Source organism: Kitasatospora sp. NPDC127035 (genome assembly GCF_042726075.1).
In the GTDB taxonomy this organism is placed as follows: domain Bacteria; phylum Actinomycetota; class Actinomycetes; order Streptomycetales; family Streptomycetaceae; genus Kitasatospora.
In genome coordinates this window covers 1-54377 of record NZ_JBHXDN010000065.1, presented here as the reverse complement: position 1 = coordinate 54377, position 54377 = coordinate 1, and the positions used below count along the sequence as shown (strand labels likewise).

At 73.1% G+C, this 54377-nt stretch carries 44 protein-coding genes and 1 pseudogene; 22 read left to right on the top strand and 23 right to left on the bottom strand.

Features of this window, described 5'->3' with window-relative positions:
* Window positions 1-160: 160 nt before the first annotated feature.
* From ACFWIC_RS32545 to ACFWIC_RS32535, 3 genes are all read right to left on the bottom strand, one after another.
* Window positions 161-1375, bottom strand: coding sequence for a hypothetical protein (locus tag ACFWIC_RS32545; RefSeq protein ID WP_380520678.1), 1215 nt, complete (start codon window positions 1373-1375; stop codon window positions 161-163).
* A 454-nt stretch (window positions 1376-1829) separates the two neighbouring features.
* Entirely contained in the window at window positions 1830-2756 is a 927-nt protein-coding gene (locus ACFWIC_RS32540; RefSeq protein WP_380520677.1) for an ABC transporter substrate-binding protein, read from the bottom strand.
* 321 nt (window positions 2757-3077) lie between these two features.
* Window positions 3078-3866: a DivIVA domain-containing protein gene (locus ACFWIC_RS32535; RefSeq protein WP_380520676.1), complete on the bottom strand. Its 789-nt coding sequence runs from the start codon at window positions 3864-3866 to the stop codon at window positions 3078-3080.
* A gap of 580 nt (window positions 3867-4446) precedes the next feature.
* Between ACFWIC_RS32535 and ACFWIC_RS32530 the strand changes: the two genes are divergently transcribed.
* From ACFWIC_RS32530 to ACFWIC_RS32520, 3 genes are all read left to right on the top strand, one after another.
* Window positions 4447-5265: a DeoR/GlpR family DNA-binding transcription regulator gene (locus ACFWIC_RS32530; protein WP_380520680.1), complete on the top strand. Its 819-nt coding sequence runs from the start codon at window positions 4447-4449 to the stop codon at window positions 5263-5265.
* Between the two features lie 61 nt (window positions 5266-5326).
* A complete protein-coding gene (locus tag ACFWIC_RS32525; RefSeq protein WP_380520675.1) occupies window positions 5327-8257 on the top strand; it encodes an ATP-binding protein in 2931 nt (976 codons plus the stop codon).
* A 473-nt stretch (window positions 8258-8730) separates the two neighbouring features.
* Window positions 8731-9939 carry a polysaccharide lyase gene (locus tag ACFWIC_RS32520; RefSeq protein ID WP_380520674.1) on the top strand — a complete coding sequence of 403 codons (1209 nt, stop codon included), beginning with the start codon at window positions 8731-8733 and terminating at the stop codon, window positions 9937-9939.
* A gap of 149 nt (window positions 9940-10088) precedes the next feature.
* Here ACFWIC_RS32520 and ACFWIC_RS32515 read toward each other — a convergent pair whose 3' ends face one another.
* Window positions 10089-12905, bottom strand: coding sequence for an AAA family ATPase (locus ACFWIC_RS32515; RefSeq protein ID WP_380520673.1), 2817 nt, complete (start codon window positions 12903-12905; stop codon window positions 10089-10091).
* Window positions 12906-13270: 365 nt separating this feature from the next.
* Between ACFWIC_RS32515 and ACFWIC_RS32510 the strand changes: the two genes are divergently transcribed.
* Both ACFWIC_RS32510 and ACFWIC_RS32505 read left to right on the top strand, forming a co-directional pair.
* Window positions 13271-14233, top strand: a complete 963-nt coding sequence (locus ACFWIC_RS32510) for a quinone oxidoreductase (protein WP_329877239.1) — start codon at window positions 13271-13273, stop codon at window positions 14231-14233.
* 97 nt (window positions 14234-14330) lie between these two features.
* The gene (locus ACFWIC_RS32505) at window positions 14331-14933 is read left to right on the top strand and encodes a TetR/AcrR family transcriptional regulator (protein ID WP_380520672.1); all 603 of its coding nucleotides are present in this window, start codon (window positions 14331-14333) and stop codon (window positions 14931-14933) included.
* A gap of 147 nt (window positions 14934-15080) precedes the next feature.
* On the opposite strand, the gene ACFWIC_RS32500 is transcribed toward ACFWIC_RS32505, so the two are convergent.
* Together ACFWIC_RS32500 and ACFWIC_RS32495 are read right to left on the bottom strand one after the other, a co-directional pair.
* The gene (locus ACFWIC_RS32500) at window positions 15081-16367 is read right to left on the bottom strand and encodes a phytase (protein ID WP_380520671.1); all 1287 of its coding nucleotides are present in this window, start codon (window positions 16365-16367) and stop codon (window positions 15081-15083) included.
* Between the two features lie 173 nt (window positions 16368-16540).
* Window positions 16541-16987, bottom strand: a complete 447-nt coding sequence (locus ACFWIC_RS32495; protein WP_355404819.1) for a nitroreductase family deazaflavin-dependent oxidoreductase — start codon at window positions 16985-16987, stop codon at window positions 16541-16543.
* Between the two features lie 331 nt (window positions 16988-17318).
* On the opposite strand from ACFWIC_RS32495, the gene ACFWIC_RS32490 reads away from it, so the two are divergent.
* Complete coding sequence (locus ACFWIC_RS32490) at window positions 17319-17660, top strand: hypothetical protein (protein ID WP_355404821.1); 342 nt, start codon at window positions 17319-17321, stop codon at window positions 17658-17660.
* Between the two features lie 146 nt (window positions 17661-17806).
* Here ACFWIC_RS32490 and ACFWIC_RS32485 read toward each other — a convergent pair whose 3' ends face one another.
* The 7 genes from ACFWIC_RS32485 to ACFWIC_RS32455 form a co-directional block, all read right to left on the bottom strand.
* Window positions 17807-18457: a hypothetical protein gene (locus ACFWIC_RS32485; RefSeq protein ID WP_380520670.1), complete on the bottom strand. Its 651-nt coding sequence runs from the start codon at window positions 18455-18457 to the stop codon at window positions 17807-17809.
* Between the two features lie 62 nt (window positions 18458-18519).
* Window positions 18520-19137: a hypothetical protein gene (locus ACFWIC_RS32480; RefSeq protein ID WP_380520669.1), complete on the bottom strand. Its 618-nt coding sequence runs from the start codon at window positions 19135-19137 to the stop codon at window positions 18520-18522.
* 340 nt (window positions 19138-19477) lie between these two features.
* A complete protein-coding gene (locus ACFWIC_RS32475; RefSeq protein ID WP_380520668.1) occupies window positions 19478-20386 on the bottom strand; it encodes a Crystal protein ET79 in 909 nt (302 codons plus the stop codon).
* A 452-nt stretch (window positions 20387-20838) separates the two neighbouring features.
* Window positions 20839-23628, bottom strand: coding sequence for a hypothetical protein (locus ACFWIC_RS32470; RefSeq protein ID WP_380520667.1), 2790 nt, complete (start codon window positions 23626-23628; stop codon window positions 20839-20841).
* Between the two features lie 481 nt (window positions 23629-24109).
* Window positions 24110-26467: a protein translocase subunit SecD gene (gene secD / locus ACFWIC_RS32465; protein WP_380520666.1), complete on the bottom strand. Its 2358-nt coding sequence runs from the start codon at window positions 26465-26467 to the stop codon at window positions 24110-24112.
* 962 nt (window positions 26468-27429) lie between these two features.
* The gene (locus ACFWIC_RS32460) at window positions 27430-28377 is read right to left on the bottom strand and encodes an NAD-dependent epimerase/dehydratase family protein (protein WP_380520665.1); all 948 of its coding nucleotides are present in this window, start codon (window positions 28375-28377) and stop codon (window positions 27430-27432) included.
* Between the two features lie 144 nt (window positions 28378-28521).
* A complete protein-coding gene (locus ACFWIC_RS32455) occupies window positions 28522-29253 on the bottom strand; it encodes a DUF4386 family protein (RefSeq protein ID WP_380520664.1) in 732 nt (243 codons plus the stop codon).
* A 106-nt stretch (window positions 29254-29359) separates the two neighbouring features.
* Here ACFWIC_RS32455 and ACFWIC_RS32450 point away from each other — a divergent pair, with 106 nt between their 5' ends.
* Window positions 29360-30064 (top strand): TetR/AcrR family transcriptional regulator, encoded by a 705-nt coding sequence (locus ACFWIC_RS32450; protein ID WP_380520663.1) that lies wholly within the window; start codon window positions 29360-29362, stop codon window positions 30062-30064.
* 126 nt (window positions 30065-30190) lie between these two features.
* Here the strand turns inward: ACFWIC_RS32450 and ACFWIC_RS32445 are convergent, their stop codons facing one another.
* Window positions 30191-31201, bottom strand: coding sequence for an alpha/beta hydrolase (locus ACFWIC_RS32445; protein WP_380520662.1), 1011 nt, complete (start codon window positions 31199-31201; stop codon window positions 30191-30193).
* Window positions 31202-31444: 243 nt separating this feature from the next.
* On the opposite strand from ACFWIC_RS32445, the gene ACFWIC_RS32440 reads away from it, so the two are divergent.
* From ACFWIC_RS32440 to ACFWIC_RS32430, 3 genes are all read left to right on the top strand, one after another.
* Entirely contained in the window at window positions 31445-32314 is an 870-nt protein-coding gene (locus tag ACFWIC_RS32440) for an LLM class flavin-dependent oxidoreductase (RefSeq protein WP_380520661.1), read from the top strand.
* 372 nt (window positions 32315-32686) lie between these two features.
* On the top strand, window positions 32687-32941 hold the full coding sequence (locus ACFWIC_RS32435) for a hypothetical protein (protein ID WP_380520660.1): 255 nt from the start codon (window positions 32687-32689) through the stop codon (window positions 32939-32941).
* Between the two features lie 215 nt (window positions 32942-33156).
* Complete coding sequence (locus ACFWIC_RS32430; protein ID WP_380520659.1) at window positions 33157-35013, top strand: acyl-CoA dehydrogenase; 1857 nt, start codon at window positions 33157-33159, stop codon at window positions 35011-35013.
* Between the two features lie 208 nt (window positions 35014-35221).
* On the opposite strand, the gene ACFWIC_RS32425 is transcribed toward ACFWIC_RS32430, so the two are convergent.
* Window positions 35222-36049, bottom strand: coding sequence for an oxidoreductase (locus tag ACFWIC_RS32425; RefSeq protein WP_380354829.1), 828 nt, complete (start codon window positions 36047-36049; stop codon window positions 35222-35224).
* 93 nt (window positions 36050-36142) lie between these two features.
* Here ACFWIC_RS32425 and ACFWIC_RS32420 point away from each other — a divergent pair, with 93 nt between their 5' ends.
* The 3 genes from ACFWIC_RS32420 to ACFWIC_RS32410 all read left to right on the top strand — a co-directional run bounded on the left by ACFWIC_RS32420 (window position 36143) and on the right by ACFWIC_RS32410 (window position 38036).
* Complete coding sequence (locus ACFWIC_RS32420; protein WP_380354831.1) at window positions 36143-36598, top strand: MerR family transcriptional regulator; 456 nt, start codon at window positions 36143-36145, stop codon at window positions 36596-36598.
* A gap of 180 nt (window positions 36599-36778) precedes the next feature.
* Window positions 36779-37153 (top strand): hypothetical protein, encoded by a 375-nt coding sequence (locus ACFWIC_RS32415; protein WP_380520657.1) that lies wholly within the window; start codon window positions 36779-36781, stop codon window positions 37151-37153.
* Between the two features lie 136 nt (window positions 37154-37289).
* Window positions 37290-38036 carry a phosphotransferase family protein gene (locus tag ACFWIC_RS32410; RefSeq protein ID WP_380354836.1) on the top strand — a complete coding sequence of 249 codons (747 nt, stop codon included), beginning with the start codon at window positions 37290-37292 and terminating at the stop codon, window positions 38034-38036.
* A gap of 206 nt (window positions 38037-38242) precedes the next feature.
* Here ACFWIC_RS32410 and ACFWIC_RS32405 read toward each other — a convergent pair whose 3' ends face one another.
* Window positions 38243-39019, bottom strand: a complete 777-nt coding sequence (locus tag ACFWIC_RS32405; RefSeq protein WP_380520656.1) for a MerR family transcriptional regulator — start codon at window positions 39017-39019, stop codon at window positions 38243-38245.
* A gap of 4 nt (window positions 39020-39023) precedes the next feature.
* On the bottom strand, window positions 39024-39170 hold the full coding sequence (locus tag ACFWIC_RS32400; RefSeq protein WP_380520655.1) for a hypothetical protein: 147 nt from the start codon (window positions 39168-39170) through the stop codon (window positions 39024-39026).
* Between the two features lie 172 nt (window positions 39171-39342).
* On the opposite strand from ACFWIC_RS32400, the gene ACFWIC_RS32395 reads away from it, so the two are divergent.
* Window positions 39343-40575 (top strand): serine hydrolase domain-containing protein, encoded by a 1233-nt coding sequence (locus ACFWIC_RS32395; protein WP_380354891.1) that lies wholly within the window; start codon window positions 39343-39345, stop codon window positions 40573-40575.
* A gap of 418 nt (window positions 40576-40993) precedes the next feature.
* Entirely contained in the window at window positions 40994-44599 is a 3606-nt protein-coding gene (locus tag ACFWIC_RS32390) for a tetratricopeptide repeat protein (RefSeq protein ID WP_380520654.1), read from the top strand.
* 239 nt (window positions 44600-44838) lie between these two features.
* Here the strand turns inward: ACFWIC_RS32390 and ACFWIC_RS32385 are convergent, their stop codons facing one another.
* Together ACFWIC_RS32385 and ACFWIC_RS32380 are read right to left on the bottom strand one after the other, a co-directional pair.
* Complete coding sequence (locus ACFWIC_RS32385; RefSeq protein ID WP_380520653.1) at window positions 44839-45456, bottom strand: RICIN domain-containing protein; 618 nt, start codon at window positions 45454-45456, stop codon at window positions 44839-44841.
* Between the two features lie 32 nt (window positions 45457-45488).
* Window positions 45489-46127, bottom strand: a complete 639-nt coding sequence (locus tag ACFWIC_RS32380) for a hypothetical protein (protein ID WP_380354846.1) — start codon at window positions 46125-46127, stop codon at window positions 45489-45491.
* Window positions 46128-46610: 483 nt separating this feature from the next.
* Here ACFWIC_RS32380 and ACFWIC_RS32375 point away from each other — a divergent pair, with 483 nt between their 5' ends.
* The 4 genes from ACFWIC_RS32375 (at window position 46611) to ACFWIC_RS32360 (ending at window position 49306) form a co-directional block, all read left to right on the top strand.
* The gene (locus ACFWIC_RS32375; RefSeq protein ID WP_380520652.1) at window positions 46611-47813 is read left to right on the top strand and encodes a sensor histidine kinase; all 1203 of its coding nucleotides are present in this window, start codon (window positions 46611-46613) and stop codon (window positions 47811-47813) included.
* Complete coding sequence (locus tag ACFWIC_RS32370; RefSeq protein WP_329875976.1) at window positions 47810-48412, top strand: response regulator transcription factor; 603 nt, start codon at window positions 47810-47812, stop codon at window positions 48410-48412. Before ACFWIC_RS32375 ends, ACFWIC_RS32370 begins: the two co-directional genes overlap by 4 nt.
* A 155-nt stretch (window positions 48413-48567) precedes the next feature.
* Window positions 48568-48858 carry a hypothetical protein gene (locus ACFWIC_RS32365; RefSeq protein ID WP_380520651.1) on the top strand — a complete coding sequence of 97 codons (291 nt, stop codon included), beginning with the start codon at window positions 48568-48570 and terminating at the stop codon, window positions 48856-48858.
* Window positions 48859-48973: 115 nt separating this feature from the next.
* Window positions 48974-49306 (top strand): hypothetical protein, encoded by a 333-nt coding sequence (locus ACFWIC_RS32360; RefSeq protein WP_355404867.1) that lies wholly within the window; start codon window positions 48974-48976, stop codon window positions 49304-49306.
* Window positions 49307-49502: 196 nt separating this feature from the next.
* On the opposite strand, the gene ACFWIC_RS32355 is transcribed toward ACFWIC_RS32360, so the two are convergent.
* A complete protein-coding gene (locus tag ACFWIC_RS32355; protein WP_329875971.1) occupies window positions 49503-49910 on the bottom strand; it encodes a RidA family protein in 408 nt (135 codons plus the stop codon).
* 141 nt (window positions 49911-50051) lie between these two features.
* Between ACFWIC_RS32355 and ACFWIC_RS32350 the strand changes: the two genes are divergently transcribed.
* The 3 genes and pseudogenes from ACFWIC_RS32350 to ACFWIC_RS32340 all read left to right on the top strand — a co-directional run bounded on the left by ACFWIC_RS32350 (window position 50052) and on the right by ACFWIC_RS32340 (window position 52796).
* On the top strand, window positions 50052-50432 hold the full coding sequence (locus ACFWIC_RS32350; RefSeq protein ID WP_380520650.1) for a winged helix-turn-helix transcriptional regulator: 381 nt from the start codon (window positions 50052-50054) through the stop codon (window positions 50430-50432).
* Window positions 50433-50604: 172 nt separating this feature from the next.
* Complete coding sequence (locus tag ACFWIC_RS32345; protein WP_380520649.1) at window positions 50605-51798, top strand: serine hydrolase domain-containing protein; 1194 nt, start codon at window positions 50605-50607, stop codon at window positions 51796-51798.
* Window positions 51799-51852: 54 nt separating this feature from the next.
* A pseudogene (locus tag ACFWIC_RS32340) lies at window positions 51853-52796 on the top strand (IS5 family transposase).
* 508 nt (window positions 52797-53304) lie between these two features.
* On the opposite strand, the gene ACFWIC_RS32335 reads toward ACFWIC_RS32340, so the two are convergent.
* The 3 genes from ACFWIC_RS32335 to ACFWIC_RS32325 all read right to left on the bottom strand — a co-directional run.
* A complete protein-coding gene (locus ACFWIC_RS32335) occupies window positions 53305-53835 on the bottom strand; it encodes a transposase (RefSeq protein WP_380520648.1) in 531 nt (176 codons plus the stop codon).
* Window positions 53836-53843: 8 nt separating this feature from the next.
* On the bottom strand, window positions 53844-54134 hold the full coding sequence (locus tag ACFWIC_RS32330; RefSeq protein WP_380520679.1) for a transposase: 291 nt from the start codon (window positions 54132-54134) through the stop codon (window positions 53844-53846).
* A gap of 44 nt (window positions 54135-54178) precedes the next feature.
* Window positions 54179-54377, bottom strand: a 199-nt coding sequence (locus ACFWIC_RS32325; protein ID WP_380520681.1) for a hypothetical protein, incomplete at its 5' end; no start/stop codon positions are given.

Genomic DNA, 54377 nt, shown 5'->3' with positions numbered 1-54377 from the left:
CCGGCCCGCCCCCCCACCGGGGCCAGGCGGGGGGCCCCCGGGGCCCCGGCACCCCCCGGCGCTCGGGGGCCGGCGCCGGGGATTCCCGGGGGGGGCATTCCTGCCTGCCCCCCTTACCGGAGCAGCCCTACCGGGGCTCCCGCCGAGGGAAGGGCCGGTGTCAGCGCTTCCAGACGGTCGCCCGCCAGGTCGTCGGGTTGCCGGCGCCGTCGGTGCCGACGGCGACCCCGGCGATCACTCCCGCGTCGTTGATCGCGGAGGCCGAGCCGTAGGGGCCGAGGGGAGACGGCGGCAGCGGGACGACCGTACCGTCGGGCTTCCACAGCAGGGCCTTGTCCAGCGCCGCGTTGCCGACCGGCGGCCACGCGTAACCGACGGCCGTCCCACGGTTGTTGATCGCCAGCGCCTCGCCGGCCGCTTCCGCCGGATTGGCGAGAACCGTCCGCGTGCCGTTCGCGTTCCACCGGGCCGGGTCGCCGTTCGGGGAGTCCTGCAGCGAAGCCCCCACGGCGGTGGCCGCCCGGTTGACGTCGTATCCCCGCCCGCGCCCGGCGTCGCGGACGGTGCCGTCGGCCGCCCACACCAACACCCGGTCGTACTCCGTGCTCCCGGCAAGCCGCCCGTGACCGAGGACGACGCCGTTGTCGGTGATCTGGCTCGTCCGGGCCCCGACGAACCCGGCCGGGAGGGGCAGTGCGCTCACGACACCCGCCGCGTTCCAGCGCACGGGGTGCGCGGGGCCACCGGCGCCGTCGCGCTGCTCGGTCCACCCGACCACCGTGCCCGCGTTGTTGATCGACGTCGCGGTGCCGCTGCTGTCGCCGGGCAGCACGGGCAGGTCGGTCCTGCTGCCGTCGGACCGCCAGCGCAGGGGGTGGGAGCGGTAGTCCTCCTCGTAGGCGTCGCCGACCGCGACCCCGGCGTTGTTGACGGCCGACGCGTTGCCGCCGCGCGACCCGCCGGGAAGCGCCAACCGCGTCGGGGTGCCGCCCGGTGTCCAGCGGACGGGGTGGAAGGCGGGCAGGGCGTCGTAGGACAGGCCGATCACCCATCCCGTGTCGCTGAGCGCGGTCGCGCGGCTGTACTTCTCACCGGACAGCGGCGCGAGGCGGGTGTAGCCGGGGCGGCCGGCGTTCCAGCGGATCGCGAGCGGCCCGTCGGAGCCCTCCACGTAGTACTCGCCGATGACCGTGCCGCTGCTGTTCAGCCCCTTGGCGAGGCTGTGGAGCGCTCCCGGCGGGACCGGGAGCAGCCGTGAGGCCGGCAGCAGTTCGGAGGGCTCGGCCACCGCGACGGGCGCCGAACCCAGGAGGAACAGGGCAGTTGCCGCCGCGGCGGCGAAGGTTGCAGGTCGGGGAACACGCAAGCGGGCCATCCGGACACTCCTGTCTCGTCAATGACATTGACGCGCAAGGGCATGGGTGTGGGGTCTGTTCCAGGCCGGCAGGGAACCCGCGCTGCAGTTCAATTTTTCCGATTCTGTTCACCGGTTGGCAGCTTGATCTCCGAAACGACTGGATTCGTACACCCGTTCACCTTGCTCCGTGCCACCCGCCGTCCGACGTGCCCGCCCCGTCCCGCAGGCGGTCCCGGTCTCCGGGTGACGGCGCCCCAGCAGCAATTCCTGCCCCACGGCGGCGGTCACGTCGGGGCGTTCGGCGAGCACCCTCGCCCGCCCGTACACAGCGGGAGACCGCAGCGGCTTCCGGCCACCCGCGCGACGCCGCTCCCCCGTTCCCGGCCCGGCCCCACCGGGCGTCACAGGTCCACCCCGGCGCCGGGCGGGCCGCTCCCGGACACTCACGTTCGTCCCGACGACGCCCCCGGGGTCACAGACCTCCGTTGATCGCGGCAGCCTGGGCGGCGCCGGCGCTGACGTCCCACTTCGCGAGGATCGTGTCGTACTCGCCGCTGCGCATCAGCTGGTCCAGTCCCTTCACCACCGCGTCGCGCAGAGCCGTGTCGCTCTTGTTCAGCGCGATCCCGTACGGGCTGGACTGTGTCTGCATGCCCGTCACCTCGAAGCGGTTGCCGTCGTCGGTGGTCCTGGCCGCGTACGCCGCCACCGGCAGGTCGTTGAAGTCGGCCACCGCCCTGCCGGCCGCCACCTCGGCGAGGGCCTGGCTGTCGTCGTCGAAGCGGCGGACCTGCAGCGGCTTGCCCTGCCGGTCGCAGGCGGCGACCTGGCGGCCGACGATCTCGTCCTGGGTGGTGCCACGCTGCACCGCGACCGTGTGCCCGCAGATGTCGTTCAGCGTCCGGATCCCCTTCGGGTTGCCCTTCCTCACGATGATCGAGGTGCCGGCGATGAAGTAGTCCACGAAGTCGACGCCCGGCCCGCCGGTCGGTATGCCGTCCTCACCGAGCGCGTTACGGCGCTTGGAGGTGTCGCTGATCCCCGACATCGCCACGTCGAACTCCCTGGCGTTGACGCCCGGTATCAGCTTCTCGAACGGCGTGTCGACGATCTCGACCCGCAGACCGAGGACCTTCCCCAGGGCGTAGGCCAGGTCGGGGTCGAGGCCGTCCGGCCTCCCGCCCACACCGCGGAACGCCACCGGCGGGTAGTTCAGGTCGGAGCCGATGCGCAGCACCCCGGCGGCCCGCTGCGCGGCGGGGACGGCCGCCTGGACCTTGTCGACGGCGCTCTTCGGGGCGTCCGTGCCGGCACACGCGGTGAGCAGCAGGGCCGAGGTGGTGGTGAGGGCGGCCGGCAGGGTCCGGCGGTGGGGGAACAGGCAGGAGAGATGTCGCACGACGGGTGCTCCTCTGCTGGGCGGGGCGGCGCGACCGGCATCCGCGAGGAGTCGGAAGTGGCCGGGAACGGGATCCTCCCATCCGGTTCGGAGGTGACCGGCGGCAGGCGTGTCACGATCTGCTATCGGTTGACCGTGCTCTGGGGCTCCCCCGGGTGCCCGCCTGGGTCGGGGCAGGATCGTGTCGGTACCGGCAGGGTGCCCGAGGCGATGCTGCAGGTGCAGGTCTTTCGCGGTCGGCACGAGGGGCGTACGCGCGTCACACGCACCCGGGTCTTCCCGACATGTCCGGGGCATCGACCGGGGCGGCCGACCTGCGGCTCAGCGGGCCGGGTGGCGGTGCACGGCGGCGCGGTGGACCGTGGCGGCGACCCTTTTGAGAAGCAGGCCCGGGATGGGGGTGTTCACGGAGTGCGGCAGGGCGGTGACCGGCGGGTCGGCCGCGCCCGGTGGTGGGTCGGCCGGCGGGCGGGGGCGGACGGGGTGGAGGTCCGCCGCCGCAGGCCCGCGCTCGACCGCGGCGGACCCGTCACCGGTAGGCGGCCGGAGTCGGCGCAGTTGCTGCTCCAGGTAGCTCCTCCGCCGGTGGTGCTGTTCGGATTCGAAGGACCTCAGGCCCTGGATCCCGGCCTCAAGAGCGCTCCGGGTCGCCTCCAGGCCGCCGATCACCTCCTGGATCCAGGCGCGGGTGTCCTGTTCCAGGGCGTCGGCGCCGTCCTGTGCGGTGCCTTCGACGGCCTCGGCGCGGGCCAGGGCCGAGGCGATGACCCTCCGTGCCTCGGCGCGGGCACCTTCGACGGCCCGGTCGGCGATCCGCTGGGCGAGTTCCAGGGTCCGGGCGGCCTCCTCGGCGCCGCTCGGGGCGCGGCGCTCGGTCTGGCGCGGAGAGGGGAGCAGCACGCCGGGCGTGCCGGTGCTCGCCGCCGCAGGTGCGGGGCGCAGGAGCGCTGCGGCGATGGCGGCCCGCAAGTGCTCGTTCTCGTTCGACAGGCGGACGAGCTCGGCTTCGGCGCGGTCGAGGAACTCGTCGACCTCGCCCTCGTCGTAACCCTGGCGGAGGCGGACGGTGCTGAAGGTGCGGGCGCGGAGCTCGGCAAGGGTCAGGGGCATGGGGCGACCTCAACTGTCGGCGTACCGGGTGGCCCGCTCGTGCCCGGCGCCTTCGACGAGGCTGCGGACGGCGGGCTGCGGGCGGGCTGCGGGAGCGGGGCATCGGCGCGGGCATCGGTGACCGGGCGCCGGATGCAGGCGAGGCGCGGCAAGCGGCCTCGCAAACGGCGGCCGTGGGTGTACGGATTGCCGTTGCGCGCTTTCTATCCGCTCTGCACGCGTCCCGTCCAGGGGTATCGGCAGGTTTTGTGCTTTTGCCCGAATCGCGGACCGGCGTCGCGCCGGGCCCCTGCTCCGAGGCCGCCGGCGAACCCGGGAGGGCGGGCACCGGACAGCTGGAACGTCGCACCGTGTGCGGCGGTGATCCGGCCCGAACGCCCGGGACGCCGGCAGGGTCGACCGTGCACGCCCGGGGCGCGGCCCTTCCCCCTCGCACAGGGTTGTCCGTTGTTTCATGTTCAACTATGGTGGCGACCGGACGGGCGCGATCCACCACGTTCGCCCCCAGTCCCGTGAGTCGTGGCGCTTTCATGCGCCGACCGTGGTGGCCGCCGGCAGCGGCGTGGAAAGTCGGAGTGAGATCGTGGAGGACACGGGGCTGCTGGCGCCGCAGCGAAGGGCGCTCATCCTCGACCGCGTACGCCGTGACGGCGCGGTACGCGTGGCGGAACTCGCCGACCGGTTCGGCGTCTCCGACATGACCGTACGACGGGACCTCGAAGCCCTCGCCCGCACCGGCGCGATCGAGAAGACCTACGGCGGAGCCGTCGTCAGCACCCTCGTCGAGGAACCCGACTTCGAAGCCAAGTCCCGGCTGGAACCCTCCGCCAAGGAAGCCCTCGCGAGCGCCGCCGCCGCACTCGTCGAACCCGGAAGCGTCGTCGCCGTCGGAGCGGGGACGACCTCCTACGCCGTCGCCCGCCAACTCCTCGACATCCCCGGCCTCACCCTGGTGACCAACTCCCTCCCCGTCGCCGACCTCGTCCGCACCGCCGCGGAGAACGGCAACGGCAACGCGCCCGTCCTGCTGCTCACCGGAGGCACCCCCACCCCGTCGGCCGCACTCGTCGGCCCGCTCGCCGACCAGGCCATCAGATCCCTGCACACGGACACCCTGATCCTCGGCGCCCACGGCGTCTCCGAACGCGCCGGCCTCACCACCCCCAACCTCGCGGAGGCCCAGACCAACCGGACCCTGATCGCCTCGGCCCGCAGGGTGGTCGTCGTCGCCGACCACAGCAAGTGGGACGTCGTCGGCCTCAGCGCCTTCGCCACGCTCCCCGAGATCGACTGCTTCGTCACCGACACCGAACTCGCCCCCGCCGCACAGGCGGTGCTGAGCGAGACCACCGGGCGGCTCGTCCTCGTACGGACCTCGCCCCCGGCCCCGGCAACCTGAACAGAAGCGCCACCGCGCCCTTGATCCTTCCCGCTGCCGACGCGGTGCTAGGGTGCCCTGAATGAGGCAGTACAGCCCGTCCCGTCCTCCGTGGAAACTGCCGGTTCGATGGGAGCTGGGTGTGCACGACCTCGGTGGTGAACCGGCCCTCCCCGGGGCACGGGAGTCTTCCTTCGCAGGACGCGCCGCGGAACTGCGGACGCTGCTCGGCGCGGTGTCCGACGTACGCCCGGCGGTGGTCCTGGTGGAGGGGGAGGCCGGGATCGGCAAGTCGCGGCTGGTCGCGGAGGCCACGTCGGTCCTCACCGACCGCGGCCTGCGAGTCCTGACGGGCGGCTGCCATCCACTGCGCGAGCCGCTGGCGTACGGGCCGGTGATCGACGCGCTGCGCCGGGTCGGACCGTGGCTGCCGCCGGCCGAGCGACTGGGCGCGTCGACGGGCGCCCTCGCACCGCTGCTGCCGGACCTCGTCGGCGCCCTGCCCCCGGAGCCGCCACGAGTGGAGGCCGGGACCTCCGGAGCCGGTGTGCAGCGGTTCCGGGTGGTGTCGGGGGTACGGACCCTGCTGGAGGCGGTGGCACCGGCGGTCCTCGTGGTCGAGGACGTCCACTGGGCGGACGAGGCCACCCGGGAACTGCTGCTCCTCCTCGCGATGGACATGCCGACGGACTCGGCGCTGGTGATGACCTACCGGGCGGAGGAGCTCCCGGCCGGCCGGCCGGTGCTGGGGGCACCGTTCCGACGCCCGCCCGGGACGGGCGGCGCGGAGATCCGGCTCGGCCGACTGGGCGAGACCGAGCTGAGAACGATGGCCCGGGACCTGCTCGGCGGCGAGCCCGCGCCGGAGCTGGTGCGAACCCTGCTCGAACGCAGCGGCGGCCTGCCGCTGGTGATCGAGGAGGACCTGCTCACCCTCGCGGACTCGCCGGCCGGCACCGACCCGGGCGCGCTGCGGGTGCCGCGAAGCCTCAACGAGGTACTCGCCGAACGACGAGCCCGGCTGGGCCCGGACGCGACCGCCCTGGTGGACGCCGCCGCGGTCCTGGCCGTTCCCGCCGGGGAGTCACTGCTCGCCCTGTCGGCGGGCCTGGACGAGGACCGCACCGCCGCCGCCCTGCAAGCCGCGACGGCCGCCGCCGTGCTGCGTCAGACCGGCCCGGACACCTACACGTTCGCGCACGTCCTCGCCCAGGAGGCGGTCTACGACTCCCTCCCCGGACCGGTCCGCCACCGGAACCACCGGCGGGTCCTGGCGGCACTGCAGACGCTCGACCCACCGCCGCTGGTGCAGATCTCCCACCACGCCCGCGCCCTGGGCGACCGGGCGGCCTGGCTGCCCCGGGCCCAGGAGGCCGCCGACCAGGCCCTCGCGGTCGGCGACCACGGCACCGCCGCCGCACTGCTCCAGGAGATCCTCGACCAGCCCGGCCTCACCCCCGAACAGCTCAGCCGCGCGGCGACCGCCCTGGCCTTCTCGGTCTCCGCCGGCACGCAGTACACCGCCACCACCGCCGCCCTGCGCCGGATCATGCGGCTGCCCGGCCTGAGCGCGCCGGTCCGCGCAACGATCCGGACGAGTCTGGGCGCCATCATGATCTACCGGGGCGGTGAATTCTCCGGCGAGGAGGAAGTGCTGGCCGCCCTGACGGAGGCGGGGGACAGCGATCCGATCGCCGCCGCCAGGCGGCTGGCCCTGCTGGCCCTGTCGGAGACGGGACGGTTCGCCCTCGCGGAACAGCGGGCCATGGTCGAACGGGGCCGCTCCCTCCTGGCCGCTCACGAGGACCGCCAGGCCCGGGCGATGCTCGACCTCGCGCAGATGTCCCTGCTGAGCACCGCCGCCGATCCCGCGGTCCCCGCGCTGCTGGCGGCGCTGCCCCGCGAGAGCACCGACCTGCAGGTACTCCAGAGCACCGCGATGATCGTCTGCGGCTCCGCCGGCCGCTCGATCGCGGTCGGGAACGACGCCCGGGCCGCCGCCGCCATCACCGGGGCGAGAGCCATGGCGCCGGGCAGTCGGCTACCCATGGTGGAGCTCTACCTGGACTGCCATCAGATCATGGCCGACTGGCAAGCCGGGCGCTGGGACGACGCGGAACGTGGCCTCACGGCCTTCCAGAAGCGCTACCCCCAGAGCCAGGTGGGCTCCGGCGGGCTGTCGGCCACCGTGCGCGGCCTCACCGCCGCCGCCCGTGGGCGCACCGCCCAGGCCGCCGCCGAGTTCGACGAGGTGCTCACCCGGGGTCTGCACCTGGACTCGCTCGCCGCCGCCGCCGGCGCCGCCCGCCTCCACCTCAACCGCGACGACCCCCACGCCGCCTGGCGCGCCCTGACCGACCCGCACGACTTCCTGACCTTCCTCGACCGCAAGGAGGCCTGGGCCCACGCCTGGGACCTCGTCCCCACCGCCGTCGAAACCCTCCTCGCCCTCGACCGCACCGACGAAGCCGAGGCCCTGACCGCGCGCCACACCACCGGGACCGAGGGCCGCGACGCGCCCGGCGCCGCCGCCGAACACCACCTGTGCCACGGCCTGCTCCTGCAAGCCCACGACCCCGACGCCGCGATGGCCGCCTTCGACCTCGCGGCCGCACGGTGGACCGCCATCGGCCGCCCCTACCCCGCCGCCCTCGCCGCCGAACGCGCCGCCCGCACCCGCACCGACCTCGACGACGTCTCCACCCGCCTCACCGCACCGATCACCACCTTCGAACACCTCGGCGCCACCTCCGACGCCGCCCGCTGCCACCGCACGCTACGGGAACTCGGCAAAGCGACCTCCAACCCCCGCGGCCGGGCCGGCTACGGCGACCGCCTCTCCCCCCGCGAAGAACAGATCCGCGACCTCCTCACCACCGGCGCCACCAACAAGGACATCGCCGCCGCACTCTTCCTCTCCACCCGCACCGTCGAGAACCACGTCGCCCGCGTCCTCGCCAAACTCCGCACCACCCGCGCCGACCTCACCCGGACGAGCGGCGAGAGGGACTGACGTCCGGTCCACCACCTGGGAGGTGGGCCCGGGTCGTCGAGGCGAGCGCTGCGGCGAGCCGGCCAGGGCGTCCAGCGCCTGACGGCGGGCCGACGGGCCGGCGGGCCGGCGGGCCGCTGTCCGCGGCGGAACCGACCGGGATCGACCCACCGGCCGGTGACCCGGCAGGGGCGCCGGCTGTCCCGACGAGGGTGCCGGCCCGCGCGGCACCGGGCAGGCCAACGGCAGTCCTGGCCCCGACCGGCCTGATCACGGTTGCGTAACGCGACGGGCTCCCGCCCCGGCTTCCGGCTCCTTTCCAGCGAAGCGGTGCACACCCGTGGAACACCCGGCGCAGCCACCCGCCCCGGGCCTCCGCCGTCCGTCGGGCCACCGCCCGCCCGGCGGTCCGAACCGTTCACGAACCGCCCCGGAACGACGCACCGGCAGCGCAGCCGGCGGCAAGGAACCGTCAACCGTCCCGAAGGAACAGCATGCCGCTCCGCCCGAGTCCGACGACCGCCCGCAACGCCCGACGGCTGGCCGGCGCCGTGCCCCTTGCCCTCCTCACCCTCGGCGCGACCATCGCCCCGGCCGCCGCGGACGACTCCAGGTCGTACGACTTCGAGAGCATCGCCGCCAAGGAATGGCCGTTCAGGGCCGTCAACGGCGAAGGCTCCGTGACCACCGCTCCCGCGCCCGAGCGGGCCGGCACCGCGGCGCGGTTCACCGTGCCCGACGACGGCCACTCGTTCCGCTCCGAACTCGCCCTCAAGGGCCTGAGTGCGGGGACTCACCGCTTCGGCTTCTCCCACTACCTTCCGAACGAGTGGAAGCAGGTCGACGACGACATCATCGTCGCCCAGTGGTTCAGCACCCAGCCGGACAGCAAAAAAATCAAGCCGGTCGTCGCGCTGGCGGTCCACGGCGGCGAGTGGCGGCTCAAGGTGCACTGGCTCAAGGACCTGGCCACCTTCGAGGAGTACGAGTCGGTGATCCCGCTCGGCACGGTGCAGCTCGGGCACTGGAATCGCTGGGCCCTGGACATCACCTGGTCCACCCCGTCCACGCCCGGCTCGATCACCGTCACCCGGGACGGTGTCCAGGTCGGCGCCCATCGCGGGAACAACAACTACCACCGCGGCGAGCCGCCGCACTTCAGGACCGGCGTCTACCGTCCGGCCTGGCGGCCGGAGAAGCCGAAGCACCCGACCGGCGGACCGGACATCGTGCTGTTCGTCGACGACATCGTCATCACCACGGGGCCGGCGGGCGCCCCGGCCCCGGCGGTACCGACCCCGGCGGTCCCCGTGGCCCCCACGACACCGGCGGCGTCGGCTCCGGCCTCCGGCGCCGCGCGCACGAGCCCCGCCGCCCCCGTGTCCGGCCCCGCCGCGTCGGCACCCGCCGCAGCAACACCCACCGCGTCCGCACCGGCCGCGACCACGTCCGTGAGGTCCACGCCCCCCACCCCGACGGCCACCGGGACCACGGCCGCCGCGGCCCCGGCCGGCACCGCCTCGTCGGCTCCGGCGGCCGCGGCCCCCGCCGGGCCGTCGACCGAGTCCGGCCCGGCGACCTCCTCCCCCGAGCTCTCCAGCACCGGGGCGAGTACGGACATCGCGCTCGTGGGGGGAAGCGTCGCCGTCGTCGTCGGCACCTTCCTGCTCCGCCGCCGCAAGCAGCCGGGCCGTCATCGGTGAGGCCCCACCGCCCCGATCGACCGGGTGCGGGCCACCCAGGCCGGGGCCCGGGCGGCTGACGGCTTCCCCGACCGTTCGGCGGACGCGACCGTCGCCGCGAGCGGCCGGCGGGACCGGCGGGACGCACTCCGGGCCCGCGGACGGCCCGCTCATCCCGATGAACGGACCTGGAGGGATCGACCGGCCGGCTCAGCCGTCGGGTCGAGCGCGTCGCGCAGCATGGTGCGTGAGGTAATGCCGAGCTGCTCGTAGATCTGGTACAGGTGCGCTCCGACGGTCCGGTGAGAGAGGAAGAGGCGCTCGGCGATCTGCTTGTTGGTGAGTCCGGACGCGGCGAGGCGGGCGATCTGCAGCTTCTGCGAGGTCAGTCCGTGGATGCCCGGGGCCGCGGGCCTCGACCTCCGGGAGCCCGTCGCCCGAAGCTCGTTCATCGCGCGTTCGGCCCACGGCCGCGCGCCCAGCTCCTCGAAGGTCGCCAGCGCGGCGCGCAGCTGGGTTCTGGACTCGGAGGTCGTGCGGGCGCGGCGCATCCGTTCGCCGTAGGCGAGTCGGACCCGGGCGTGGTCGAAGCGCCACCGGTCGCCCCCGGGGGTGTCCACCGCCAGGGCGAAGAGACGCAGGGCCTGCTCGTCGTCGTCGGTGCACAGGGCGGCCGAGGCCTCCGTCAGCATGGCGTGGCGGGAGGACACGGTGGTGATGCCGGCCTCGCGCATGGCCCGGACGTGTGCGGCGGCCTCCTCGCGCCGGTTGATCCGGACGGCGGCTTCCACGAGGTTGGCGGCCACCCACAGGGCGTGGGGGGCGTGCGAGGCCAGGGTTCCGGCCGGGCTCACCGCGTCGGCGTGGTCGTAGGCGAGCGTGAAGTCCCCGCGGCCCAGGGCCGCGACGGCGGCGGCGTGGTGGGCGTAGTGGGCGGCGCAGGGCGCGCCGTGGTCCGTGGCCCAGTCGATGATGACGTCGGCCGTCGCGAGACTCTCGTCCGCGTGGCCCCGGGCGCCGAGGACGACGGACCTGATGTAGAGGAAGTACCAGGCGAACGCGCTGTATCCGTGCTCCTCGCACGCCTGCAGGCCCTCGTCGGCGAGGTCCAGGGCCTCGTCCCACAGTCCGGTGAGGTAGTCGTCCAGGCACAGGTGGATGAGCGCGGAGATGTAGCGCCTGGCCGGGCCGCCCTCGCGTCCCGCCCGCACCACCTGCCAGGCCGGTTCGCGGACCTCGCCGAGGCGGTCGAGGTAGAGGGCGCCCGTGCCGACGCGGGTGATCCGCACCGGGTCGGCCTCACCGGCCAGGGAGGCCACGAGGACGTCGAGTTGTCCGTGCGCCGCAGCCCCGGTGCGGGCGGGGTCGGAGAACGTCCGCCCCAGGACGGCCAGGATGGGGGGCGGCTGGGGGGTGAGGCGTCCCACCGCCCGGTAGTAGACCTGCCACAGGTCGTGCCGGGCGCCGAAGAAGCAGACCACGGCCAGGACGTGCAGCGCGTCGACGAGCGCCTTGTCGCCGGCGCGGTACCGGTGGGTGCCGGCCGCGGACTCGATTGCCTCGCTCAGCAGCCGGTGGGCCGTGGCCACGTCGCCGTTCCCGTTGAGGAGGAGCAGGGCCGAGGCGGTGGCGGAGTGGAGGGAGTCCTCGCCCTCCGGGGCGGCCTGGCGGGCGTCGTCCAGGAGACGTCGGGCGCTGGAGAGGGCTCCGGTGGACTCCGCTCCCAGGTAGGCGGCTTCGGCGAGGCGACGGCTGCGGTTCGGCCCTTCGGGAGAGAGCGAGGCCGAGCGGATCAGCGTCCGCATGGCCCCGGCGGCGTCCCCGCGACGCAGGGTGAGGCCCGCGGCGTGCTCCAGGAGCGCGGCGACCTCCTCGTCGGGCTCCAGGGTGGCCTCGCCCAGGTGCCAGGCTCGGCGCTCCGGCCGGTCGGCCAGCACGTGGGCCAGCGCCGCGTGCGCGGCGCGCCGTTCACCGCTCAGCGCCTGCCCGACCACGGCGGAGCGGATCAGCGGATGGCGGAACCCCAGCCGCTGCCCGCCCTCCTCGATGTGCACCAGCCGCTCGCGCTCGACCGGCGCGAGGTGCTCCAGGCCGTGCCCGGCCGTGGCCCGGCGGGCGGCTGCCTGCAGTACGCCGAGGTCGCCGGTCCCTTCCAGGGCCGCGAGCAGGAGAAGACTCCGGGAGGGGGCGGGCAGCCCTGCGACCCGGGAACCGAACAGCGTCTCCAGTCGCCGGGTGAGGGGCAGCACGGCGGGCGAGTCGGCAGCCGCAGGCCGCAGCGCGGCCGGCAGTTCCAGGAGCGCCAACGGATTGCCGCCCGCCTCGGCCAGCAGTCGGCGACGCGCACCGCGGGCGAGCCCCGGGAACCGGCTGCCGAGCAGCCGGGCCGCCGACTCGTCGTCGAGGGGCGGGAGGTCGTACGCGGGAAGGCCACCGGTCTCGTGCGGGTGCGCGTCGCCGGTGCGCGCCGCCGCCACGAAGCTGACGCCCAGACCGCCCAGACCACTGAGCCGCCGGGCGACGAAGCCGAGCACCGCGGCACTGGCACGGTCGACCCAGGGAAGGTCGTCGACGACGATCAGCAGCGGACTCCCGTCGGCCACCGTCTGAAGGAGCCGCACCACGGCGTTGGAGACGAGCAGCTGGTCCGGCGGATCCCCGTTCTCGAAGCCGAGCGCCACGCGCAGCGCGCGGCGCAGGTCCGCGTCCAGGTCCTCCAGTGCACCCAGGGCCGGGAAGAGGAGCTGGTTGAGGCACGAGTAGCCGCAGTCGGCCTCGAATTCCAGGCCCGCCGCCCTGAGCACCGCGACACCGTCCGCACCCGCGGAGCCGGCCAGCGCGTCCAGCACGGCGCTCTTCCCCACACCGGCCTCCCCGGCCAGCAGCAGCGCACCACCGCCCGCCCCGAGGCGCAGCCGCTCTCGCACCCGTCGCAGGTCGGCGTCCCGGCCGACCAGCGGATCCCCGACGCCGGGCGCGCCGGGCACATACCCATCCCCCATAACCGCCCCTCCCCAGGACCGACCCCGCCGCTCGTGCGCCGGAACGGATCTCCGTCGAGGAGCATCGTCCGCGCGGCCGTGAGCACCCGGGCCGCGTCCAGTATGCCGGACCAAGATCGCGGACGCGGCCGGGAGGACGCGGAGACGGACCCGGGGGTCCGGCCGCTGCCCGGGGTCTCCGACCGGCGTCGTGCGCACTCACCGGCGGGCTTCCACCGGACTGTGGCACGTCATCGGCCGACAATCAACTCGCCCTCTGATCAGCATCTTTGGACTTGCCGGTCCATTTTCTGCCGCCTAACGTGCTGATCGATCCCCCGCGACGAACCCGCACTGGAAGGTGTCATCCCATGCACGCGATCCGTATCGAGGAACACGGCGGCCCCGAGGTCATGCGCTGGACCGAACTGCCGGACCCGGTGCCCGGCCCCGGCGAGGCACTGGTCCGGCTCGGTGCCGCCGGCGTGAACTACATGGACGTCGGCGCCCGGGCCGGGGGCGGCCCCGGCTGGGCGGCCCCCGCCGTCCTCGGCGCCGAGGGAATGGGCTACGTCACCGCCCTCGGGGACGGGGTGCGGGACCTGGCCGTCGGTGACCGGGTGGCCTGGTTCTACCACCCCGGCAGCTACGCCGAGCTGCTCGCCGTGCCCGCGGACACGCTCGTCAAGGTGCCCGACGGCATCGACGACGAGATCGCCGCCGCCGTGATGATGCAGGGCCTCACGGCCAGCCACCTGAGCACCGAGACCTACCCGATCGGCGCCGACGACACCGCCGTGGTGCACGCCGCGGCGGGCGGCGTCGGCCTGCTGCTCACGCAGATGATCAAGTCCCGTGGCGGCCGGGTGATCGGTCTGGTCTCCCGGGAGGAGAAGGTACCCGCCGCCGAGGAGGCCGGCGCCGACCACGTCCTCGTCCACTCCGGCGCCGGATTCGAGGACCGGATCAGGGAGCTCACCGGCGGGCGCGGCGCGGACGTCGTCTACGACGGCGGCGGCGCGGGAACGTTCCACTCCTCCCAGGCGGCCCTGCGCCCGCACGGCGTGCACGCCTACTACGGCCCCTTCATGGGCGTCCCGACACTGCGGCCCACCGACCTGCCCGACAGCATCCTGCTCACCTACCCCGTCGTGCACCACCACGTCGCCACGCGCGAGGCCCTGGTGCGGCGCACCGGCGAGGTGTTCGACCTGGTCCTGGACGGGCGGCTCACCCCCCGGATCACCGGCCGCTACCCGCTCGCGGACGCCGCCCGCGCCCACGCGGACATAGAGTCCCGCCGTACCACCGGCAAGCTCCTGCTCCTGCCCTGACCGCCCGCCACCCGCTCCGGCCCGCGCCCCGCGCCCTGTGCCCGCGCCGCCGCCGGCCCGCTTCGACGGAACACACCAGCCCGCCCCGGGAGGATCCATGACACTGACCCGCAAGGGCGCCGCGACCAGGCAGCGCATCGTCGACGGCGCGGCCGAGCAGATCCGCGAACAGGGAGTGTTCGCGGTGCGGTTGGAGGACGTCATGGCCCGTACCGCGACCAGCAAGAGCCAGCTCTTCCACTACTTCCCCGGCGGGAAGGACGACCTGCTCCTCGCCGTGGCGCGCCACGAGGCGGACCAGGTCATCACCGACCAGCAGCCCGAACTCGGCTCCCTCACCTCCTGGACCGCCTGGGACGAGTGGCGCGACAAGGTCCTCGCCCGCTACCGCGGCCGGGGCAGTGACTGCCCCCTCCACACCGCGCTGGCGCAGCTCGGCGGCACCACGGACGCCGCCAGGGTCGTAGCCGGCGAACTGCTCGACCGGTGGCAGCACCAGCTCGCCACCGGCATCCGCCACATGCAGTCCCACGGCGGAATCGCACCTGAACTGGACGCCGACCGGGAGGCAGCCGCTCTGCTCGCCGGCATTCAGGGCGGCGTACTGATCCTCATGACCACGGGCAGCTCCGCCCACCTTGAGGCGGCCCTCGACTCCGGCATCGCCCACCTGCGCGCCTCCGCCCGCCGGCACCGCTGACCACTCACCGCCCGGTGCCGCCACGGACCGGCCCGACCGCCCGACCCACGCGGGCGCGGCCGGGGGCGGGCAGCCGCCGGGCCCGGGCAGGAGGGCCGGAGGTGCGGCGGGCGCACGGTGGGGGCACCGTGTACCCGCCGCGACGGGTCAGTCGATGGCGTCGAGGACCTTGCCGAGGTCGACGAACTTGAAGCCGGTCGCCTCACGGTCGCCGTCGGCAGGGGTCTCCTGGCCGTCCTGGACGACCAGCAGGCCGTGGGGGTAGCGCGCGCCGAGAGGTGCGTTGAGGGCGGCGGCGCCGTCGCAGACCTCGGAGCCGTCGAGGGTGGTGGAGGCCGCAGTGATGCGGAAGGCGCCCTCGAACTCGTTGTCGTCGTCACGCTCACGGTCGTAGGCGACGAAGGTGTTGTCACCCTGGCTGGAGGCGAGGAGATAGCCGTCGCCGTCCGGCTCGGTGATCAGGGTGAGCCCCTCGACGTCGGCCGTCAGGCGCTTGCCGCCGTAGCCCGGGTCGGCGCCCGGGGTGCACTCCTCGGTCTCCGCGTCGTACGTGCCGGGCACACCGTACTCGCGCACCTTGTCGATCAGCGTCGGCGTGCCGGTGAGGCCCGCGTCGATGCGCCAGATGCCGACGTCCTCCTGTCCCGCGTACAGGGTGCCGTCCGCGGGGTCGACGACCATGCCCTCGACCTGGGGCAGTTCGCCCGGCTCGGCACAGGGCGTCCAGGAGGTGCCGTTCGGCAGACGGAAGGAGGACGGCAGGTCGATGGTGCGCACCTGGCGGTAGCCCACCGTGCCGTTCGGGGTGGCGATCAGCTCCAGCAGGGCGAGGCGGGTGCGGTTGCGCTGGCTGACCACCGCGTAGGAGCGGCCGGTGTTGCGGTCCGTCCAGGTGGCCAGGCCGTAGGCGGTCTTCTGGTCGTTGATCTCGGCCTGGTCGGCGGAGAAGACCGGGCGTACGGCGGGGTCGGTGACGTCGGTGAGCGGGCCACCGGGCTTGTCCCGGTCGATGCGGTAGATCCGCAGCCGGTCGTTGCCGCGGTCGCTGACCACCGCGACGTCGGCGCGGCTGCCGGCCAGGCGCAGGCCCTGCACCAGGTCGACGTTGTTGAAGCGGCCGGGGGCGTCGTCGGCGCCCGGACCGGCGGGGGCGGGGATCGACTGCACCTGGCGGGCGTCCAGGTCGTAGACCCGCAGGCCGCCCTGCTTGGCGGTGGCGACGACCAGGCTGCGGCCCGGGTCGGCGTTGTTGCGCCAGATCGCCGGGTCGTCCGCGTTGGCGTCGCCGCCGGCCTCGTCGTCGTACAGCGGCGCGGTCTCGGCCTTGGGCCGGATGCTGCTGATCGAGGAGGCCTGCGCCGGGAGGGCGACGGAGACCGCGAGGGCCGTGCAGAGCACGAGCGTGGAAGCGCGAGCGGCCAGACGTATCGTCATGTTTCTTCCTTGATGAGGGGTTTGCCCTGACAAGGAAGACGCTCGCGGGCCCATCTGCCATCCCTGCGACCAAATGGTATCCGATAGCTGAACACGTTGCGAAGCCCTGGGAGTCACTCTCCGCCACCCTGCGGACCCCGGAGGCACCCCCCAGGTGACGAAGCATCAGAGCCTCAACCGACCAGGGGCTCCAGTACGAAGACGGGGATCACCCGATCGGTCTTCTTCTGATAGTCGGCGTACGGCGGGTACGCGGCGACCGCGCGATCCCACCACTCGGCCTTCTCGTCGCCGGTTACCTCACGGACCGTCATGTCCCGTCGCACGGCGCCGTCCTGGAGCTCGACGTGCGGGTCGGACTTGACGTTGAAGTACCAGACCGGGTGACGCGGGAAGCCGCCGTTCGAGGCCACGGCCGCGTACCGCCCCTCGTGCTCCACGCGCATCAACGGGGTCTTGCGGATCTTGCCGCTCTTCGCGCCGCGCGTCGTCAGAATGACGACGGGCAGGCCCGTGTCCCAGAGCGTCGCTCCCTGCCTGCCGTCCGAACTCTCGTACAACTCGACCTGATCGGCCACCCACTGCACCGGACCCGGCTCGTACTCGCCTTCAAGAGGCATCGCGTTCACCCCATCGTCACGTCATGAAGTGCGGTGTCCGACAGGCGGTCAGGTACGACGCAAAGTGCCCACGACCAGCAAGAAGAAGAATTGTCGAGGCCCCTGCTTCCACCCCGGTCGGAGTCACCTCCCAGGTGGGGAAGCATATCGGGTACCACCCGCGTGTGGTATCGGGTGCTTACCCGCGTGTTCGCGCCGCCGGCCTCCGAAGTGCGTCCGGAGGTGGCGGTCCGCCGACTGCCGACCCGCGTCGAAGGCGACACCTCGCGTGACCGGTCCCGGGCCAAACCCGGTGACATGCGGGTGCTGTCCAGGGAGACTGGCGACAGACGTGTACGAGCAGTCGAAGGCCGAAGGGCAAAGAGTGGCACTGGCGAAGAAGGGTTCCCGCCGCATCGTCGTCGACGGCGTCGAGTACCGCTGGCGAGTGAGCAGGAAGCCGTGCTGCGACTACGACGGCATCACCTTGGGCTACATGGTGGAGGACGCGGCCTGTCCCGGAACGACGCTCGTCGTGGAGACCGGGCGGCCGGCCGTGCTCGAACCGAACATGCTGCCGTCCGAGGTGGTCCTGCCGCGCGAAGTCGCCGCAGGCATTCGGGCCGCGCGGTCGAACGGCTGGACGCCCAGCTCCAACGGTTCGCCGTTCAAGCTGCACCTTTCCGCTGCCTGACCGGGCCGTGCCGAAAGAGCACGGCAGCGCGGGCGGGCAACCGGTCTCCCACGGGATCCCGGTGCGCCGGTCAACCAGCCGACAGATCACCACCTACCGGGCGTCAGCCGACTACGCCGGAGCCTGGGCCCGTGCCCCGCTGCCGCTCAGGCACCCGTGGGGGCGTCAGGCCCTCCCGAGGGTGCCACCGGCCGCGGCAGACAGGTGGGAGTTCCGGACGGGCCGGGTGTGGCGGTGGCGCACGGGTCCGGGTACATCGGCCCGATCAGTGAGATGCGGCTGATCCGGTACGGCCCCTGCCCGTACCAGCCGTGGAAGTGGACGGTCACTTCGTGGGAGTTCCCGATGGCGACGTTGGCCCGCAGACCGGTCCAGTCCGCCGCCCCGTCGGCCCAGAGCTGGACCTCGCCCGTGCCCGTACCGGTGCCGGTGATGCGCACGAAGGCGTACGCGCCGGACACGTACGCGGAGAAGTCGTAGCTGGTACCGGCCACGACGGCGACCTTCTGGAAGCAGCCGGCGTAGTCGTGGCTGCCGGGCCGGCCCTCGACGCCCCGGGCGAGTTGGACGACGTCGCCGTCGCAGGACCAGCCCTGGGCCAGGGGGCTCCCGAAGTCACCGTTCCTCATCCACTCCAGGGGTGCCGGCTGGGCGGACGCGGAGCTGCCTGCGGCGAAGGCCGCCGCCCCGGCGAGGACGAGGGCGCCGAGGGCGGCGCCGAGCGGGCTTCCGCCATGGGCGTGGCGACTGCGGCTACGACTACGGTTGCGACTACGGTTGCGACTGGACGAACGCATGGCGTCTCCGATGTGGGGGGTGTCCGGACGGTGCGGGAGCGGGAGCGGGGGTCCTCGGGCGGTCAGGGAATGTAGGTGCGCGAGCAACTCGCGCCGGGCGAGGGAGACCCCGGGCCGGGGCTCGCCGTCCGCGGGTCCGGCTCGCCGCACGGGCTCGGGGTGACGCCGGGACCGACGAAGGACACCCCGCGCACGCTGTAGGGGGCTTGCTCGTACCAGCCGTGGAAGTAGACCGTCAGCTCGGTGGTGTCCGGACCGGTGGCGACCTCCACCGTCAGGGTGTTCCACTCGCTCTCGTTCGACCAGGTGGCGGCGCTCTCGCCACCCGTGCCGGAGGCGCCCACGAAAGCGTACGATCCGCGCACCGAGGCGTTCAGGGTGTACCGGGAGTCGGGCTGGACCCGGACCTTCTGCGTACAGCCCGCGTAGCTGGTGGCGGTCGGCCGGCCGGTGATGTGGTGCTGGTGCGGGACGGTGCTCCGCGAGGCGTTCGGCTCGCAGTCCCAGATCCACGGGTAGGAGTCGAAACGCCCGTTGACGATCAGCTCGACGTTCGGCAGGGGCGACGCCGCCGAGGCGGCCGGCGCGAGGGTGGAGCCGCCGAGGGCGAGTGCGGCCGCGAGGCCGAGGAACAGACCGACACGGCCGGTGCGGCGGATCGGGCGGGTGGATGCGCGCATGCCGTCTCCGGATGGGGAGTGCCAATGGGGCGGCGGTGCGAGGGAGTTGCCCACACCCTGGTGGATTCCGACCACCTCCGTCAAGGGGAGGCAAAGAAGGCGAGGATGTCCCCCTGCCCCGCCGCCGGGCGACAGTGCCTGCGAGACGGCCATGCGGACGCCGAAGCGCTCCGCCCTTCCACAGACGCGGGTATGCCGCCGGTCATTCCTGACCGGCGGCATACCCACCACGGCGTCACCCGGCTCCCGCCCCTACCGGGTACGCTCTCTCGGCCGCCGCGCGGAACCGGGCGCCCGGGGTGATCACCTGCCCGCGTGTCCGGGCCTCGCGTGAACCGCCCTACGCGCGGGAGACCGTGAAGCCCACCGCCGCATTGTTGCCGCTGCCACCGCTGCGGACACAGGAGTAGTAGACGGGGACGGTGCAGGAGTAGCTGTTGGAGCCCGCGTACGGGTTGTTCCAGTGCACCGTCACGGCGCCGACTCCGGCGAGGTTGTACTGGACCTCGCCCTCCGTGCCGGTCAGGAAGCCGTCCGACTCGCTCTGCCAGCTGCCGCTGTGCCACGCCGGGATGTCACCCGGAGGCAGCTGGTTGGTGCTCCAGATACCGCGGCTGAGGCTGTCGTACGTGCGGGTCAGCTGGTGGCCCGTGTTGTTGCCGAGCGTGACGTGCGTGCTGCGCGCGGCCTGGAGGGCGTCGGGTCCGTCGTCGTTCGCGTCGGCCGTCCCGGCGAGGGTGTTGCCGCCCTTGATCCGGAACGTGACCTCGGCGTTGTTGCCGCCGCCACCGGTGCGCTCGCAGGAGTAGCCGCCGGGGACGGTGCACGAGTAGCTGTTGGAGCCCAGGTACGGGTTGTTCCAGTGGATCGAGACACTTCCGCCGGCAACGACGTAGCCGACATCGCCCTCGGTGCCCGTCAGCGCCCCGCAGGACTCGCTGGCCCACGTGATGGACTGGCCGACGAACAGGTATTGGAGCGGAAGCTCCCCGTTGGTCCAGCACCCGTGGGAGAGGTTCTCCCAGCTCTGGACCATCTGGCTACCGCTCTGGTTCACCAACGTCACGCGGGTGCTGCGGGCCGCCTGCACCGCAGCCGGGGCGTCGGAAGGAGCAGCGGACGGGGCCGCGGTCGGGGCGGCTTCGGCGGCGTGCGCCGCCGGGACCGTGGCGAGGGTGCCGCCCAGCAGCAGGGCGGCACTCAGGACGGCCTTGGGGACGGAGGATCGGAGCGAGCGCTTCGTGGTCATCGGAACGGTCACCTTTCGGTCGGTGCGTACGAAATGACGGACGGGAGCAAGCGGTGTTCACGGCTCGCCGCGGCCGGAGGGCGTCCTCGTTGCCGAGAACTCCCGTACGAACGCGGCAGGCGAGCCGCCGCAGGCACGCTCGCGTACGCGGCCCCGGTCGCCGCGACGGGCGAGAGGAGGGACATCCGTCGGGACCCGTGCTCACCCGGCCCGGTGGAGGGCGGGTGTTCGGCGTACCTGCACGAACCACTCTGCCGATCGACGGATTCGACAGCATCGTGGAAAACCACGAGTTGTCCCGAGGCCGTCAATTCGGACGCCCGCCGGCACCGTCCCGATCGCCCCCGGCCGGCCCGTCAGCTGCGTGCTGCGGGTGCCGCCGAGGCGGTCCGGTGCGCGCCGGGTGCGACGGGACTCCACCACAACTCCGCTCCTCCGCGCCTCCGATGTGGTCACGTCGTAAGAATCTTGGCCAGGCGGGCCGCCTCCGTTCGGACGCGGCCGGGTGCGGCGGGGCCGGCCAGGATGCCGAGGGCCGGGAGGGTCGTGCGGATGCCTTCGGCCGCCGCGCACTCGGCGGCGAGGGCGAGGACGTCGGCCAGCGCGCGCCGCCCGGGTTCGTCGACGGCCTCGGTGATCACGGCCGCGAGCGTCGCCCATACCGCCGGACCCGCGCCGCTGCGCGCGGCATCGGCCAGGACCGGCAGGATCCGGTTCGGCTTCACCACGGACAGACGCCAGAGCGCCGCGAGCCATTCGCCGAGCACCTCCGGCCGGAGCCGACCGCGTGCGGTCGCCGTCAGCAGGAAGTCCAGCGCGGCGGTGCGGCTCTCCGCACGGGTGGCGGTCAGCCCGTAGGCGAGCAGGAGGTGACTCACCGGTCCGAACTCGCCCGGGGCCTCCGCGAACCGGGGCAACAGGGGGTCGGCTCCCCGCGGAGCGGACGGGTCCGCGCGGAACGCCACGGAGGGCAGGCCGTGCGCGGCGACGGCCTCCGGGTGCCAGGGTGCCAACCAGGCCAGGTGGAGGAGCTCGGCCGACGAGAGCGACGGCACGCCCACGAACCGGGCGTGCTCGGTGGGGTCCGGGACGGCCTGGAGGAGGTCGGTGACACCCTCGGGCACCGCCGCGTCGTCGGTGTGGGCAGGGGCGTCGGCGTCCGCCACGACGGCGCCGTCGACGGGCAACGGTGCGATGCGCGGGACGGTGGGAGGGCGCCGACCGTGCGGACCGACCGGTTCGGGCTGGAACGGGGACTGGACGTGGAACCGCTGCGGTGCGGGCGGCGCCGGGTCTGCGGGCAGATCGAAGCCGAGCCCGCCGGCGGCGGTGCGGACCGCCGCCAGCGCGTGCGGGGCCACCCGGAGCAGCGCTTGGGCCACGTCCTCGGGCCAGGGCCGGGCACCGGCGTTCCGGTACGCCGTGAGGCGCTCCACCAGCACGGCCCCGTCGATCGTGCCGTCGCCCGCGGTGGGCGTCGCGAGCAGGAACGGCACCGGCGCGGTGGTGATCCGGCGCGCCGCCTCGTGAATGCGCAACACGGGCGCCACGGCCGGAGTCCTGACGTAGGCAGGCAGGCCCAGCAGGGTGGCGGTATGCCGGTCCGACTCGTTCGCACGGCCGGTGAGGGCGTCGAGCAGGCAACCGAGCGCTGCCTCGATGCTGCGGATGCCCAACAGCCGGTTCGGGTCCCGGTCCCGCCGTTCGGCGAGGGGGGCGAGCGCGTCGCGAAGGGCGGCCTCGTCACGGTGGTGCTCCGCGACAAGAGCGGCGAGCACCGTCTCGAACTCCCCGAGATCGGGCAGGCGGGCGGCCATCACGGCACTCAGCCGCTCGGCGGTTTCCAGGGGGTCGGCGGGTGGGGCCGGCAGCGGGGCGGGGCCCCCGTACGCCGCCACGACGGGCATGTCCTCGCTCGGCCCGGCGCTCGGGGCCGTGAGGGCCAGCAGACTGCGGGCGTCGCGCTGAAGGGCGGGGCCCAGGCCGTCGGCGGCGGCGCGCACGGCTTCGGCGGTGGCGGGCGTGACGTGCGGCAGGTAGCGCGCGACCAGGCGCAGGGCCTGCTCCTGGATCGCGGGCGCCGGGTGGGTGAAGGCGGTGACGGCGGCGGGCAGCAGGTCCTCGGCCGCGGCCGGGTCACGGCGCAGCGCGGCCTCGACCTGACCCAACTGGGCGGTCGCGAGGGCCTTTTCCGGTCGGGCCAGGACCCCGGCCGTGAGTTCGGCGAGCAGGTCTCCCGGCAGCCGCGCGTTCACGGAGCCGAGCGCCGTCTGGGCGGCCTTCGCCGCACCCGGCGCACCGTCGACGGCCAGCTGGACGTGGTCACGGGCCCGGGCGAGGATCTCCTCCGCGTCGAGGGCCAGTGCCGTGTGGAGCTGGAGAAATCCGCGCAGGTTGCCGGGTCGGTCACCGCGCAGCAGCAGACCGAGGCACAGGTCGATCAACTCGGCGCGGTCGAACAGGCCCTCGCCCGCGAGTGCGGTGAGCGCCGTCGGCCACTGGTTCTGCGGGCCGTGAACGGCGGCGTACCGGTCGGCGAACTCGGTCCCGACGTCGGGGACTTCGAAGAGCCGACGGACGAACTCGCCGATCCGGGGCTGCGCACGCAGCCAGGAGAGCAGCGAGTCGTGGTGCGGCACCGGCTCGCGCAGGCCCTGGTCGGCGAACCACTCACCGATCTCGCGGTGGTGGTAGTGCATCAGGCCGCCCTCGCGCAGCCAGCCGATCACGTAGCCGTCGGTGGTGGGGACCTCGGCGCCGGACCAGACGGCGAGGCCGTGGGCGATGAGCCAGCGGTTGGCGTCGCCTCGCGCGGGCAGCCATTCGGCGAGCCGCACGGCGAGTTCACGGTGGAACGCCGCGTCACGGTGCGGCACGAGCAGCGCCCTCAGGACGACGTGGTGGTCGGGGCTGGTGGCGCCTCCGCCGGGCAGCGGCCAGGAGACGTCGAGCAGGCGCCGGGAGGTCAGCCAGTCCAGGGCCTCGGTCGGGGTCGCGGCGGACAGGATCCCGGCGAACTGCAGGGCGGCGAGCTGGTCGTAGGCGGCACGGTACCGGCCGGGGTCGCCCGCCGTGAGCTCGCGCACCAGCTCGGTGCGGAGCTTGCGCAACGGCGCCCGCAGGTGACGCAGTTCGGCGGCGGGGACCGGGCCGAGCCGGTCGATCACCCCGTGCGGGAACCGGGCAGCCACGAGGGCGCGCACCTCGTCCCAGCTGATCGTCTCGTCTGCGCGGTCGGTCACGGCGCCCCCACTCGGTCCGGTTGATGATCACGAACCTAGCCCGCGCCACCGACAACCGCGTACGCGGGTGGACGTGCGACCAGCGGCGACGCTCCCGGGTGCCCGGGAGGGGGGCGGGGTGCCACGGGATCCGAGGACCACGTCGCCGACCGTGTCCACCGTGTCCACCGGGAAACGGACCGGCGGGCCGACCCCGCGAGGGGCCGACCCGCCCGTGGGTCGCGCTGCCGGACGAGCCCGGAGCGCCGGAGCGGTGCGGGCCCGGACGGCGGGAGGGGGGATTCTCGCCGTCCGGGCCCTGTCCTGACCGCCCCACCCCCTTCTCACCCCGATCCGGCGGGACAAACCCCCGACTCCGGGCAGCGACCAGTGACCGGCTTCGGCCAGGGTGCGGTGCGCCGGGGCCCGGGAGTCTCCGTGGTCGACCGCCGCGCGAACGGGCGGTCAGGATCGGCCGGTCAGGACGGGCCGGTACCGCGGCTCAGACGACGGCCCCGTTGCGTTCGCGTGCGGGCGCGGCTCGGCCGGCACTCGGCCGAGCCGGGTCCTGCGGCCGGTCGGGGTACCGCTCCTGGAGCAGCACGGTCACCGGCATCGCGGTGAACACCGTCGACGCGGTGCCCACCACCACCCCCGCCAGCAGCGCCACGGAGAAGTCGGTCAGCGAGTCCCCACCGAGGACCGCCAGGGCCACGAGGACGAACAGCGCGCCCATTCCGGTGTTCACCGTACGCGGCAGCGTCTGCGCCACCGCGCGGTCCGCGAGCTCCGGCCAGCTCGACAACCTGCCGCCGCGGCGCAGTTCACGCAGCCGGTCCAGGACCACGACCGTGTCGTTGACCGAGTACCCGACCACGGTGAGCAGCGCGGCGAGGAAGACACTGTCCACGGGCTTGCCCAGCCAGGCGAAGAGGCCGACGACGAGCAGCACGTCCTGCATCATCGCCGTCACCGCCGCGGCCGCGTACGTCCAGCGGAACCGGACCGTGAGGTAGAGGAGTTGGGCCGCGACCGCCACCCCGAGCGCGATCACGGCGTAGGTGCGCAGTTCGCTGCCCAGACTCGGCCCGACCAGGTCGTCGCGTTCCACCGACACCTCCCCGGTGACGGCGGTCAGTGCCTCCCGGATCCGCTGCTGCTGGTCGTCGCCGGTCTCCTTGGTACGGACGGACACGCCCGTGTCGCCCGTGGTCTGCACCACCGCCTGTGGGAACCCGGCGTCGATCACCGCCGCACGGGCGGCGTCCGCGTCGATGTGCTTCGCGGCGGTGTACTGCGCCACCCGCCCGCCGGTGAACTCGACCCCGAACTCCAGGCCGCGCACGCCGATGCCGCTCAGGACCAGCAGCAGGAGCCCGGCGCAGACTCCGAGCCACCGCCGCCGGTGGCGCATCAGCCGCGGCGGTCGCCGGGTCAGGCGCACCCGCAGCCGGCCGACGGTCGCCAGTCCCGTCAGGGCCGGCCGCCGGGCGACGAAGGGCCGCCGTACCGCCCATTCGGCGAGCAGCCGGGTGATCAGCATGGCCGAGACCATGGAGGCCAGCACGCCGATCGAGAGCGTCACTCCGAAGCCCTTGACCGGCCCGATCGCGAAGACGAAGAGCAGTCCGGCGGCCAGGAGCGTCGTCACGTTCGAGTCGGCCACGGCACTCCACGCCTTCGCGAACCCGGTGTGCAGCGAGCGCCGCAGGTCGCGTTCCGGTCCGCGTTCCGGTCCGCGCTTCTGTCCACGGGACTGGGCGCCGAGCCTGGCGTACTCCTCCCTGGCCCTTTCGAAGACGAGCACGTTGGCGTCCACCGCGATGCCGACCGCCAGCACGAAGCCGGCCAGTCCCGGCAACGTGAGGGTCGCGCCGAGCGCGACCACGGCGGCGTACGAGATCAGGCCGTAGAGGGCGAGCGCGATGGTGGCGAGTACGCCGAGCAGCCGGTAGACGGCAATGATGAAGATCGCGGTGCACAGCAGGCCGATGCCCGCGGCCAGAGCGCTGGCCCGGATCGCCTCGGCGCCGAGCGAGGGGCCGACGGTGCTCTGCTCGATCGCCTTCACCGGCACGGGAAGGGCGCCGCCCTCCACCAGCGCCGCGAGATCACGGGCCTCGTCGGCCGAGAACGCGCCGGTGATCTGTGCCGAACCGCCGGCGATCCCCCGGCCGCAGGGCACGCTGTCCTGCATGCCCGGCGCGGACACGATCCGGTCGTCGAGCACGATCGCCACCCGCCCGGCGGGGTCCGACGGCCCTGCGCAGGCCGCGTCTCCGGTGAGGCGCGCCCAGGTGTCGGCGGCCGCCCCGCGGAAGGAGAGGTCGATGCCCCAGCCGCTGCCCGACCGGGTGTCGAGCACCGCCCGGGCGCTCTTGACCCCGTCGCCCGTCAGGGCCGGCGGGCCCAGGAGCAGCTGCCTGCCGGGTACGTCGGGATCGGCGAGGGCCCGCGAGCCGTCCGCCGCCGGGGACCCGACCGGTCCGTCGGCGGCTGCGGTGGCGCCGGTGACGGCGTGGAAGGTGAGCTGTGCGGTGCGGCCGATGACCTCGGCGGCCTTGCGCGGGTCCTGGACTCCGGGAAGTTCGACGACGATTCGGCGCTCTCCGGAGCGGGCGAGCGAGGGTTCGGCCACGCCGAGGCCGTCGACCCGGCGGCGCAGCACCTCCAGCGCCCGGTCGGTGGCGGCGGCGTCGGCGCGCACGCCGGGCGCGTCCTGGGTCTCCAGGACGATGCGGGTCCCGCCGCGCAGGTCGAGGCCGAGGCGGGCGGGTGTGGTCAGGGCGACGTAGAACGAGACGCCGACGACGGCGAGCGCGAGGAGCGCACGCCAGAACGTGGCACGACGAGAGGACATGGGTTCTCCACGGGCGGTCCGCGGGATCCGGGCATCGCCGACGGGCGGGTGCCGTTCCCGGGGACGGGCGGACGCTAGGGGACAACGCGCCGCAAGGAGCCTCCGGCGTCGAACGGCCGGATCCCTCTCGTTCCGGGCCGCGGGCATGCCGCGGCTCCCGGGACGGCGGGCGCGTGGAACGTCAGCTGCTCCGGGTGGAGGGAGGACCGCGGGTGAGCCGCGGGTCGTACGCGCCGTGGGGCGGTGCCCGTTCCTGTCGCGGCCCCGGGGCGGACGCCCCCGTCAGAGGCGCGGGACCGGCCGGGCACGCGCACGCGAGGACGGCCGGCGGCAGAACGGGCAACCGCGTGGCGGGTTCCGTGGCCGTCGTCCGTTGCAGGGCGGCATCCGAGCCGCTGCGCTCCGGCCCTCGCCGGACCTCCGGACGTGCGGGGCCGACCGGCACGGGGGTGGCGGGTGCGGCCGAGGGGACCGCCGGCGCGGGGGCGGCCTGCGCGATCGGGGCCGTACCGAGCAGGACCAGGCACAGGGCCCAGACGGCGAGGAGTACGCACGGCAGCGCCACCGCCGTGCCCGGACGGACACGACGGCCCGGCTCGGCCGCTCTCACCACCCGTTCCCTCACCACGCTCCTCCCGCGAGTGACTCACTGTAGGCGACGACGCCGTCCGACGGTGCAGCGGTCCGATTCCTGTCCACCCGGCCGACGGTGAGTGCCCCTTCGGCCGGTGGCCGTGCGGGCGCAGGGGCATCACCGTGCGGGCCGCAGGGGCATCACCTCGGCGGGCCTGTACCGCGGGCGCGTTCGGCGAACCAGAACCCGGCCGACACCGCCGTCCGTGACGAATGCCCCGCGTCGCAGCACGACGACCGTGCCGGACGGATCCCCGCACGTGGGGAGACTGCGTGCGCTCCGGGGCAGGCCCGGCACCTGCACGTCGGGGCGAGGACGACGGGTCCCCTCAGGCGTGGGCCACCGTGCGGGTCCGGTACCAGGCGACCGTCGCAGCCGCGCCCTCCTGCGGCGTGGTGACCTCGGCGGGACCGAAGGTTCGGCGGTACAGCCCGTCGTCGACGGTCCAGGGGCGGTCGAACTGGTACCAGATGTCGACCAGTTCCCTGGCGGCGGGGTTGGACAGTCCGACCAGTCGCATGAGCGGCTTCGCGGTCGCGCGGACGCGGGCGCGGGTGGCGGCTGCCGCGGCGACCTCCTCGATGAACTGCCGCGGGGTGAGCGCCGGGGCGGCGGGGAGGACGAAGGCCCGCCCGTCCGCGGCGTCGCTCTCGCCGAGCCGGACCAGCGCGCCCGCGACGTCCGGCAGGTAGTGCAGGGTACGGGGGACGTCGAGGCGCCCGGGCCAGAAGACCGTCCGGTCCCCGAGTACGGCCGGCACCACTGCGGCGCCGATGACGCTGTTCGTACCGCCGGGACCGTAGTAGTCGGCGGCCTGGCCGATGGTCACGCGAAGGCGTCCGCTGTCATGGGCCCGCAGGAGCCGGTCCGTCATCGCCTTGCGGACGGCGCCCTTGCGGCTGGTGGGTCGCTGGGGCGTCTCCTCGGACACCGGCCCGTCGATCGGTCCGTACCGGTAGAGGTTGTCGGCGAACACGAGCTTCGCGCCGGCCGCCGCGGCCCCTTCGACGATGGCGTCGGTGAGCCCGGGGAAGTCCTGCGGCCATCGGTGGTAGGCGGGTTGGGCGCAGTGGTACACGACGGCGGCGCCGGCGAAGGCGGCGCGGGCGCCCTCGGTGGTGGTCAGGTCGGCGGTGAGGGAGGTGACGCCGGCCGGCACGTCGATCGGCGTGCGCCCGACGGCGCGGGGGCGGTGGCCGCCGCGCACGAGTTCGCGGACGACGGCGGACCCGATGCCGCCGCCGGCGCCGAGGACGACGTGCAGAGGGGTGGGCATGGTGCGCTCCTTCGATGGGACGGCTGGGATACGACGGGTTCGGTGGTGGTGGCGCCGGCGTCGGCGGCGAGGTCGGCGGGGCGGGTCCCACCGCGCCGCCGGCCCCGAGGGGAGCCGCCGCCGGGGCTCCGAGGAGCGGCGAGGTCAGCGGGCCCGGCGCGTAAGAACGACGGCAGCGGCCAGGAACCACAGCTGGAGCAGGGCCGAACCGATCGAGGTGGCGGCGCCCGGATCGGCGCCGGCGAGTTCGACCAGCGGCAGGGCGAGACCTGCCGCGGTGAGGAGTGCCGCGATCAGCAGCCACCGCGGTGCGGTGCGGGCGCGCAGGGCGGCCACCGAGGCGCACACGAGCCAGCCCACCGCGAAGAGCGAGACGCCGAGGACTTCGCCGACGCCGCCGCCGAAGTCGTTCAGCACCTGGTACTGCACGGCGACCGCCTCGCGTGCGGCCGCGTCGGACGCAGCGCCGTAGGTCTCGGCGAGGCCGGGCATCGCCAGCAGCCAGCGCGAGATGCCGATCGTGCGGGCGAGGGTCGAGGCGACGGCGAACCCGACGGCCAGACGCGTGAGCAGGCTCTCCGTACCGCCGGTCAGGGCCCTGCCGGTCCACACCGCGACCGGCAGGAACAGGACCGAGTAGACCAGGTAGACGGCGTATCCGGCGCGGACGGCACCTTCGTTCTCCAGCAGCCGCGGCAGCGCGATGGCGGCGGGGTCGTCGAGGCTCGCGGGCCAACCGATCGCGGCTCCGAGCACCACGATCGGGACGATGAGGAGGAGGCCCTCGACGGCCAGCAGAACGGCGGCCGTGCGCCGGGGGTCGAAGGCGCGGGGCGGGACGCCGGACAGAGGGACCGGGTGATGGGTCACGGACATGGACACGAACTCCTTGCGAGTGGCGTTCACTGTGCGACTGGTGTTCGCACTTTAGCGAGCAGTGTTCGCGATGTAAACGGCAGTCGCACTTTGCTAGAGTGTTCGCATGCCCTCACCCACCCGCCGTGAACGGCTCCGCGCCGAGACCCTGGACGAGATCAAGGCCGTCGCCCTGCGCCAACTGCGCGAGGTCGGAGCCGCCCAGCTCTCCCTCCGCACGGTCGCGACCGACCTCGGCATGAGCCCCGCCGGGCTCTACCGCTACTTCGACAGCCGCGACGCGCTGCTGACCATGCTGATCACCGACTCCTTCGACCGGCTCGGCGACGCCCTCGAACACGCCCGCGACGCCGACCCGGACGCCGACGTGGCCGACCGGCTGCTCGCCGCACTCGCCGCCTACCGCCGATGGGCCGTCGAGCACCCCCAGGAGTTCGGCCTGATCTACGGCACCCCCGTCCCCGGCTACGCCGCCCCACCGGACGGCCCGACCAGCACCGCCACCCGACGCGTCGGCGGGGCACTCGCGCCCCTGTTCGTCGAGGCCTGGCAGGAGGGCCGGCTACGCCTGCCCGACGACGTCGCACCCGACCCGGCCCTGGCCCGCTACGCCGCCGAACTGCACCCCGGCCTCCCGACCGCCGCCGCGGCCGCGATCCTCGGAGCCTGGACCCGGCTGCACGGGCTCGCCGTCCTTGAGGCCTTCGGCCACCTCCGCTGGCTGAGGAACGAGACCTCCGATCTCGCCGAGCAGCAACTCCGGCTGCTCCTCGCCGAGATCGGGCTCTCCCCCGCATCCGCCCCCCGCTGAAGCACCGCCCCCACCGGGCCCACACGCCCACACCGGATCGGCCGGGTCGCCGAGGCCGCAACCGACCTCCTACGCGCACGAGTTCGCCTGACCCGACGACCGGAGGCAAGGTGCACCCCCGTGCTGCTACGGGCGGAGGGCGTCCAGCAGTATCGGCAGGGCGTGGCGGAGTTCGCGGTACCCGTAGGTTCCGGTGTGGGTGCCGGGGAAGACGTGCGTGGTGACCGGCGCCCCCAGGCGCTTGAGCCTGCGGTCCAGCGCCCGGGCCTCGAAGCCGCAGGCGGCCTCGGTGACGGAGACGACGTCGTCGGGGAACAGGGCGATCCACTTCTCGGTGCCGGGGATGTGGACCTCCGGCTCGTCGGCGTCGAGCGGGCCGGGCGTGCCGTCGCCGGAGGAGAGGTAGACGGGCGTGTTCCGCAGCCCTTCGGCCCGGTAGTACGGGTCCCAGTCCAGCCAGACGTCCCACTGCTTCCAAGGGTCTCCCCAGATGGCGTAGCCGTCCAGGCCCACGTAGGCCGCGCCGGACAGCCACATCTCCGGGTGGCGGACGGGGTGGAAGGGGGCGCTGAAGGCGGCCACGGCGCCGAACAGGCCCGGGATTCGGGCGGCCATGCCCAACGCCCCGAAGCCGCCCTGGGACTCTCCGGCCGCAGCGCGGCAGGGTCCGGCGCCGTAGTCGCGTTCGACCAGGGGGATGACTTCGCGGAGGAAGTAGGTGCGCACCAGGGGTCCGCCGGCCCGGCCGTGGTTCCACCAGTCGGTCCAGAAACCGAAGAGCGGCATGGCCGGCATGACCACGAGGACGTCGTGGAGTTCGGCCAGCTCCTGAACCTTGAACATGGTGGCCCAGGTGGTGTGGTCGCCGTCGCCGCCCGCCAGGAGGTAGAGCGTGGGCCACCGGTCGCCGGGCTTTCGGCGGTCCCAGCCGCGAGGGGTCAGGAGGGCGACGGGGACGGTGCGGCCCAGGGCCGCGGAGTCGACGGTCAGCTCGATCAGCCGGTCGTCCACCTGGCGTTCCCTGATGGCCCGGCCGGTCGTGCGGGCAGGCGAGGCGGCGGCCGGCACCGATGGTCCGCCGGCCGCGAGGAGGGCGGCACCGGTCAGCAGCGCACGGCGCGTCGATGAGTAGGTCACATCCGCCTTCTCGGCAGCGGGCCCCGACTTCTTGAGGGACGTACCGGCCTGTCGCGTCATGTCTCCTCCGCAGGGCGGACTCCTGCCCGGACCACCCGCCGCCAGCCGCTCCGGAGCTCGCCGTAGCACCCGAGGGCCGAGGACCTGTCCGGGATCACGGCGTGGGTGGGCGCCGGGCGGTGCGGGTGTGGGCTGGACCATGAGGTAGGCGGCGACCATGCCCGCCCTATAGCTTGACCCTTTATGACGGCCTTTCGTATCGGTGTGATGTACGACCGCTCCTGGGACCCGGCCGGGCTGCCCGCCTTCGCGCGCGAGGTCGAGGCGCTGGGGGTGGACGACCTGTGGGTCGTCGAGGATCTGGGGTGGAACGGCGGGATCTCGGCGGCGGCGGTGGCCCTGGGCGCGACCGAGCGGCTCCGCGTCGGCATCGGGATCGCGCCCGCGCCCTTGCGCAGCCCCGCGTTGCTGGCGATGGAGGTGGCCACCCTGGCCAGGGTCTTCCCCGGCCGGCTGGTGGCCGGGATCGGTCACGGTGCGCGGGAGTGGATGCAGCAGGTCGGTGTGGCCCCGCGGTCGCCGCTGGCGCTGCTGGAGGAGACCCTGAACGCGGTGCGCGGCCTGCTGCGTGGCGAGCGCGTCACCGTGGACGGGCGTGAACTGCGAATCGACGGGGTGGAGTTGGTCCACCCGCCGGCGAAGGATGCGGTGCCGCCGGTGATTGCGGGCGTCGTCTCGCCCAAGTCCCTGGAGCTGGCCGGCCGCGCCGCGCAGGGCACGCTCGTGGCCGAGGGCCACGGCCCGGCGGACCTGCGCGCGGTCCGCGCCGCCGCGGAGCGCGGCGGCGCGGGCGCGGACTACACGATCACCGCCTTCACCTTCGTGGGCGTGGGAGGCGCGGCGGCGCCGGCCCTGCGGGACGCCGTCGCGGGACACGCACAGTGGCTGGGGCGCGAGGAGTCGGCGACGTTCGCGGCCGGGGGCACGGCGGCCGAGGCCACCGCAGCGCTCCGCACGCTCGCGGACGCCGGCGCGCAGACGGTGGTGGTGCGGATCTGCGGTCCCGAGCCGCTCGCGCAGCTCCGCGAGGTGATGGCAGCCCTCGGCAGCTGAGGACCGCAGTGCCCGCCATGGAAGCGCTTGAAGGGTTGACGCCCCAAAGAATGAGTGGTTGATTACTCACAAGCAAACGGAACGGCGACGTTAACCCCCTACTCCTACAGGTTCAATCGTCCGACCAGATGGCAGCCCGCAGACGGCCATCCGATCGGGCAAGGGAGTGAGTGATTGACCACACCTAGTCTGCTGCATGATCGGTCAGGCATGACCCCTCACCGCCGAACGCACCACCGACACCGCCGTCGACAGGAGCACCCCGGCGTCGCCCGATTCACGGCCCCTGGATCGCGAGCGCCGACACCCCGAGGCTCCACTCCCCAACCGCAGCACCGCATACCAGATCACGACCATTCGATGGAGGACCCGATGTTCGACAACCGAGACGAGCTGGCGCAGTCGTTCGAGAAGCACGACGAGACGCACGACGAGACGCACGCCGAGAAGCACGACGGAAAGCTGGACCGGAAGGCCGACAAGAAGGCCGTGAAGAAGCGTCGGCGCACCCGGCAGCGGACCGCGGAGATCGCGGCCTACTCCGGCCTGGGAGTGGTCGTCCTGGCCGAACCCTGGCTGCTACTCCTGCTCGCCGTCCCGGCCCTGGTGCTCGCCCTGCGGGACTGACCCGCTTCGCGGATCCACCCCTGGCAGCCCGTCACCCGAACCGCGGGGTGGCGGGCTCCCGGCCCGCCACCGGGAGCGGGTGGGCGCGGGGATCGCCGTTCGACCTGCGGTCCGCAGACCGGGCGGGCGGTCACAGGCAGGCAGGGAACGGCCACCCCGGGTGACCTTGATCACAACACCGTGTCATCCGCGAGGGGCGAGCCATTAGTGAGAACATGATCCCGATTCCCGGCACCCGCAGTGCCGACGCCGAACCCGGCACCCCCGACCCCGCCGTCACGGAGCTGCGCCATCTCCTCTTCGGGGCCGACCGGGCCCAGGTGCACGGCCCCTGGCAGGAGTTGGCCACCGACCCGTCGATGCACCGGCAGCACGAGACCGATCTCTCCGACCAGCTCGACGCCTCCTACCGGCGTCTGCGTCGTCTGAACCGAATCACCGATCCCTTCGAACTCTCCCGCGACCCCTACCGGCTGACGGCCCTTCACGAGTGGACCGGCCCACTGGACGGCGCACTCACCGTCCTCGCGGGCATTCACTACAATCTCTTCCTCGGCAGCCTGCTCGACCACGATCCCCACCCCAAGCGGCCGTTGACCGAGTACGCCGCCATGGACCGGATCGGCACCTTCCTCTGCACCGAGCTCGCGCACGGCAACGACGCCACCGCCCTGGAGACCACCGCCGCCTACGACCCGGCCGACCGCACGTTCACCCTGCACACCCCGCACGGCGGCGCCCGGAAGTTCATGCCCAACACCAGCCTGGCCGGCGGCCCCAAGTCCGCCGTGGTGGCCGCGCGGCTGCTGGTCGAGGGCCGCGACCACGGCGTGTTCCTCTTCCTCGTCCCGCTCACCGACCACCGGGGCACCCTGCCCGGGATCACCGTGCGACCGCTGCCGCTGCGCCCGGGAAGTCCGGTGGACCACTGCCTGACCTCCTTCGACCAGGTCCGCCTGCCGTACGAGGCGCTGCTGACCGGCGAGCAGGGCCGGCTCGCGGACGACGGCACCTTCACCAGCGCGGTGGGCAGCAAGCGGAAACGGTTCCTCACCGGAATCGGCCGGGTCACCCTCGGCAAGCTCTGCATGAGCGCCAGCGGGATCGGCGCCGCCCGGGCCGCGCTGGCCACCGCCGTCCGCTATGCCCACCACCGCCGGGTGACCGGTGCCCGGCCGGACCGCCGGGTACCCGTGTGGGCGCACCGCACCCACCACGGTCCGCTGGTCGAAGGGCTCGCCACCGCCTACGCGATGACGGCACTGCACCGGGTGGCGACCGCCCGGTGGGCCGAGCGCGACCGCACGGACCCGGAGGCCGTCACCGTCGCGGAACGCCAGGTCGCCGTGGCGAAGGGCTGGATCACCTGGCAGGCGCGTGCCCTGCTGATCGAGTGCCGTGAGCGCTGCGGGGCCCAGGGCCTCCTCCCCGTCAACGGAATCGTTTCCGCGGCCATCGACGTCGAAGGGACGATCACCGCCGAAGGTGACAACCTCGCGCTCTGGGCGAAGACCGGGGCCGAACTGCTGCTCGACCGGGATCCGCCGCCGGTCGGCGCCACCGAGGGCAGCCTGAGCGACCCGGCCGTCCGTCAGAGACTGCTGCAGACCGCCGAGCACCTCCTGCTGGTCCGCGCGCGGGCCCGGCTTCGCGAGGCACCCGCCGGCGACGGCCTGCGCCGCTGGAACGCCGCCGCTCCCGCCGCCCTGGACGCCGTCACCGCCCGGGCCGAGCACCAGGCCGGGGCCGCCCTGCTGGCCTGGGCGGTGCGCGCCACCGATCCGCAGGCCCGCGCGGCGCTCCTGGACCTGCACCTCGTGTTCACCCTGCGGCGTCTCCAGGCCCGCAGCGGCACGCTGCACGGTGAGCGGCACCTGACGGCCGCCCGGCTCGACGAGTTGCCCGACCTGATCGAGCAGGCCATCGCCCGGCTCGCCGACCAGTCCCTCACCCTGGTCGACGCCTTCGATCTGCCGGAACGATTCTTCGCCCTGCGTCCGATCGCCAACGCCGACTACCAGGAGGCCTTCGAGGACGCACCTGCCCACGGGGACCTCACCGTGGGCGCCTGACGGAGGATGTCTGGCGGAGGGCTCCGACGGCACGCGGCCGTCCGACAGCGGAACGGCCCTCGCCAGGCGCCCCTGGGAGGGCGCCGGGCGAGGGCCTCGCGCGTCCACCGTCCGGCATCGTGGGGACCGGTAGAGGGGGAAGCCCCGGGCGCTCAACCGACCGGGCTCGGCCGTCGAGCGGGCGGCGGCCGGGGCGACCGCTCGTCCGTCAGACGGAGGTGGAGAGTGCTACGTGGCGCCACTGGTCGAGTTCACGCCGTACAAGATCCAGTTTCGCCTCGACACGCTCGACCGCGTCTGCGCCCAGCTGCAGGCGCAGCGGAGGCTCGGCGGTCTCGGTGACGTCCACGACGGCTCTGGCGGCCTTCGCCGGGTCGCCCGGCTGCCGGCCGTCGTTGTGGACCAGTGCCTCGCGCACCGGTCCCGCGGCGGTGCTGTAGTCGGCGATGGTGGCCGGCTCGATCCGGAGGCTGGCGCTGCCCAGGAAGTCCGTGCGAAAGCCGCCCGGCTCGATGATCGTGACGCGGACTCCGAGGGGGGCGAGTTCGCCGTGGAGTGCTTCGGAGATGCCTTCGAGGGCGAACTTCGACGCGCCGTAGAGGCCCGTCGCCGGCGCGGTGGCGAAGCCGGCCACGGAGCTGATGTTCAGGACATGTCCGGATCGCTGGGCGCGCAACGTCGGCAGGGTCGCCCGCAGCGTGTTGAGCACGCCGAACACGTTGACGTCGAACAGTGCCCGAGCGGCCTGGTCCGAGGTCTCCTCGATCGCGCCGACGAGTCCGTACCCGGCGTTGTTGGCCACGACGTCGATCCGGCCGAACCGGGCGAGCCCGGCCTCCACAGCGGCCGTCAGCTGCTCCGGTTCGGTCACGTCCGCGTTCACCGCCAGCAGTCCGTCCGGCTGGTGCGGGTACGCATCGAGCACCGCCGACACGTCCCTCGCTGTAGCGATCACGCGGTGTCCCCGGTCCAGTGCCTCGCGGGTGATCTCCGCGCCGAGCCCCCGCGATGCCCCGGTGACAAACCAGATACTCATGCTTCTCCCCTGTTCCGTCGACCCGACGGGCCGACGGCTCGACGCTAGACCCTAGAGTCGGGTCTAGATCAACAGCTGGGTGAGGGGGCGCTCATGGACCTGAGCATCGGTGAGGTGGCGCAGCGCAGTGGGCTGAGCGTGCACGCGTTGCGGTTCTACGAGCGGGAGGGCCTGTTCGCCAATCCGGTACGCCGTCTGTCCAACGGCCGCCGGATCTATCACGAGGAGGATCTGGGATGGCTGGCGATCTGCACGAAGCTGCGTTCCTCCGGCATGTCGCTGGCGATGATCCGGCAGTACATCGAGCTGGTCCGCCAGGGCACGGGCAACGAGCACGAACGGCTCGAACTGCTGCGCCGGCACCAGGACCACGTGGAGGCCCAGGTCCGGGAGCTGCAGGAGACCCTGGACGTGATGCGGCACAAGGTGCGGATCTACGAGGAGCATGTCGCCCGGGGCGAAGCCGACCGGCTCTGGAACCCGTCCCACCCGGATGCCGGGGCCTGCTCGGAACCGGTGGATCGGCTCCGTGAGGTCGCACCCTCCTGAGCGATCTTCCCCGCCGGGCCCTGGCGTCGGACCGGGCGGGGAAGCCCGGGCCGATCGGGAACGCGATCGCCGGTGCCCTGGGAGGAATGGTTCGCCGGGACCATCCGGGCAGGCGGTTGAGTGGCCTCCTGCGTGGTCAGGACACTAGGTTCGACGTTGATCAAGGGGGTGGGACCGGGCATGACGGTCGACGGCAGATGGTTCGTGTTGGTCGAGGAGAGCTACGAGGGCAGGACCGACGACGGCGGTACCTCCTGGCGGCTCGGCCGCCAGGAGGAGGCGGGTACCTTCGAGCGGGCCCGGGAGGCGGCCGTGGAGACCGCCCGGACCTTCCGGCCCGGGGGCTGGCTGGGAGACCACTGGAACCCGCACCACGGGCGGCGTATCTACCAGTTGACGGACCGGTCCTGGCTGGTGGAGGTCACGCAGGGGCACCAGAGGAGAACGTTCCGGGTCACCCTGGGCAACCTCGTCGAGGTGGTGGCCGAGACCGAGCCCGCGCCCGTGGCCGCTCCGAGGAGGAAGGGCCTCTTCGGCCGCGCTCAGGGCTCCTGACAGAGGTGGTGGGCCTGAGCCGGTCAGCGGTCGGTGTCGTGCGCGAGGCCGCCGGGTAGCAGGACCTGGTCGGCCGCGTCGTCGCACGCGACAAACCTGGCGACGTCGGCGATCGTCCCCGGGATACTGGTCGCCCATGGATGAGGTCAAAGTCGTTGTCGCCCATCCCGAGCGCGCCACCCTGCGCGTCGGCGACGTGTTCCTGAAGGTGGACGCCGATCAGGCGCGCGTCGACGTCGAGGTCGAGGCGATGTCCCTCGCGCCGGTTCCGACCCCCGAGGTCCTGTGGCGCAAACCGCCCGTCCTCGCGATCGCCGCGCTCCCGGGGACGACGCTCGGGCGCCTCGGTGGGCCGTCGACCGGGTCGTCGGCGGCGTGGGCCGCGGCGGGCGCCGCCATCCGGAAGCTGCACGACGCACCGCTGCCGCCCTGGCCCGGCCGGGCCGGCCGCGGCACCGCCGCGCTGGCGGCCGAACTCGACGACGAGTGCGAGCTGCTCGTGACGAAGGGTCTCCTGTCCGCTGACCTGGTCACCCGCAACCGCCAGGTCGCCGAGGCCGCGCTCCGGCCGTGGACTGCGGCGTTCACGCACGGCGACCTGCAGATCGCGCACGTCTTCGTCGACGGCGACGAGGTCACGGGTATCATCGACTGGTCCGAGGCGGGCCAGGGTGATGCCCTGTACGACCTCGCCACCTTCACGCTCGGACACGAGGAGCACCTCGACGACGTCGTCGCCGGCTACGGCACCGACGTCGACCTCGACGTGATCCACGCGTGGTGGTCGTTGCGAAGCCTGCTGGTGGTTCGCTGGCTGATCGAGCACGGCTTCGACCCGTTCGCGCCGGGATGTGAGGTCGACGTGCTGAGATCCCGGATGTGAGGCGGCGCGGACCCGACTACTGCGCAGGCGTTCCGACGCATGCGCAGGCCCCCCGGGGGGCGCATCGCCTGCCCGTACTGACGACGCCGGGCGCCGACGTGGAGCGGGGCGCCGTCGCACCGGGGCCGGCCGTCCGGCAGCCGACCAGGTCCGGAGGCGGAGGGGTACGGCGTACCTCCCGCGGTGTCAGTCCTACCGGTCGGCCGTCACTGGTGCGGGATTTCGATGCCGGCGGCGCGCAGGTGCGCCTCGACCAGGGTGTTCAGCCGGGCGATGGCCGGCTCCTGATCCTCCCGGTGGTGGTTGATCAGTCCGTACCGGGCGGAGGCGTCGGACCGGCGCCGGGAGCCCGCCGGCACCTCCAGCAGCGCGCGGCCGGCCAGCAGCTTGTCGGCCAGCGAGGTCGCCAGCTCCTCGATCCGCGGGTCGTCGGGGTGCCAGGACGCCACCTCCAGGCCGCGCTTGGTCAGTTCGACGAACTCGGGATCGCCCAGTCCGTGTTCGAGCCTGGTCAGGAAGGTGTCGAAGACCTCCGGGGCCAGCGCCCGGGCCAGCACCAGGGCCTCCCGTTGCGTGGCGACGTAGTCGGGGCCGAAACCGAGGGCGGCGAGCCGGTCCAGGACCGCGCAGGCCCGGTCGGGCAGGAGGGCGCGGTCGCCGTGGGCGAGCCGGTGCAGCGTGTCGCGTCGCGCGATCAGGTCCTCGACCTGTGCGGTGAGCCGACGGTGGACATCGTCCAGGGCGGCGGCGAACCGCTCGGGATCGGCATCGAGCAGCTCGCCGATCTCGGCCAGCGGGACGCCCGCTCCGGCCAGGGTCCGGGCCTGGACCAGCCGGAGGAGGTCGGCCGACCCGTAACGCCGGTAGCCGGAACCGTCACGTTCCGGCTCGGCGACCAGGCCGAGCCGGTGGTAGTGCCGCACGGTCTTGATCGTGACGCCGACGAACGCCGCTGCCTGACCGATCGTGAGCCCGCCTGCCATCGGCTCAACGCACCCGCAGATCGTGGGCGGCCGTGTCCCCGCGCGCCGCGCCCTCGCGAGCCGCGTCGGCGCGGACGTCCTCGGGCACGGTCGAGCGGTGGCCGCAGGCGGCCTTCGCGCTCACTGCGAGCTGGGGGTTGCGGATGATCACAGAGGCGAGGGTAGCGCGCGTCCACTCCCGCTCGTCTCCCGCCCGCCCCCTCGGTGTCGCGTTGACCTTGACCTTGGGTCAAGGTGCACGCTCCTTCCAAGGCCGCCACGAAGGGGCCGGGCAGCCACCGGGGCCGCCGTGGAATCGCACACCGTGGACAAGGGGATTCATGATGGCAAGGGACGACAGCGGCTTCTCCGAGGCAGGGCTGCGCCGGCTGCACGACGTGCTGGCGCGGCACGTCGAGTCCGGGAGGATTCCCGGACTCGTCGCCCTGGTCAGCCGCGACGGCCGGACGCACGTCGAAGCGCTCGGGACCATGCGGCACGACGGGGGCGCGCCGATGCGCCGGGACACGATCTTCCGGATGGCGTCCACCTCCAAGCCGGTCACGACGGCGGCAGCGATGATCCTGCTCGACGAGTGCCGGCTTCGGCTGGACGAGCCGGTGGACCCGTGGCTCCCCGAGCTCGCCGACCGCCGGGTCCTGAAGCGGCCCGACGGCCCGCTGGAGGACACCGTGCCCGCGCGGCGGCCGATCACCGTACGGGATCTGCTGACCTCCACGTTCGGGCTCGGACTGGACTTCGATCTGCTGGAGTCCCCGATCCGGGCCGCCACCTTCGAACGCCTCGACTACAGCGTGGCGTCCGGCCCGGCACCGGACCCGGACGAGTGGATGCGCCGCCTCGGGGAACTGCCGCTGTCGTACCAGCCCGGAGAGCGGTGGCAGTACGACCTCGGCAACGAGGTACTCGGCGTGCTGGTCTCCAGGGTCACGGGTCGGCCGTTGGAGACGTTCCTGCGCGAACGCGTCCTCGAACCGCTCGGGATGAAGGACACCGCCTTCCACGTGCCCGCCGAGAAGATCGACCGGCTGCCGCCCCTGTACGGGCCCGACCCGCAGACCGGGGAGTTCCACGTCTGGGACGAGGCGGAGGGCGGACGGTCCAGCCGGCCCCCGGTCTTCCAAGGTGCCGGCGGCGGGCTGGTCTCCACCGTCGACGACTACCACGCCTACTTCCGGATGCTGCTCGATCACGGGGTGCACGGCAGCGAACGGGTCCTGTCCCGGTCCGCCGTCGAGCTGATGACCACCAACCGCCTCACACCCGGGCAGCAGGCCTCCCGGGACGCCATGTACCGGAGCATCGCCCACATGACGGTCGGCCAGGGGCAGCAGGGCGGCTGGGGTTTCGGGATGGCGGTGCGCACCCACCGCAGCGACTACGCACCCGTCGGTCAGTTCGGCTGGGACGGCGGTACGGGCACCACCGTCCACGCCGACCCGGACGACCGGCTCACCGGAATCCTGCTCACCCAGGTCGGGATGTCTACCCCGGACTCGGCGCGGCTCATCCACGACTTCTGGACCACCCTCTACCAGGCCACCGATTCCTCCTGAGGATCCCGAGCGGCCTGCGGGACGAGCGACGGGACGGGCGACGGGACGGCTTCGTCGCACCGCCCGCCCCGCAGATCGCACTCGTGCCCGGGGGACGGCACCTGGGCCGACGCCGTACTGAGCGTCCGCCCCGGCCGGAGCCGAACCCGTCGTGCCGCTCCCCGCAGCGGCCACGGGCTCGGCGGATCAGCTGCGGGAGCCCGGCCCGGGGTCCTACGGTGTTCGCATCGGCGTGACCGTGCGTCAGGTACACAGGACGGGTTCGGTCGGGGTGGAAGAGGAACGGGTGGCCGCCGTGACCGGGCCGAGGGGGCCCGGTCACGGATCGGGGTCGGGGTCGGGGTCGGGATACGCGGTCGGTGGCCGGCTCGTCCTGACCTCCGCCCACGTCACCGGACCTGTCGGCACGAGGGTGGAGGTGTTCCACCCGGGCGGTACCGGCAGCGCGGGCGGGCGCGTGGTGTGGGCCGGCACACCGAAGGAGCGTGACGACGCCGCACTGGTCCTGGTCGACGACTCCGAGCACTGGCAGCCGCCGACCGCGCCCGTCCGGTGGGGGCGCACGGTCACCAGACGCCCTGGCGCGCGGTGCGAGACCTGGGGCGTACCGGACGAGGCCCAGCGCCACGGCCGTCCGATCGAGGCCTCTCAGCTACGCGGGGAGGTGAACCCGGGCAGTGGCTTCGTCGGTAACCAGTACGTCATGGACCTGCGCACGCCCGTGTCCGGGTGGCGCGGCGGCGGGACGTCGCCGTGGGGCGGCCTGTCCGGCGCCGCGATGTTCTGCGACCGCCACCTGACCGGCGTCGTGGCCGCGGATCGGAACCACTCCGCCCACGGCCGGCTGAACGTCGTCCCGGCCTACGTCCTCCACCACGACCCGGCGTTCCGCGCCGCCCTGGCCGAGCACGGTGCCGGCCCGGTCGGGGGTCTGGAGCCGGTGGAGTTCCAGGACCTCACCGACCGCGCCGATTCTCCTGCCGGCCGGCCCGTTCCTGCGACACCGGCGGCGCTGCTGGAGGCCGGGCGGCAGACCGTTCCCTTCCACGGCCGCGAGGACCTGCTCGCCGAGATGACCGCGTGGTGCGCGCTGGGCGGGTTCGGAGTGTGGCTGCTGCACGGTCCGGGCGGTCAGGGCAAGACCCGCCTCGCCCACCACCTCGCCCATCTGCTGACTGCCGACGGCTGGGCGGTGCTGTGGCCGCGGGCCGCCGCCACGACAGCCCAGCTGCTGGACGTGCGGCGGGCGGCGAAGCCGGTGCTGGTCGTCCTCGACTACGCCGAGACCCGCCCCGAGCAGCTCGGGGCCCTGATCGAAGCCGCCGCCGAACACCCGGGGACCAGCCCCCTCAGGCTGCTCCTGCTCGCCCGGACCGCCGGCGACTGGTGGCAACAGGCCACCACCGCCACCCGCCAGGCCGAGGACCACCTCGCCACGGCCCGCACCCACCGCCTCACCCCCCTCGAAGACGACCCCGGCCGGCGGGCCGGCCACTACCGCGAAGCCGTCCACGCCCTCGCCACGGCCCTCCCCCTCGTCCACGGCCTCGCCGGACACGACTGGACCGCGGCCTCCGAATCCCTGCCCGTGCCCCGGCACCTCGGCCACGATGCCTACGGCAACGCCCTCACCCTCCACATGACCGCCCTCGCCGACCTCCTCGACGCCACCGGGCCCGAACCCCGAATCGGCGGACCCGGACCGGCGGGAAACGGCGGGACACACGGGCGTGCACAGGACGTCGAGGACCGGCTGCTCGGCCACGAGAGCCGGTACTGGCGCGACAGCGCCACCGCCCGTGGCCTCAGCCCCGCCTTGAGCACGGCAACCCTGAAGACCGCACTCGCCGCCGCCCACCTCGTCGGCGCCGCCGACCGCGAACACGCCGACCGGCTCTGGCGACGACTCCCGGCACTCGCCGACCAGCCCCGCGACCGCCGCGACCAGGTCACCGCCTGGCTCGCCACCCTCTACCCCGCCGACGCCGCCCCCGGCGGGCCGCCCTGGGGATCACTGCAGCCCGACCGCCTCGTCGAGCGCCACATCGGCCGCACCCTCGACACCGACCCCGGTCTCGCCGACCACCTCCTCACCGACGCCGACGAAGGCCGGGCCGTACAGCTCCTCACCGTCTACAGCCGCGCCGCCGCCCACCCCGTCTTCCACCGGCGCCTTGAGAACCACCTCACCGATCTCTGTCTGCGCCACGACCGGCAGATGGCCCGACACATCGTCACCACCGCCATCCGCACCGACCACCCGGGGCCCCTGATCGCCGCCCTCGACGCCCTCACCGGTGATTCCAGCACCCCACCCCACCGTCTCGCCGGGCTCTACGGCCTACTCCCCCACGCCAGCCAGCGTCTTGCCTCCACCGCGGCCCGCCTCTGCCACGAACTCGTCGAACACCACCGCACCCTGGCGGCAACGGACCCCGGCGTCCACCTCCCCGACCTCGCCATGACCCTCAACAACCTCTCCGTCCGGCTGGCAGAGGTGGGCCGGCGGGACGAGGGCCTCACCGCGATCGAGGAAGCCACCGACCACTACCGCACCCTCGCGACGGCCGACCCCGGTGCCCACCTGACCAACCTCGCCATGGCCCTCAACAACCTCTCCGTCGAACTGGGTGGTGCGGGCCGGCTGGACGCTGGGCTGGCCGCGATCGAGGAAGCCACCGCCCACTACCGCACCCTCGCAGCGGCCGACCCGAGCGCCCACCGACCCGACCTGGCGATGGCCCTCACCAACCTCTCCGTCCGGCTGGCGGACGTGGGCCGACGGGACGAAGGGCTGGCAGCCGCCGCTGAGGCCACCGCCCACTACCGCACCCTGGAAGCGGCCGACCCCGGTGCCCACCTGCCCGACCTCGCCAAGGCGCTCAACAACCTCTCCGCCCGGCTGGGAGCCGTGGGCCGACGGAACGAAGGGCTGGCCGCCGCCGCTGAGGCCACCGTCATCCGCCGCACGCTGGTCGCGACGAATCCCGACGCCCACCTGCCCGACCTCGCCAAATCCCTCACCAACCTCTCGGTCGGGCTGGGCGAGGTCGGGCGCGGAAGCGAGGGACTGACCGTCGCTGCGGAGGCCGTCGGCCACTACCGTGCCCTCACCAGCAGCAACCCGGGCGCCCACCTGCCCGACCTCGCCATGGCCCTCACCAACCTCTCCGTCCGGTTGGGCGGTGCAGGTCGGTGGAACGAAGGGCTGGCCGCGATCGAGGAAGCCACCGCCCGCTACCGCACCCTCGCAACCGCCAACCCGAGCGCCCACCGACCCGACCTGGCGATGGCCCTCAACAACCTCTCCATCCAGTTGGGCGAGGTGGGTCGGTGGGACGAAGGGCTGGCCGCGATCGAAGAAGCCACCGGCCACTACCGCACCCTCGCGACCGCCAACCCCGACGCCTACCGACCCAACTTGGCCCTGACCCTCGTCAACCTCTCCACCAGGCTGGGCGACGTCGGCCGACAGGACGAAGGCCTGGCCGCCGCCGCTGAGGCCACCGGCCACTTCCGCACCCTCGCAACGGCCAACCCCGACGCCCACCGCCCCAACCTCGCCAAGGCCCTCAACAACCTCTCCACCCAGCTGGGTGGTGCGGGCCGGCGGGCCGAAGCGCTGGCCGCGATCGAGGAAGCCACCGGCCACTACCGCACCCTCGTGGCGGCCGACCCGAGCGCCTACCTACCCGACCTGGCGATGGCCCTCAACAACCTCTCCGTCGAACTGGGGGGTGCGGGCCGGCGGGACGAAGGCCTGGCCGCGATCGAAGAAGCCGCCGCCCACTACCGCACCCTCGTGGCGGCCGACCCGAGCGCCCACCGACCCAACCTCGCCCTGACCCTCAACAACCTCTCCGTCGAACTGGGGGGTGCGGGCCGCCGCGAAGAAGGCCTGGCCGCCGTCCGAGAAGCCGTCGCCATCCGCCGAAGCCTCGCTCAGGTCTACCCCGCCCGCTTCGAAATCGCTCTGCAACAGTCCCTGGACGTGGCCGAGTGGCTCGAAGGACTCGAACCGTAGCGCAGAGGAACAGCACACGCTCGGGGCAGCACTCCCGCCGGTCGGAGCGACCTGTCGGCCGTCGCCCGCTGATGCCACCGTCACCACTCGGTCAGCGACGAGACCGGCGGCGTTGCGACGATCACGCGAATCCGCCGCCGCCGTCGTCATCACCTCGACCCCGTGACCGGGGCTAACGGGCCACGGGTGGGGCCCGGGGGCCGGCTGTGCGGGCCGGGCCCCCGGGTGGTGTGGGGCCGTCAGCCGGCAAGGTGCTCCAGGGTGAAGACGGTTGCCCGGTAGGAGTACTGGGCCACGGGCGAACCGGCGGAGCCGGCCGGGTCGGCGACGGTGGCGAAGCTCCCGCTGTGCGCGATCCGGAGAAGTACCTCGCTGGAGCCGGGCGAGGTGTGGACCAGTGTGAAGAGCTGGTTGAGGTAGATCCACCCCGAGCAGTCGAACACGTTGAAGTTGGCGCCGTCGGCCAGTCCCTCGGTCGTGTCGTTCGGGTTCTGCTTCCAGACGCCCAGGCAGGTGTTCTCGTTCTGCCGACTGCGGAAGATGAAGATCTGGTTGTCGGCGTTGTAGTGGCACATCTTCCACTGCTGGTGGTAGCCACCGCTGTCGGGGCTCTGAACGGCCTGCCCCCAGGGGCTGGCCTGGTTCCTCTCCACGAGCTGTCCGAAGGGCGTCTTGATCCGGTAGTAGCCGTCGTCGCAGACGTAGCCGTGCCACTCGCTCGACGCCGGACCCCGGGGCGCGGCCGACGCGGGGCCGGCGAGCAGGGTGAGGCCGGCCAGTGAGGCGAGGGCGGCGGCGCCGAGGGCGCGCAGCACCGTGCCCCGGCGGGTGGTGGGGTGGCGCAGTGGGTTCGTCACGAGGTCCTCCGTCGTCAGGTCGGTGGGCACGGTCAGCAGCTGCTGATGAGGAGTTGGGCCGCCCGGCGCACGGTGCCGGCCGGTTGGACGGGGGCGCAGCCGACCGAGCCGATCTCCGGGGACTCGTAGGTGGTGAAGGTCCCGGGGCTCGACGAGGTGGTGACCCAGATGCCGGTGGTGGGGCCGGTCTGGGCGCAGATGCGGTTGACGTACTGGCCGGTGACGACGCGGGTCCCACGGTAGAGGCCGTACCGTCCGGGCGAAACGAGGTTCCAGGTGTCGCTGACGGTCTGGGTGGTGGTGCTGGAGGTGGTCTTCTGGACCGAGAAGCCGATCTTGACCTCGACCTTGGCGAACAGCGCGCTCGCGCTGGCGGTGATCTCGGTCCTGTTGTCGACGGTGGTGGTCACCGAGCTGACCCGGCTCAGGGTGTCGCTGTGCTGTCCGGTGGTGCCCGCGGTGACGTTGTAGATGAGGAAGTCGGTGACGAGGGGCGTGACTTGCAGGTTCAAGGGCTCCGTGGTGGCGTGGTCCACGGCGGGGTTGCAAAGGGTCGGGAGGGGGTCGGCATGGGCGGCGGGAGCGGTGCCCAGGCCCAGCAGGCCCACCGCGACGGCGGTGGTGGCCGAGGCGGCGACGGTGCGCAGGCGCGCCTTGCGGGTGGTGGTCATCTGTGTTTCTCCAGCGGTCGCGGAAACAGGGATGAGACGTGCGCGCGACGACGAGTGCGCGCACACGCCTCGTACAGGGGCAGGAAGGTCATGCGCGTGCGTATGCGTCCTTGGCGATGCTTCGGGCCTCGCAGCAGTGCCGCTGCCGTGGTGAGGCACACGACGGCAGCGGCGCTCTGCGTGAGGCGGGCCTCTGTGTCCAGAAGCTTGAGGACCCTGGTCAGGATCGGTTCCTCGGAGATCGCATGCGCGGGACAGGAACCGGGGTCGGGGTCCGTACCGGCCGGCGGTCGGTACGCGCCCGGACCGTGGACCTCCGCGGTCCGGGTGAGGAAAAGTCTCGTCGTGGCGCACCGGGCGCCGGTAGTGTCCGATGCCACGAGCCGGGCGGGCCGTGTCATGGTCGGCCGGTGACAACTGTCATGACGTTTGGCTGGTTCGGCCACAGACAGACGGCGACGGCGGACTCTAGGCTGACCGGAAATGATCATCTCACCTGCGGGGCCCAGGACGGCCGAGCCGGGGCGGCTGGGCCGCCTGACCTGCTGGACGCTGCTCGCCCTGGGCCCCCTCTGGCTGCTGCTGGCCGCGAACGACCTCGCGTTCAACCTGGGCACCAGGACCCAGGTCATGGCTGCTCCGGTGCTGATCGCCGTCGCGGTCCAGCACACGCGTCTCATCCGCCGGGCGGTCCCCGTCGGCCGCGCGGGCCGGGCCCCCCTCCACGGCTCCGCGACCGCCGGAGGGCGGTGGAGCTTCCTGCTGCTGGCCGCGGCGATCGCGATGTGGGGCGAGATGGCGGACCGCCCGTACACCGCCCTCGACTGGGCCATGCTGCCAGGGGCCATGGCGGCGGCGCTGGCCCTGTCCCTGCCCGCCCGGGCGCGCCGCCGGCTGCTGACGGCGGTCGCGGTGGGCTGCGCGGTGCTGGGCGAGGCAGTGGCGCAGTGGCGTCACGACCACCCCGAACTACTGCCCGGGGTGCCGGCGGCGACCGGCGCGGGGATGGTGCTGTTCATCGCCGGGGTGGAGTTGATGCTGGTCCGGCTGTGGCGGGCGGTACTGGAGGCCGAACACCTCCGCGAGACCACGGCCACCCTCGCCGTGGCCGAGGAGAGGCTGCGGTTCGCCGCCGATCTGCACGACCTCCAGGGCCACAGGCTCCAGGTCATCACGCTCAAGAGCGAGCTGGCCGAGCGGCTGATCGGCCGCAGCGACCACGAGGCACGCACACAGGTCCGGGAGATCTCCGAACTGGCCCGCAGCGCACTCGAGGAGTCCCGGGCCGTCGTCCACGGCTACCGGCGAGCCAGCCTGAGTACCGAACTGGCCAACGCCGCGGGAATCCTGGAGGCCGCCGGGATCACCACCACCATCGACGGCGACGCCGCACGCATCCCCCACCAGCTCCAGCCGGCCTTCGCCGCCCTGGTCCGCGAGGGCGTCACCAACATCCTCCGCCACAGCCGCGCCCGCCACTGCCGCATCACCATCACCGCCGGCCCGGGCCGGGCCCGCGTCCTGCTGCGCAACGACGGAGCCCCCTCACGCCCGGCGGAGCCCGGCAGCGGCCTGGCCGGACTGCAGGAACGCTTCCACGCCATCGGCGGGTACGTACGCATCGCCACCCAGCCCGACGGCCACTTCGAACTGACCGGCCACAGCCACCGGGAGACCCCCGAGTGATCCGCATCCTGCTCGCCGACGACGAGGACCTCACCCGCGGCGCCCTCGCCGCGCTCCTCGGTCTCGAACCCGACCTCACCGTCGTCGCCCAGGCCCCTGACGGCCCCACAGCGGTCGAAGCCGCCACCCGCCACCCGATCGACATCGCTCTCCTGGACCTGGAGATGCCCCACCTCGACGGCATCTCCGCCGCCCAGGCCATCCACCGCCACCGCCCCGTCCCCACCGTCCTCGTCACCCGCCACGCCCGGCCCGGGGTGCTGCGCCGCGCTCTGGCCGCGGGCATCCACGGCTTCGTCCCCAAGACCACCCCCGCCACCCGCCTGGCCGCGATCCTGCGCGACGTCCACGACGGCGGCCGCTACATCGACCACCAGCTCGCCACCCACGCCCTCACCGAAACCCCCTGCCCCCTCACCCCCCGCGAACTGGACGTGCTGCGCGCCGTCCACCACGGCCAGGCCATCAGCGCCCTCGCCACGGAGCACCATCTCGCTCCCGGCACCGTCCGCAACTACCTCTCCGGTGCCATCACCAAACTCGCCGTCCGCACCCGCCACGAAGCGGCCCGCCGTGCCTGGGAGGAGGGGTGGATCTGAGCGCGTGCGGGGTGCCTCCGTCCGATGCGACGTGCTGTCGGTGCGGGTGACTACGGTGGCACCGGGAGCGCGGCCCGCGTTCCCGGCCTGCACGTGTCCCCGCCTGCCGGGCGAGGCCGCGCGCGCCGTCGACCGCCCGACCCCTGAGAGACCCTGTGCGCCTGATCTTCGCCCACCCCGATGACTTCCCCCACTACGAGCACGTCGAGGAACTCCTCAACGACGGGTTCGAGACCACCCTGCTCCGTACGGACGTGTCCGACGACCTGTGGATCGAGCTGATCAGCTACGACGCCGGACAGGGCGTCATCGTCTACGGCGCCGCCCGGTTCGGGCCGTACTCCCGCTACGTCGAGGAGGCCGACACCCGCGAGGAGGCCGAAGCGCGGTACGAGGAGATGGTCCGCGAGGCCGCCGACGAGGAGGCTGCCGCGCAGCCGGGCTGAGCCGCGTTCCGCTGCCAGGTCCGCGGGCGTGTTGGACATGCGGTTCGTAGACGAATGTCCACTAGTCTGCGTCGACGAAGTGACTGGTGACGTCACAGCGACGAGAGGACCGACCATGGTGAAGAACTACGCGGATCTGCCGACGCCGGAGTCCGTGCGCATCATCGACTTCGACGAGGCGAAGGCCGTCCCGGGGATCGTTCCGGGCACCTTCATCCTGGTCGTCAACGGCGTCATGCCCTACGTGAACATGACGGTTCGTCTCTCGCCGCTGGTCTACATCGAGCGTCCGGAGTACTGGGGCATCGAGGTCATCGGCTCGCTGCCCGGCATCGGGCTCCCCGCCACCACCCCGTACACGGTCTCCCTGCCGCTGGACGGCATCCTGGGGACCAGGGGAATCGAGGTGATCGGGGCGAACAGGACCGAGCAGATCGCCGTCCCGTAGCAGGCCGGGCACCGAAGGCGTTCTCCGCCGGGCTCGCCTCCGCGCCCTCGGCCGTGCGTTCGTGACCGCTCCCGGGCCTGGTGCCGGGGCGGCGCGCCGTACCGGTCCCCCGCCCCGCCGCCGGGACCGGTGCCCCGTCCGACCGCTCCGCACCCGACAACGATCCGCACACGTCCGGCGGTTCGGAAGCGCCCGATCAGTCGATGACGGCCGTGGCCTCGATCTCGACCAGATGCTCGGGGACGTCCAGCGCCGCGACACCCAGCAGCGTGCCCGGCGGCACGGGCGTGACGCCCAGCTTCGCGGCCGCCCGGGCGATCCCTTCCAGGAGCAGGGGCATCTTGTCGGGGGTCCAGTCGACGACGTAGACCGTCAGCTTCGCCACGTCGTCGAAGGAAGCACCGACCCCGGCCAGGGCCGTGCCGATGTTGAGGTAGCACCGCTCGACCTGAACGGCGAGGTCGCCGTCGCCGACCGTGACCCCGTCGGCGTCCCACGCGACCTGTCCGGCGACGAAGACGAGCTTCGAGCCGGTCGCGATCGACACCTGCCGGTAGACGTCGATCTCCGGCAGTCCACCGGGGTTCACCAGGGTGATGGCCATGCTGCTGTCTCCCTCGCCAGGGGCGCCCGCGGTCCGAGGCCGTCGAGCCACGATGCGTCCGCTCTCTTGTGGTTACTTGGGAACGGTAGGAGAGTGTGCGCTGACATGGAAGAACGCACTTTTCGGTGACTGAGGAACCTCATGGTGACCAAGCAGTTCACGGGCTCGACCGACAACGCAGACCTGCGGCGGGCCGACTCCCTGGCGCGGGAGATCTTCTCGGACGTCGCCAACAAATGGGCGCTCCTGATCATCGAGTCCCTCGGGGAGCGCACCCTGCGCTTCGGTGAGCTGCGGGACACGGTCGAGGGGATCAGTCACAAGATGCTCACCCAGAACCTGCGCATGCTGGAGCGCAACGGCCTGGTCGAGCGGACGGTGCACCCCGTCGTGCCGCCACGGGTCGAGTACACCCTCACCGAGCCGGGCCAGGCCCTGCGAGTGACGATCGACGGGCTGTGCGACTGGACCCACCGCTACCTCGGACACATCGAAGCCGCCCGGCACCGCTCCGCCGGCTGACGCGCGACCTGCCGGTCGCCGTCGCGCGGCCTGCGGCCGCTCGGCCGGTACGACTCGGCCGGGCGGGTCACGGCAGGGGCCCGACCGTTTCCCCGGCCCGCGAACGGGTGATCCCTCTCCGGCCAGAGCGGCGGGCGTTCCCGTCGCCGCGACGCCCTCCGGAGGCCCCGCCGTGCCACTGCGCTCCCGCCGTTCGCCGCTCACCGCCCGACCGCGGCCCAGCCGCCGTCCCGGGCACGCGGTCACCGCACTGCTCGCCGCCTCGATGGCCCTGGCACCGGCCGCGCCCGCCGCGGCGGAGCCCCGCGGCGACGACCGCGAGCTTCGGGCCCGCCTGCAAGAGCTGGTCGACCGTCCGGACGGCCCGCCCGGCGCCATCGCCGTACTGCGCGAGGACGGGCACGTGCGGGTGCTCCGGGCCGGAGTGGCCGAGGTCGGCACCGGCCGCCCGCCCCGCTCCACCGACCACATGCGGCTGGCCAGCGCGGCGAAGGCGTTCAGCGGCGCGGTCGCGCTGCGCCTGGTCGACTGCGGGCTCCTCGGACTGGACGACACGATCGCCGACCGGCTGCCCTCGCTGCCGGGCGACTGGGGCGCGGTGACGCTTCGTCAGCTTCTCCACCACACCAGCGGGCTGCCGGACTACAGCATGGCGCAGGGCTTCGTCGACCTGATCATCGCCGACCCGCACCACGTGTTCGACTCCCAGCACCTGCTGGACTTCGTCGCCGACGAGGACCTGGAGTTCACCCCCGGCTCCCGCTACCAGTACTCCAACTCCGACAACATCGCCGTCGCCCTGATGGCCGAGGCCGCGACCGGGCAGCGCTACGAGGACCTGCTGGCCTCCCAGGTCTACCGGCCGCTGGGGCTCACGCAGACCAGCCTCCCCTCCGGGTACGAGCTGCCCGAGCCCTACCTGCACGGCTACGCCGTCCAGCCGCCCGACCCGCCGGAGGACGTCAGCACGCAGTTCGGCGCCTCGGGCGCCTGGGCCTCGGGCGGCCTGGTGTCCACTCCGAGGGACTTCAACACGTTCGCGGCCGGGTACGCGGGCGGCCCGCTGATCAGCGACGAGACCCGGCAGCGGCAGCGGGCCTTCATCGAGGGCGCCTCCGAGCCGGCCGGCCCGGGCGCCAACCGTTCCGGGCTGGCGATCTTCGAGTACACCACCCGCTGCGGCGTCGTGCTCGGGCACACGGGCAACACCGCGGGCTACACGCAGTTCGGCGCGGGCACCCCGGACGGGCGCCGCAGCCTCACCGTCTCCGTCACCAGCCAGGTGAACCAGCGGGTCAACCCGGACCTGCTGGCCCACCTGCGCGCCGTAGAGGAGGACTTCGTGTGCGCGCTGCTGGCCGACTAGGAACTGCCCCGGCCGATCATGTGACCGCCGGATGAACTGATCGTTGTTCTAGGTATGGGGCGGGGAGAGCGCGGTGATCTGTCGGATGCCGAGTGGGAGCGGCTTCGGCCATTTATTCCGGTGAGCAACGGTCGGTGCGGACGGTGGCGTGATCACCGGCAGGTGATCGACGGGATCCTGCATTGGGTACGGACCGGGGTTCACTGGCGTGACCTGCCTGAACGGTTCGGGCCGTGGGAGACGGTCTACGAGCGTCATCGGCTCTGGTCTGCCGACGGCACGTGGGAACGTCTGCTGCAACAGGTTCAGGCCGAGGCCGACGCGGCCGGTGAGATCGACTGGGAGATCTCGGTCGACTCCACCGCCGTGCGCGCACACCAGCACGCGGCTGGTGCCCGTACCGACCCGCCGCCGGCTCTTGCCTACTCAAAGGGGGAGGAGATGGTGGAACACCAGCGCGAAAGTCCGTGGCAGAGCCTCGTCGGCCAGCTGGTGGAGGTGGTGCTGGAGGCGAGGGCCTGGGCCGCTCGCGAGGCGGCTTCACCAACAAGATCCACCTCAGTGCTGACGGCCGCTGCCGCCCGCTGTCCTTGATCCTCACGCCGGGGCAGTGGGCCGACCGCAACCAGTTCGTGCCTGTACTGGAGAAGATCCGGGTCCCCCGGATCGGGCCGGGTAGGCCCCGCAAGAAGCCGGACAGCGTCGCGGCTGACAAGGCCTACAGCAACGGCCCATGCCGTCAGTACCTGCGGCAGCGGGGCGTCCGGCGCACGATCCCGGAGAAGACCGATAGCCAGGCCGCCCGCCTGCGCAAAGGATCACGAGGCGGACGGCCGCCCTGCTTCGACGAGGAGCGGTACAAGAAGCGCAACACCGTCGAACGGGCCATCAACAAGCTGAAGAACTCCTGAGCCGTCGCGACCCGATATGACAAGCGCGGGTATGTGTTCCTCGGCACCGTCACCGTGGCGGCCCTGGTCATCTGGCTTCGCACATGACCGTCCGGCAGCCTGCAGCTATCGGCCCGCGCGGCGGTTGAGCCAGGACCTTTCCAACGCCGACAACGGCGGAGCAGGCACCGGGCCGGTGTCGTTGTAGACCGCGATGGGGTCATCCGGATTTGACCACGAGCCGACCGCCCAGAGTCGGTACACGTGCTCATCGCCCCCGGAGAGCGGCACTGCAATGGCCTCGGGTGCGGGCGGACCTGGAACACACCGGCCGACGTCCTCCCCGTAGGGCCCGCCATCGAAGAGGGCGTGCATCCAACCCCGCGGCGGCCTTCCGCTCAGATCGAAGACGTCCTCCATACCCTCCCCTTCGGTTGCGGCGATCGTACGGCAACGACAACCACGGGCCACTCATCAAGATCGGCCGGACAGTTCCTAGTAGTGCTTTGTTAGGTGGTGTCGTAGGTCTGCCATGGGGTGGGTTGTCGGCAGGTGGGGCAGGTGCCGGTCCAGGTGGCGATGAGGTGTTGGAGGAGGTCCAGGACCTGGTGGAGCGTCAGGCCCTGGCAGGGACTTTTGGGTGGGTGCGCTGTTCGGTGAGGAACAGGTGGGCGGCACTGACGAGGGTGACGTGGCGGTGCCAGCCGGTGAACGAGCGGCCTTCGAAGTGGTCCAGCCCGAGGCGGGTCGTCAGTTCCCGGTAGTCGTGTTCGATCCGCCATCGTGACTTCGCGAGCCTGACCAGGTCCCTGGTGGGGATGTCGGCGGGCAGGTTCGAGATCCAGTACCGGACCGGCTCCGCCTCGCCCTCCGGCCACTGCGCGATCAGCCAGGTCAGCGGGATCGTGCCGTCTTCGGCGGGCCTGGGGCGCCGCCCTGCCAGCCGGATGCGCAGGAGCACGAAGTGCGAGCTCATCGCGGCTCTGGAGCCCTTGCGCCAGGTCACGGACCGCCCGGATCGGCGTCCCGCGGCCAGCACGTGCTCGCGCAGGGGAAGCGGCCGGGTGCGGTAGCGCGGCAGCGGCCGTGGCCCCAGGCCGCCGTAGGGCGGCCGGTGGGGTTCGGCGCTCTCGCCATGTGCGGTCATCTCGCCCTTCACCTGGAGCACGTAGGCCAGGCGGCGGTCCCCAGACCGTGCCGGAAGTCGGCATTCGCACCGTAGCCGGCATCCGCGACCAGCGCGGCGGGCCGCAGTCCGGTGCCGGCGAGCTCGTCCAGCATGTCCAACGCGAGCTGCCACTTCGGGCGGTGGTGTTCGTCCTCGGGGATCCGGCAGGCCTCGCGCCGTCCGGCGGCCTCCGGCCCGTCCCAGGACTCGGGCAGGAACAGCCGCCAGGACAGCGGGCACGAGGCGGTGTCGGAGACCGCGTGGACGCTGACGCCGATCTGGCAGCTGCCGACCTTCCCCAGGACTTGTTTCTGAATAACTGTCAGAGTTGATCTTCCTTGTCGGCGGGCTCGGACAGAAGGGCTCGGAGCTGTTCCAGGGTGCGGGCGGGCGACCCGGGCAGCGGTGTGACGGCGATGCGGTGCAGGTCCAGTAGGCGGTGGCCGTCCTGGAACTGGTTGGAGAGGTTGGTGCGGGTGACGCCCAGCAGCTGGGCCAGGAGGGTGCTGGTGATCGCCCTG

Excerpts from the sequence above, each read along its gene's own strand:
- ACFWIC_RS32545 (WP_380520678.1), bottom strand. The coding sequence starts at position 1,375 with ATGGCCCGCTTGCGTGTTCCCCGACCTGCAACCTTCGCCGCCGCGGCG.
- ACFWIC_RS32535 (WP_380520676.1), bottom strand. The coding sequence starts at position 3,866 with ATGCCCCTGACCCTTGCCGAGCTCCGCGCCCGCACCTTCAGCACCGTC.
- ACFWIC_RS32525 (WP_380520675.1), top strand. The coding sequence starts at position 5,327 with ATGAGGCAGTACAGCCCGTCCCGTCCTCCGTGGAAACTGCCGGTTCGA.
- ACFWIC_RS32520 (WP_380520674.1), top strand. The coding sequence starts at position 8,731 with ATGCCGCTCCGCCCGAGTCCGACGACCGCCCGCAACGCCCGACGGCTG.
- ACFWIC_RS32510 (WP_329877239.1), top strand. The coding sequence starts at position 13,271 with ATGCACGCGATCCGTATCGAGGAACACGGCGGCCCCGAGGTCATGCGC.
- ACFWIC_RS32505 (WP_380520672.1), top strand. The coding sequence starts at position 14,331 with ATGACACTGACCCGCAAGGGCGCCGCGACCAGGCAGCGCATCGTCGAC.
- ACFWIC_RS32500 (WP_380520671.1), bottom strand. The coding sequence starts at position 16,367 with ATGACGATACGTCTGGCCGCTCGCGCTTCCACGCTCGTGCTCTGCACG.
- ACFWIC_RS32495 (WP_355404819.1), bottom strand. The coding sequence starts at position 16,987 with ATGCCTCTTGAAGGCGAGTACGAGCCGGGTCCGGTGCAGTGGGTGGCC.
- ACFWIC_RS32485 (WP_380520670.1), bottom strand. The coding sequence starts at position 18,457 with ATGCGTTCGTCCAGTCGCAACCGTAGTCGCAACCGTAGTCGTAGCCGC.
- ACFWIC_RS32480 (WP_380520669.1), bottom strand. The coding sequence starts at position 19,137 with ATGCGCGCATCCACCCGCCCGATCCGCCGCACCGGCCGTGTCGGTCTG.
- ACFWIC_RS32475 (WP_380520668.1), bottom strand. The coding sequence starts at position 20,386 with ATGACCACGAAGCGCTCGCTCCGATCCTCCGTCCCCAAGGCCGTCCTG.
- secD (WP_380520666.1), bottom strand. The coding sequence starts at position 26,467 with ATGTCCTCTCGTCGTGCCACGTTCTGGCGTGCGCTCCTCGCGCTCGCC.
- ACFWIC_RS32460 (WP_380520665.1), bottom strand. The coding sequence starts at position 28,377 with ATGCCCACCCCTCTGCACGTCGTCCTCGGCGCCGGCGGCGGCATCGGG.
- ACFWIC_RS32455 (WP_380520664.1), bottom strand. The coding sequence starts at position 29,253 with ATGTCCGTGACCCATCACCCGGTCCCTCTGTCCGGCGTCCCGCCCCGC.
- ACFWIC_RS32450 (WP_380520663.1), top strand. The coding sequence starts at position 29,360 with ATGCCCTCACCCACCCGCCGTGAACGGCTCCGCGCCGAGACCCTGGAC.
- ACFWIC_RS32440 (WP_380520661.1), top strand. The coding sequence starts at position 31,445 with ATGACGGCCTTTCGTATCGGTGTGATGTACGACCGCTCCTGGGACCCG.
- ACFWIC_RS32435 (WP_380520660.1), top strand. The coding sequence starts at position 32,687 with ATGTTCGACAACCGAGACGAGCTGGCGCAGTCGTTCGAGAAGCACGAC.
- ACFWIC_RS32430 (WP_380520659.1), top strand. The coding sequence starts at position 33,157 with ATGATCCCGATTCCCGGCACCCGCAGTGCCGACGCCGAACCCGGCACC.
- ACFWIC_RS32425 (WP_380354829.1), bottom strand. The coding sequence starts at position 36,049 with ATGAGTATCTGGTTTGTCACCGGGGCATCGCGGGGGCTCGGCGCGGAG.
- ACFWIC_RS32420 (WP_380354831.1), top strand. The coding sequence starts at position 36,143 with ATGGACCTGAGCATCGGTGAGGTGGCGCAGCGCAGTGGGCTGAGCGTG.
- ACFWIC_RS32415 (WP_380520657.1), top strand. The coding sequence starts at position 36,779 with ATGACGGTCGACGGCAGATGGTTCGTGTTGGTCGAGGAGAGCTACGAG.
- ACFWIC_RS32410 (WP_380354836.1), top strand. The coding sequence starts at position 37,290 with ATGGATGAGGTCAAAGTCGTTGTCGCCCATCCCGAGCGCGCCACCCTG.
- ACFWIC_RS32405 (WP_380520656.1), bottom strand. The coding sequence starts at position 39,019 with ATGGCAGGCGGGCTCACGATCGGTCAGGCAGCGGCGTTCGTCGGCGTC.
- ACFWIC_RS32395 (WP_380354891.1), top strand. The coding sequence starts at position 39,343 with ATGGCAAGGGACGACAGCGGCTTCTCCGAGGCAGGGCTGCGCCGGCTG.
- ACFWIC_RS32380 (WP_380354846.1), bottom strand. The coding sequence starts at position 46,127 with ATGACCACCACCCGCAAGGCGCGCCTGCGCACCGTCGCCGCCTCGGCC.
- ACFWIC_RS32375 (WP_380520652.1), top strand. The coding sequence starts at position 46,611 with ATGATCATCTCACCTGCGGGGCCCAGGACGGCCGAGCCGGGGCGGCTG.
- ACFWIC_RS32360 (WP_355404867.1), top strand. The coding sequence starts at position 48,974 with ATGGTGAAGAACTACGCGGATCTGCCGACGCCGGAGTCCGTGCGCATC.
- ACFWIC_RS32355 (WP_329875971.1), bottom strand. The coding sequence starts at position 49,910 with ATGGCCATCACCCTGGTGAACCCCGGTGGACTGCCGGAGATCGACGTC.
- ACFWIC_RS32350 (WP_380520650.1), top strand. The coding sequence starts at position 50,052 with ATGGTGACCAAGCAGTTCACGGGCTCGACCGACAACGCAGACCTGCGG.
- ACFWIC_RS32335 (WP_380520648.1), bottom strand. The coding sequence starts at position 53,835 with ATGACCGCACATGGCGAGAGCGCCGAACCCCACCGGCCGCCCTACGGC.